Raw genomic sequence first — 56,600 nt, forward strand, 5'->3', positions numbered from 1 at the left:
CCCGCGACCGCAACGCCGGCTAACCGCCGGGGCTCCGCCCCGGACCCCGCTCCTCAAACGCCGGAGGGGCTGGGTTGTCCGTCGAAAAGCATCCGCTGAAGCTCACGCGCAGCGCGGGGCGGGGCCACATCCGACCGATGCGCGAGCGCGATCGTGCGGCTCAGCCCCGGCTTCGCCAACGGAGTGACCCGCAGATCCGCCCCGGCCCGGTGCGCCACCATCCACGGCACCACCGCCACCCCGAGCCCGGCCCGCACGAACCCGAGCACCGCGTCCATCTCGCCGCCCTCCACCGCGAAGTCCGGCTCGAACCCCTCGCCCCGGCACGCGGCGACGGTCAGCTCCCGCAGGTCGTACCCGTGCCGGAACATGACGAGCCGCTCGCCCTCCAGGTCGGGGATGCGCACGGATCCCCGGCCCCGCCCCGGCGCGGGCGCGTCCTTGGACGACACCACCACCAGCTCCTCGCGCAGCAGCTCCACCGTCGTCAGGGCGGGCGCGGGCGCAGGGAGCGGGAGGACGACGAGCGCGAGGTCGAGGGCGCCGCGCGCGAGGCCCCGTACGAGGTCGTGGGAGCCGCCCTCCTCGATCATCAGCTGGATGCCGGGGTAGCGGTCGTGGAAGGCGCGCAGCACGTCCGGCAGCAGGCCAGTGCAGAGCGAGGGGGTCGCGCCGAGCCGCACCCGGCCGCGCTTGAGCTGCGCCAGCTCCTGCACCTCGTGCCGTGCCGTGTCCGCGTCGGCGAGGATCCGGCGGGCGAGCGGCAGGAGCGCCTCCCCGGCGTCGGTCAGCGTGATGTTTCCGCGGGCCCGCTGGAACAGGTCCACGCCCAGTTCCCGCTCGAGCGTCCGGATCTGCTGGGACAGCGACGGCTGGGCGACGTGCACCAGCTCGGCGGCGCGGGTGAAGTGCCGGGTCTCCGCGACCGCGACGAAGTACTGGAGCTGCTGGAACTGCATGGGGACCACCATAGCTCCCTCGATAGCGAATGCCTATCGAAATGAGGCGCACCATGTCTTGGACCGATCGGGCCCTTGGGCTCTAGCGTCTTGACCCATGGCTCTGGCAACGCGGACGGACCGACGGCCGTCCATGGCACGCACTGTCTGGGACAGCTCCGTCGGCAAGAAGACTGTGATGGCGGTGAGCGGCCTCGTCATGCTGCTCTACCTGGTCGCGCACATGATCGGGAACCTGAAGATCTTCTTCGGCCCCGAGGAGATCAACCACTACGCCGCCTGGCTGCGCACCATGGGCGGGCCCGTCCTGCACTACGAGTGGGGCCTGTGGATCGCCCGCGTGGTCCTCATCGTCGCCGTCGTCGCGCACGCCACGTCCGCGTACCAGCTGAGCCGCCGGGGCAACAAGGCACGCCCCAGCAAGTACGTGCACAAGAAGCCGCGCGCCGACTACGCCACCCGCACCATGCGCTGGGGCGGCATCATCCTCGGCCTGTTCATCGTCTGGCACATCCTCGACCTGACGACCGGCACGGTGCACCCGGGCGGCTACGAGCACCTGCACCCGTACCAGAACATCATCGACACGTTCTCGACCTGGTACGGCAACGTCATCTACATCGTCGCGATGCTCGCCCTCGGCTTCCACATCCAGCACGGGTTCTGGAGCGCCGCGCAGACCCTCGGTGTCGGCAGCCGCACCCGCGACCGCGTCCTGAAGACCGTCGGCAACGTACTCGCCGTGGTGCTCACGCTCGGCTTCATCGCCGTGCCCGTGGGCGTCATGACCGGATTGGTGAGCTGAACAACCATGACCTCATACGCGGACTACTCCACCGGCGAGCCGGTCGTCGACACCAAGGCGCCGCAGGGCCCCGTGAACGAGCGCTGGGACACCCGCCGCTTCGAGGCCAAGCTGGTCAACCCGGCCAACCGCCGCAAGCACACCGTCATCGTCGTCGGCACCGGCCTGGCCGGCGGATCCGCCGGAGCCACCCTCGCCGAACAGGGCTACCACGTCGTCCAGTTCTGCTACCAGGACTCGCCGCGCCGCGCCCACTCGATCGCCGCGCAGGGCGGCATCAACGCCGCGAAGAACTACCGCAACGACGGCGACTCGGTGCACCGCCTCTTCTACGACACCGTCAAGGGCGGCGACTTCCGCGCCCGCGAGTCGAACGTGCACCGCCTCGCGCAGATCTCCGTCGAGATCATCGACCAGTGTGTCGCGCAGGGTGTGCCCTTCGCCCGCGAGTACGGCGGCCTCCTCGACACCCGCTCCTTCGGCGGCGTGCAGGTGTCCCGCACCTTCTACGCCCGCGGCCAGACGGGCCAGCAGCTCCTCCTCGGCGCGTACCAGGCGCTCAGCCGCCAGGTCGCCGCCGGGAACATCGAGCTGCACCCGCGCACCGAGATGCTCGACCTCGTCATCGTCGACGGCAAGGCGCGCGGCATCGTCGCCCGCGACCTCATCACCGGCAAGATCGACACATACTTCGCGGACGCCGTCGTGCTCGCCTCCGGCGGTTACGGCAACGTCTTCTACCTGTCGACGAACGCCATGAACTCCAACGCGACGGCGATCTGGCGCGCCCACCGGCGCGGCGCCTACTTCGCCAACCCGTGCTTCACGCAGATCCACCCCACGTGCATCCCGCGCACCGGCGACCACCAGTCCAAGCTGACGCTGATGTCGGAGTCGCTGCGCAACGACGGGCGTATCTGGGTGCCGAAGGCGAAGGGCGACACACGTCCCGCCAACGAGATCCCCGAGGACGAGCGCGACTACTACCTGGAGCGCATCTACCCGGCGTTCGGCAACCTCGTGCCCCGTGACATCGCCTCCCGCGCCGCGAAGAACGTGTGCGACGAGGGCAGGGGAGTGGGCCCCGGCGGCCAGGGTGTGTACCTCGACTTCGCCGATGCCATCAAGCGGATGGGCAAGAAGGCCGTCGAGGCCAAGTACGGCAACCTCTTCGACATGTACGCGCGGATCACCGACGAGGACCCGTACAGGACGCCCATGCGGATCTACCCCGCCGTGCACTACACGATGGGCGGACTCTGGGTCGACTACGACCTGTCCACCACCGTCCCCGGCCTCTTCGCCGTCGGCGAGGCCAACTTCTCCGACCACGGCGCCAACCGGCTCGGCGCGAGCGCGCTGATGCAGGGCCTCGCGGACGGCTACTTCGTCCTCCCGGCCACCATCAACGACTACCTCGCCAAGCACCCGCACACCGACGAGGTGAACGCCGAACACCCGGCCACCGTCGAGGTCGTGCGCGAGACCGAGGAGCGGCTCGCGAAGCTGCTCGCCGTGGACGGGGACCGCACGCCGGACTCCTTCCACCGTGAACTCGGCGAGCTGATGTGGGAGTTCTGCGGCATGGCCCGCACGGAGGAGGGTCTGCGCAAGGCCCTCGACCGGATCCCGCAGATCCGCGAGGAGTTCTGGCGCCGCATCAAGGTGCCCGGCACCGGCGAGGAGTTCAACCAGTCGCTGGAGAAGGCCAACCGCATCATCGACTACATCGAGCTCGCCGAGCTGATGTGTCTCGACGCGTTGCACCGCGCCGAGTCCTGCGGCGGCCACTTCCGTGAGGAGTCGCAGACCCCCGACGGCGAGGCGGCGCGTGTCGACGAGGAGTTCTCGTACGCCGCCGCCTGGGAGTTCACCGGTACCGGCGCCGCTCCGGTACTGCACAAGGAAGACCTGGTCTTCGAGTACGTCCACCCCACTCAGCGGAGCTACGCATGAAGCTCACCCTGCGCGTCTGGCGCCAGAAGAACGCCGACGCCGAAGGCGCCATGTCCACGTACGAGGTGGACGGGATCAGCCAGGACATGTCGTTCCTGGAGATGCTCGACACCCTCAACGAGGAACTCATCCTCAAGGGCGAGGACCCGGTCGCCTTCGACCACGACTGCCGCGAGGGCATCTGCGGCGCCTGCTCGCTCGTCATCAACGGCGACGCGCACGGCCCGGAGCGCACCACCACCTGCCAGCTGCACATGCGGTCCTTCAAGGACGGCGACACCATCGACATCGAGCCGTGGCGCGCCTCCGCCTTCCCGGTCGTGAAGGACCTGGTGGTGGACCGCTCGGCCTTCGACCGGATCATCCAGGCCGGCGGCTACATCACGGCCCCGACGGGCGCGGCCCCCGAGGCGCACTCCACACCCGTCCCCAAGCCCGACGCGGACTTCTCCTTCGAGCACGCCGAGTGCATCGGCTGCGGCGCCTGCGTCGCGGCCTGCCCCAACGGCGCGGCGATGCTGTTCACCTCGGCGAAGATCAACCACCTCAACGTGCTGCCGCAGGGCGCGCCCGAGCGCGAGACCCGCGTCCTCGACATGGTGGGTCAGATGGACGAGGAGGGCTTCGGCGGCTGCACGCTCGCCGGCGAGTGCGCGACGGCCTGCCCCAAGGGCATCCCGCTGTTCTCCATCACCAGCATGAACAAGGAGTGGCTGCGCGCGAACCGCAAGGTGAGCCGCTGAACGGACAAGCGCTGAACGGCTGGCGCGATGGGCGTCCCGCGAAGAGCGCGGGGTGGGCGGGACCGGCGTGGTGCTCAACCTCCGGTCCCGTCATCGCGTTCGCGTCACCTTCCGCAGGTACGGAGCGGTCCGGCTCCCCGGATCGGCGGCCACCGTCGCCGGCGGCCCCGCGGCCACCACGCGCCCACCCGCGGCCCCGCCGCCGGGACCCATGTCGACGACCCAGTCCGCCCCCGCGACCACCGCCATGTCGTGCTCGACCACGACCACGGAGTGCCCGGCGTCGACGAGCCCGTTCAGCTGCCGCATCAGCACCTCCACGTCGGCCGGGTGCAGTCCGGTCGTCGGCTCGTCGAGGAGGTACAGGGTGTGCCCGCGCCGCACCCGCTGCAACTCGCTGGCCAGCTTGATGCGTTGGGCCTCGCCGCCCGACAGTTCGGTGGCCGGCTGCCCGAGCCGCAGATAGCCGAGTCCGACGTCGAGCAGCGTGCGCAGGCTGCGCAGCACGGGCCGCGCCGCGGCAGCCGTCTTGGTGTCTGCCGCCTCGAAGAACTCCGCCGCCGACTCCACTGTCAGATCGAGCACCTCGGCGATGTTCCGACCCCGGTAGGTCACCTGGAGCGTCTCCGGGTTGTAGCGGGCGCCCGCGCAGTCCGGGCACGGTGTGTACGTGCTCGGCAGGAACAGCAGCTCCACGCTGACGAAGCCCTCGCCCTGGCAGGTCTCGCAGCGCCCGCCGGTGACATTGAACGAGAAGCGGCCGACGCCGTAGCCGCGCGCCTTCGCCTCGTCGGTGGCCGCGAACACCTTGCGCACGACGTCGAACAGGCCCGTGTAGGTGGCCAGGTTCGAGCGTGGTGTGCGGCCGATCGGCTTCTGGTCGACGACCACGAGCCGGCCGACGCCCTCGACCTCCTCGGTGATCTCGCCGATCAGCGTCGACTTCCCGGACCCGGAGACACCGGTGACGGCGGTGAAGGCGCCCAGCGGGAACTCGGCGGTGACCTCGCGCAGGTTGTGCCGGGTGACCGGACCGACCTTCAGCCAGCCGGTGGGGGTGCGGACCTGGCGTTCCTCCACGGGGTCCTCGGCGAACAGGAAGCGGGCCGTCGCCGACTCCGCGACCTCGCGCAGCCCGTCCACCGGACCGCTGTGCAGCACCCGCCCGCCGTGCTCACCGGCCTGCGGCCCCACGTCGACCAGCCAGTCGGCGTGCCGCATCACATCGAGGTGGTGCTCGACCACGAACACGGAGTTGCCGGACGCCTTCAGCCGGTCGAGCACGGTGAGCAGGGACTCGGTGTCGGCCGGGTGGAGTCCGGCGGACGGCTCGTCGAGGACGTACACGACGCCGAACAGTCCGGACCTCAACTGCGTGGCCAGACGCAGCCGTTGCAACTCACCCGCAGACAGGGTGGGGGTCGACCGGTCGAGGCTCAGATAGCCGAGACCCAGCTCGGTGACCGTCGCGATGCGGGCCCGCAGATCGTCGGTCAGCACGCGCGCCGTCTCGGACGTGTCACCCTCGGTCGCGAGCAGCCCGGCGAGATCGGCGAGCGGGACACCCGCGAGATCCGCGATCGTCCGGCCCGCGAAGGTCACGGCCAGGGCCTCCGCCCGCAGCCGCGCACCCCCGCAGACCGGACACGGCGTGCTCTCCAGGAACCGCTCCGCCTTGGCGCGCAGCGACTGGCTCTTGGAGTCCGAGAAGGTCTTGAGCACATAGCGGTTCGCGCTCATGTACGTGCCCTGGTACGGGCGGTGGATGCGGCCCGCGTCCCGCACCGGGTGCACGGTCACCACCGGCTGCTCGTCCGTGAACAGGATCCAGTCCCGGTCCGCCTGCGCAAGCTCCCGCCAGGGCCGGTCGACGTCGTACCCGAGCGCGTCGAGGACGTCGCGCAGGTTCTTCCCCTGCCAGGCGCCCGGCCAGGCGGCGATGGCGCCCTCGCGGATCGACAGCGCGGGATCGGGCACCAGCAGCGCCTCGGTGGTGCGGTGCACCTTCCCGAGGCCGTGGCACGAGGGGCACGCCCCGGCCGCCGTGTTCGAGGAGAACGCGTCCGAATCGAGGCGTTCGGCGCCCTCCGGATACGTACCGGCCCGCGAGAACAGCATCCGCAGCGAGTTCGACAGCGTCGTGACCGTGCCGACCGAGGAGCGGGAGGTCGGCGCCGAGCGGCTCTGCTGCAGCGACACCGCGGGCGGCAGCCCGCTGATCTCGCCGACCTTCGGCGCGCCGACCTGGTGGATCAGCCGCCGGGCGTACGGGGCGACCGACTCGAAGTAGCGGCGCTGCGCCTCCGCGTAGATCGTCCCGAAGGCAAGCGACGATTTTCCCGAGCCCGACACCCCCGTGAAGACCGCGAGCACGTCCCGCGGGATGTCCACGTCGACACCCTTGAGGTTGTGCTCACGGGCGCCGCGCACCCGCACGAGTCCGTCGTGGCGGGGGTCGGGCGAGGTGGGGTGGTGCATGGCGCGTGCTCCCGGTCGGCTGCGTCGGCTGTCGTACTCCATGATCCACCCACGTCGCGGCAGCGGCGGCCCGGAGAACGCCCGATGAATGATGCGCACACGCCTTGACTGGTGGTCATGGGCTCACGCACCGTTACGGAGGTCGTCATTCGAGCAGTGGGGGGTTCGTGAACGGCAGACTGTTCGGCGCGGGCGCGGCGGTGTGCGCTCTCGCCCTCGTGGGTGCGGCTCCCGCACAGGCCTCGCCGTCACCGGCCCCGTCCGCGCCCCGGCACGGCAGCCTGCCGCTCGGCGCCGCCGACCTGTCGGAGACGCGGACGACGCGCACGCTGCAGCCGGGCGTGACGCTCACCCGGATCGTGCGCGGCGCGGACGCCCCGGCCATGGCGTGGACCGTCGAGGTCTCCATCCCGGGCGGCGCCGGATCGCCCGACCCGGACGCGCCGCCGACCGCACTGAAGGACGAGGCCAGCGCCGCGGAACTCGCCTCCGGCCTGCGGGCGGACGGCTTCGAGGCCCGTTCGGAGAAGGTCACCACCGCGGCGACCGCCGACTACGCGGGCGGCACCCTCGGCTGGCGGGTCCGCGTCGGCACCTTCCCCACCGAGGCCGCCGCCACCGCCGAACGCACCCGCCTGCGCGCCGCCGGGTACACCGGATCCGCCTGGTACACCGGCTGGGACGGGAACGCGGGGGACCGCGGCCCCTGGCGCGTCGACGTCCTCACCATCGACCCGAAGAAGTTCGACGGCGACCTCAAGGCGTCGTACGGCCCGGACCTGGAGAACCGGGAGACCACCAGCGCGCTCGCCTCCGCCGCGGGCGCGACGGCCGGGGTCAACGCGGGCTTCTTCGTCCTCGACCCCAAGGCGGGCGCCCCCGGCGACCTGGCCGGCGTCGGCGTCTACAACGGCCGTCTGCTGAGCGAGGCGGTGAACGGGCGGCCCGGTCTCGTCGTCCACGACTCCGCGCGCGGCACCGCCGTCACTCGTCTCACCTGGCAGGGCAAGGTCACGGCCGACGGCACCACGCTGCCGCTCGACGGCATCGACCGCGTCCCCGGCCTGATCCGCAACTGCGGCGGCACCGCCGACGACACCCCGACCGCCCGGCCGCTGCACGACACCACCTGCACCGACCCGGACGAACTCGTCGCGTTCACCCCGGAGTTCGGTGCGCAGACGCCGAAGGGCGACGGCGCCGAAGCCGTTGCCGACCGCACCGGCCGGGTCGTCGAGGTGCGCTCTCCGCGCGGCGGCACTCTGCCCGCCGGAGGCCGCAGCATCCAGGCCACGGGTGCGTACGCGGAGCGACTGACAGCCCTCGCGAGGACCGGTCACCCCCTGCGGATCCAGAGCGGGTTGAAGGACGCCAAGGGCCGCGCCGTCACCGCCTCCCGCTCGACCAGCATCCTCAACGGCGGTCCCGAACTCGTCCGTGACGGCCGCCGCCACGTCACCCCCGCCACCGACGGCATGGTGCAGCCGGGCAACCCGAGCTTCTACTACGGCTGGGTGCACAAGCGGAACCCGCGCACCCTCGCAGGAACGGACGCCTCGGGCCGCACCGTGCTCGTCACCGCCGACGGACGCGGCACCGGAGCCCTGGGCCTGAGCATCAACGAGAGCGCCGACGTCGCCGCGTCCCTCGGTCTGCGGGACGCCGTCAACCTCGACGGCGGCGGCTCGACCACGATGGTCGTCGACGACCAGGTGATCAACGACCCGTCGGACGCGACCGGTGAACGCCCGGTCGGGGACGCCCTGTTGGTGCTCCCCGGCACCCGCTGACGCAAGCGCCGGACGATTCGAGGGAGCCGCCATGACCGCCGCCCTGAACCCGCACACCAGACGCCTGCTGCTCGTCCTGGCGGCCCTGCTGCTCACCCTCTGCGGGGCCCCGCCGGCCGTCGCCGCCACGAAGGCACCGCCCGCCACCGAGGTCGTCGACGTCCAGCAGGTCGCCGACCGGCAGGTGGACCTCTCCGTCCGCGCCTCGGCGCTCGGCGGCCGCACGGTCAAGGTCCGGCTGCTCACGCCCGACGGCTGGAACCCGGCCGACCGCGACCGGCACTGGCCCACCCTGTGGCTGCTGCACGGCTGCTGCGGCGACTACACGTCCTGGACCAACATGACGGACGTCGCCGCGCTCCAAGACCTGCGCAACGTCCTCGTCGTGATGCCGGAGGCGGGCTGGAACGGCTGGTACAGCGACTGGTGGAACTACGGCCAGGGCGGCGATCCGGCCTGGGACACCTTCCACACCCGCGATCTGCGCCGCCTCCTGGAACGCGACTGGGGCGCGGGCTCCCGGCGCGTCGTCGCGGGCCTGTCCATGGGCGGCCAGGGCGCGCTCCTGTACGCGGCCCGGCACCCGGGCATGTTCAGGGCGGCCGCGGCCTACTCCGGTTCCGCGCACCCGCTCCTGAACGACGAGTCGACGAACCGGATCATGGGCTTCCTCGCCGGGCAGGGCAACGACCCCCTGCGCGTCTGGGGCGACCCGGTGGCCCAGCGCGACATCTGGGCCGCCCACGACCCGTACTACCTGGCGAAGCGCCTGAAGTCGCTGCCCGTCTATCTCTCCTGCGGCGACGGCACCGCGGGCCCGCTGGACCCACCGGGCGCCACCAACGCCCTGGAGGCCGACTTCAACCGGCAGAACCACGCCCTCGCCGACCGGTTGAGGAAGGCGGGCGCCAAGCACCTCACCACCAATTTCTACGGCCCCGGCACCCACACCTGGCCGTACTGGCAGCGCGAACTGCACTCCTCGCTGCCGATGCTGCTGCGCGGCCTGGGGCTCACCTAGCGAACCGTGTGGCTAGCGCGGCGTCAGGCGGGCGATCCGGGCCAGGCGGCGGTACGACTCCAGCAGGGCCTCGCGGTCGTACGTACTGGTCGTCACCAGCACCTCCTGCGCCCCGCTCTCCTTGATCACCGTCTCCAGCTCCTCCGCGACCTGCTGCTCCGTGCCGACGATGTGGCCGCGAAGCCCGGACTCGTACAGCTCGCGCTCCTTCGCCGTCATCTCCAGGCCCGCGACGCGCTCGGCGGGCGGGAGCGGCGGGAACGTGCCGTGCGTGCGCGAGTGCGCCATCGACCAGGCCTCGGGGGCGAGGATCCGGCGGGCCTCCGGCTCGCTGCCCGCCACGGCGACCGTCCCCGAGATGACGACGTACGGATCGGCGGACCAGGCCGAGGGGCGGAACTCGGCGCGGTAGCGGTCGATGCCGCGCAGCATCTTCTCGCGGGAACGGAAGTCGCCGATCACCATCGGCAGCCCGGCGCGGGCCGCGATCGCGGCGCCCTCGCCCATCGCCAGCACGAACGGCGGGACCCGCAGGCCCTCGGAGGGGCGGGCGTGCACGCGCGTGGACGACGTGCCGGTGAAGAACGCCAGCAGTTCGTCGAGCTGCCCGGCGAAGTCCTCGGCGTCGTCCTTGTCCCGGCCCAGCGCCTTGCGGACCCCGTCCGTGAACCCGACCGAGCGGCCGAGCCCCATGTCGATCCGGCCGGGGAACAGCGCCTCCAGGACCCCGAACTGCTCCGCCACGACCAGGGGTTGATGGTTGGGCAGCATCACGCCGCCGGTGCCGACCCGGATGTGCCGGGTCGCCGCGGCCACGGCCGCCGCGAGCACGGTCGGCGCGGACCCGGCGACGCCCGGCACACCGTGGTGCTCGGAGACCCAGACGCGCTCGTAGCCGAGCCGCTCCAGGTCCCGGGCCAGGGAGACGGTGTCGCGCAGCGCGTCCCCGTCCGAGTGGCCCTCGCGGGTGCGGGAGCGGTCGAGGACGGAGAAGCGGGTCGATTCGATCACGGTGCTCACACCTTGCTTCAACGCTGCCCGGCCCCGGAGATTCCCCGACCGGCCCGCCGTCCGCCTAGGGTGAACGCCATGGCCAGCGACGAACGCCCCCTCGCCGTGTTCGACCTCGACGGAACCCTCGCCGACACCGCGCACCGGCAGCGGTTCCTGGAGCGCGGTCCGCGCGACTGGAACGCGTTCTTCGCCGCCGCGCCGCACGATCCGCCGCTCGCCGAAGGGGTCGCGCTCGCCCTCTCGTACGCCGAGGAGTGCGACATCGTCTACCTGACCGGGCGCCCGGAGCGGTGCCGCGCCGACACGGTCGCCTGGCTCTGCGCGCACGGACTGCCGAAGGGGCCGGTGCACATGCGGCGCAACGACGACCGCAGGCCGGCCCGCCGCACCAAGCTGGACGTCCTGCGCCGCATCGCGCGCGGCCGCGAGCTGCGGGCGCTCGTGGACGACGACGAGCTGGTCTGCGACGACGCGCAGTGCGCCGGGTTCACCGTCGTACGGGCCCGCTGGGCGAGCACGTCGGCGGCGCTGAAGGACGCCCAGGAGCGCGAGGGGCGGACCTGAGGCGGGGAGGGGTCAGGAGCCGTCGTCCTCCAGCCGGAAGCCGACCTTCAGGCCGACCTGCCAGTGCTCGACCTGGCCGTCGACGATCTGCCCCCGGACCTGCGTGACCTCGAACCAGTCGAGGTTGCGCACGGTCTGCGAGGCGCGAGCGATCCCATTGCGGACCGCCTCGTCCACGCCTTCGTGGGAGGTGCCGACGATCTCGGTGACGCGATACGTGTGGTTCGACATGCCTCCACCGTGCCCCGGGGCGGCGGGGCCCGCCATCCGTATGACGCCGCCCCTCACCCCGCGTAGCGGACACGGCCGGGCGGTCATGAATGACCTCGGCCGAAGCAACTGTCCGCGCGGGGCCCGCCCGCGCGCACGTCCGTGGAAAGAGGCTCATCTTGACGCAGCGCCGACTCACCCGTGCCGCCGTCCTGACCACCCTGACCCTGATGGCCTTCGGGGCCACGGGGGCGGCCCAGGCCGTCGCGGCGACGGCCGCACCCGCGCCGTGCCACCGCTACCAGGCGACCGTCAACCGGCACCAGGACACGGTGGACGCGCTCGACGCCCGGATCGCCCCGGTGGAAGCGCGGATCGAGAGTCTGGAGCACGACTACGACATGGCCCACGGCGCGGTCGAGTACCAGTCCACGGTCTACACCGAGGCGCGCGACTGGGTGCGGGAGCTGGAGCGGGAGGACGGCTTCGACCCGGCCGACGCCGACTACATGAAGGCAGTCAAGGAGCGCGACCAGGCCGAGCGGGACCTCGCGCAGGCCCGCGAGGAGGCCCGCGCTGCCTCCGCGGCGCTGAACGGCGTCGAGGTCGACCCGCAGCTGCTCGCCGACCGCGCCCGCGCCAAGAAGCTGCTCGGCACCGCCGAGAAGCGCCTCGCGACCTGCCTGGCCAGGCCGACCGCCTGACCTGACGGGGCGTCGACGGGAGGGTAGGGGTGGGCCACACCCCTTGACCCTCCCGTTGGTCTATACCAAAATCCCCAGACACCCGTACGAGCCGAGTGCTCTTCCCCCACGTCGGGCTTCATTTCCCTGTCCGCAGGAAGAAAGTGACCCACGTGAACTCCCGCCGCCTCGCCCTGACTTTCGCCTCCCTCCTCGCCACCGGCACGCTCGTCACCGCGTGCGGAGTCCTGCCGGGCGGCGACGGCGACCAGGACACCGTCACCGTGTGGCTGATGCGCGGCAGCGCCTCGGAGGACTTCCTCAAGCGCTTCACGGAGGACTTCGAGTCCCGGCACGACGGCATGACGCTCGACATCCGCATCCAGGACTGGACCGGCATCGGCGCCAAGGTCACCAAGGCGCTCAACGGCCGCCGCGGCGAAGAGCCGGGCGCCCCCGACGTCATCGAGGTCGGCAACACCCAGGTCCCGCAGTACGTCGAGGAGGACGGGCTGCTCGACCTCTCCCTGGAGTCCGCGCGCGACCTCGGCATGCACGACTGGCTGCCCGGCCTCGCCGAACCCGGCGTCGACACCTCCCGGCAGTACGGCATCCCCTGGTACGCCGCGAACCGCGTCGTCATCTACAACAAGGACCTCTTCCGGCAGGCGGGGATCGACGAGCCGCCCACCACGCGCGCCGCATGGCTCGACATGACACGGAAGCTGAACTCCGGCGGCACGGAGGGCATCTACCTCGCCGGACAGGACTGGTACACGCTGTCCGGGTTCGTCTGGGACGAGGGCGGTGACCTCGCCGAGGAGAACTCGGGCGTCTGGACCGGCACCCTGGACACGCCCGCCGCGCTGCGCGGCATGGCCTTCTACCGGCAGCTCCAGGCGCTCGGCGGTGGCCCCAAGGACGCCGACGAGGAACACCCGCCGCAGGCCGAGCAGTTCGCCCGCGGCGACATCGCGCAGATCATCTCCGTGCCCGGCGCCACCCAGCGCATCCTCCAGAAGAACCCCGAACTCAAGGGAAAGCTGGGCTACTTCCCGATACCGGGCAAGACGTCGCGCAGGGCGGGCACCGTGTTCACCGGCGGTTCGGACCTCGTCGTCCCCGCCAACACCGACAACCGGGACGGCGCCGTCGAGGTGGTCAAGGCGCTGGCCGGCGAGAAGTGGAACACCGAACTGGCCCGCACCATGAACTACGTGCCGAACAAGACCACGCTCGCCGACGCGGTCGCCGGTGAGCCGGGCGTGGCCGCGATGGCCGTCGGCGCCGCCCACGGAAAGGCGACGCCCGGCTCACCGCTGTGGCCGAACGTGGAGGCCGGCGACAACCCCATCAAGCAGTACATGTCCAAGGTCCTCGCCGGCGGCGACCCGTCGGCCGAGGCGAAGCGGGCGTCCCGCGAGATCACCCGCCGCCTCGACGAGCGGAACTGAAGTCGAGCGAAACCGACGACGCGCGGAACCCGACGCGCCGCTAGGCCGCCCTGCTCAGCGACAGCGCGAACCGCCCCTCCACGTCCGTCCACCAGTGCGTCAGGTCGAGATCCGCCTCGTGCAGTTCGGCCTTGACGCCCTCCTGGCGGAACTTCGCGGAGACCTCCGTGCGCACCTCCTCGCCCGCCGCGAACTCGACCGCGAGGCCGAGCGCCGGGATCTTCACGGTCTGCGCCGTGGTGGAGCGCAGCCGCATCTCGATCCACTCGCACTCGGCGTTCCACCGGGCGACGTGCTCGAACGTCTCGGGACGGAAGTCGGCGCCCAGCTCCCGGTCCATCACGCTCAGCACGTTCTTGTTGAACGCGGCCGTGACGCCCGCCGCGTCGTCGTACGCCGCGACCAGCGTCCGCTCGTCCTTCACCAGGTCCGTGCCGAGAAGGAAGAAGTCGCCGGGGGAGAGGAGCCCGCGCACCGCCGTCAGGAACGCGGCCCGCTCGTCCGGCAGCAGGTTGCCGATCGTGCCGCCGAGGAAGGCGACCAGGCGCGGCCCCGGCGTCCCGGGCAGATCGAACGCGGTCGTGAAGTCCGTGACCATGGCGTGGATGTCGAGCCCGGGCCGCCCGGCGAGGAGCGTGTCCGCCGCGCCGCGCAGCGCGCTCTCGCTGACGTCCACGGGGACGTACGTCGTGAGGTCCGTGAGCGCGTCCAGGAGGTGGCGCGTCTTGTCGGACGAGCCGGAGCCCAGCTCTACGAGGGTGCGCGCGCCCGTGGCCGAGGCGATCTCCCCGGCGCGCGCGAGCAGGATCTCGCGCTCGGCGCGCGTCGGGTAGTACTCGGGCAGTTGAGTGATCTCGTCGAAGAGTTCGCTGCCGCGTGCGTCGTAGAACCACTTGGGCGGGAGCGTCTTGGGCGTGCGGGTCAGGCCGTGCAGGACGTCGGCCCGAAGGGCCGCGCCGGTCGCGTCCTCGGGCAGGGTGCGGGTGATACGGAACGGGCTCACGCAGAGGGCTCCTTGAGCGGGGTCAACAGAACGTCGGTGCGGCTCGCCGCGAGCAGCGTGCGGTCGGGGACCTCGATCCAGTGCGGATCGTCGTCGAAGGGCTCGGAGGCGACGACGGTGGAGTGGCCGGGGTCCGTGCGGTACCAGAGGGTGTCGCCCCAGGCCGTCGCGGTGATCGTCTCGCCGTCGGTGAGCAGGAAGTTGAGCCGGGCGGTGGGGGCCGCCTCAGCGACCTCCAGGGCCGTGTCGGCGAGCGCCTGCCCCGCGGCGTCCTCGGCGGGGCCCACCCGCAGGCGGCGCAGGACGAGCGCCCACAGGAACGCCGCGTCGCAGCGGGCCTCCATGGCGAGGAGGTCCGCCGGGGGCAGCGTCGGCACCAGGGAGGACAGAGAGCGGGGCCAGCCCGGCACCGCGCCGTTGTGGCTGAACAGCCAGCGGCCCGCCGCGTACGGGGCCGCTGCCGCCTCCCCGTCGGAACCGGAGAGCGTGGCGTCACGGACCGCGGCGAGCAGCGCCCCGGAGCGCACGACGCGGGCCAGGTCCTGGTAGGCCGCGTCGCCCCAGATGGGTCCCGCGCGGCGGTAGCGGGCGGGCACCGGGTCGCCGTCCGCGTACCAACCCACCCCGAAACCGTCGGCGTTGACCGTGCCGTGGCGCTGTCGGCGCGGCTCCCACGACTGGCGGAACAGACTGTGCGGCGGCCCGTCGACGATCTCGCCGAGCGGTACCTCGGGCCCCAGATAGGCCAGGTGACGGCACATCAGGCGCGCCCCCGTGCCTCGGCGTCGCGCGCGGTGCGGAACCCGGAGAAGATCTGCCGCCGGATCGGATGGTCCCAGTTGCGGAACGTGCCCCGGCAGGCCACCGCGTCCACGCCGAACGAACCGCCGCGCAGCACCTTGTAGTCCGGCCCGAAGAACACCTCCGAGTACTCGCGGTAGGGGTACGCCACGAATCCCGGATAGGGCAGGAAGTCGCTCGACGTCCACTCCCACACGTCGCCCATCAACTGCCGCACGCCGAGCGGCGACTCGCCCAGTGCATAGCTGCCGGCGGGGGCCGGGCGCAGATGGCGCTGGCCGAGGTTCGCCCGCTCCGGCGTCGGGTCCGTGTCGCCCCACGGATAGCGCATCGAGCGCCCGGAGGCCGGGTCGTGCCGGGCCGCCTTCTCCCACTCCTCCTCCGTCGGCAGGCGGCGGCCCGCCCACCGGGCGTAGGCGTCGGCCTCGTACCAGCTCACGTGCAGCACCGGCTCGTCCGGCGGCACGGGCTCGGTCGCCCCGAACCGACGGCGCAGCCACTGCCCGCCCTCGCGCCGCCAGAACAGCGGCGCCTCAAGGCCGTGCTCGCGCACCATTGCCCAGCCCGCCGGGTCCCACCAGCGCTCCTCCCGGTAGCCGCCCTCCTCGACGAACTCCATGTACGCGGCGTTCGTCACCGGGGTCGTGTCGATGTGGAACGGCGGTACGAGGCGGGTGTGCGCGGGACGTTCGTTGTCCAGCGCCCACGGCTCGGCCGTCGTGCCCATCGTGAACGGACCACCGGGGACGAGGACTTCGGCGGGACCGTCGAACGGCCGGGCCAGGGGCTCGGGGTCGGGCGCGGTGAGCGCCGCGCCGCCCTGGCGGAGCTGATGAGTGATCAGCATCGTCTCGTCGTGCTGCTGCTCGTGCTGGGCGATCATCCCGAAGGCGAAGCCCGAACGGGTCAGACGCGATGTCCCCTCCGCCTCGAACGAGGTCTTCTCCAGCACGTCGAAGGCCCGCCCGCGCACGTCCGCCGCATAGCCGCGGGCCTCCGTGGGGGCGAGCAACGGCAGGCTCGGGCGCTCCGAGCGCGGATGCTCGAACGCGTCGTACAGCGGGTCGATCTCGGGGCGGATCGCCTCCTGCCCCGCGACCGCGCGCAGCAGCCACTGCTCCTCCTGGTTCCCGATGTGCGCGAGGTCCCAGACGAGCGGCGACATCAACGGCGAGTGCTGAGCGGTCAGTTCGGCCTCGTCGACACAGCTCGTCAGCAGCGTCGTGCGGCGCCGCGCGGCCTCGAGGGCGGCCGCGGCGCGGTCCCGGAGCGCCTCCGGGTCCGTGGTGACGTTCTCCCGGGCGGTCATGATCGGACGGTCCTCCCCTGTGCGGGTTGTCGCGTGAGCTGATCGAGCACGTCGTCGGCGGGGCAGCGGCCGCGCAGCACGTAGCGGTGCGTGAAGTCCGCGACCGCCTGCCGCACGTCCGGGCCCGCGCCGATTCGCGGCAGCGCCTCCAGCGCCGTCGTGAAGCAGGCCGCTGCGGCCTCGCGCAGCTCGGGGTCGGCGAGGCCGAGCCGGGCCGCGTCGCGCCACAGCGGATTGTGCGGGGCGGGCATCGGCCCCGAGCGCTCGGCGAGCGGCTTGACCGCGCGGTACGCGGTCTCGGCGGCCTGCGGATCGTCGAACAGGGCGGTGGTCACGGCGAGCGGCACCAGCCACCCGTCGTCGCCCGACTGCGCGTCGATCATGCGGAGTTCCAGGTGCCCGCGCGGACGCACGGGCGGGAACAGGGTGGTCAGGTGGTAGTCGAGATCGGAGCGGGTCGGCGGCCGCGGCGCGCCCGTGCGGGCCCACTCGCGGAACGTCAGCCCGTCCGGCACCTGCCACGGCCCCTCGTCGCTGCGCACGCACATCACGGGCGCGTCGAGCACGTGCCGCGTCCACGCCTCGCGCGGATCGAAGTCGAGGGGCACGCCGCCGGAGCGGCCCACGTCGATCCGCTCCCACAGCAGCTGCCGCGTGGACCGCCACCCGGTCGGGCGGCCGGACAGCATGGGCGAGTTGGCGAACGCGGCCACCAGGACCGCGCCCAGCAGGTGGGCGAGCCGCCAGCGCCGGCCGAGCCCCTGCGGACCCGGCTCCTCGTGCCCCGCGTCCAGGCACACCTGCACGGACGCGGACGAGCACATCATGGAGCGCCCGGCGGGCCCGGCACGGTCGAGTGACGCCTCCAGGGCGTCGTAACGGGGTTGGTGGAGAACGCGTCGGGGCGGCAGCCACGGGTCGGTGCCGTGGCCGGAGAGGACGAGTCCGTGGCCGCGGAGCGCGGTGCGCACGGCGGCCAGATCGGCCCGCATGGCCGAGACGCATTCGGTGAGGGTGGTGGCGGGGAGCGAACTCAGCTCAAGCTGCCCGCCGGGTTCCACGGTGAGCGCCGAGCGCAGGGGCAGGGCGCGCAGTGCGACGTATGCCGCGTCGAGTCGTTCGGGTGGTAAGGGGAGCCACGGCTTCAGCGGTGGGCGCGGCTCGTGGACGATCCATTCCAGCTCGACCCCGACCCTGCGGGGTGGTCCGGTCTTGAAGCAGATGCCCCGGACCAGGGCCTCCGCGCCGGCCTCGGTGATCAGCTCACCGAGCGCCGTACAGTCTCCCTCGCTCATTGGGGGTTCCTCCTGGTTCGCACGCTCTCCATGGTCCCTGGTGGGGGCCATGCCGTCGATTCGGCCGGGTGCCGACAAACGGGCCCCTTCCGGGCGACGCAGACCCTCCACCCAAGACGGTTCCACCGAATCGCACAAGAGTGCCTCTGGACAGACCCCGGACTTCTCCGGGCCCGGCGAAAACCTGTTGCCCGCTCGGTCACTGTGCGTACACGATGGATTCATGAACACGACGGGGGAGACCACGGGGGACGCGGCGTGAGCGCACGACTGCGCGAGATCGCGCGGAGCACGGAGAAGATCGTCGACTCGGGGGAGTACGCGGACGACGGGGGCCGCGTGGTGACGATCGGCGCCGCGGTGGCGCGGGCGCGGGCGGGCACCAGGATGTACGGGCCCGACCCGGTGCCCGTGCCGTCGGCACCGCCCGTGGACCGGACGCGTGTCGAGGTCACGGGCGAGAGCAGCCTGGAGGCCGCGCGGCGCATGACGGGGGAGCGGCCGCAGCCGGTGGCCGTCCTGAACTTCGCCTCGGCCCGCAACCCCGGAGGCGGATACCTGAACGGCGCGCAGGCCCAGGAGGAGGCCCTCTGCCGCTGCTCCGCGCTGTACACCTGCCTCATCGAGGTCCCGGAGTTCTACGCCCACCACAGGGAGCACCGCGACGCCTTCTACACCGACCGCGTGATCCACGCGCCGGGCGTCCCGGTGATCCGTGACGACCAGGGCCGGCTGCTCGACGAGCCGTACGAGGTGGGCTTCCTGACGTCACCCGCGCCCAACGCGGGAGTGATCGCGCAGCGTACCCCCGAGCGAGTGCACGAGATACCCGCGGCCCTGGCCGCGCGCGCCGAGCGCGTCCTGGAGGTCGCCGCGGCCGAGGGATACCGACGGCTCGTCCTCGGTGCCTGGGGCTGCGGAGTGTTCCGCAACGACCCGGGGCAGGTGGCCGAGGCCTTCCACGGCCTGCTCGAAGGGCGTTTCGCCCACCGCTTCGAGCAGAGCGTGTTCGCCGTCCTCGACCGCACGAAGGGCGCGGCCACCCGCTCCGCGTTCGAGCGCGTCCTCGGCCCGGTGGGTCAGCGCCAGCCGTAGCGCTCCCGCAGCCGCAGCACCACGGTGTTGAACCGGCCGCGGTCCAGGGCGCACGCCTCGCGGCGCATCCCCTGCTCGTGCACGCGCAGCACCCGGTCCAGGTCCACCCACGAGTCCCGGCCGTCCTTGTCCCAGGGGCCCGAGCCGAGCGCCACCCACTCGCGGTCGCCGTCGTGCCGCTTGCTGGACAACTGCACCGCGAGCAGGGTTCCGGCCGCCTCGCGGGCGACCACGAGCACCGGTCGGTCCTTGCCGCGCCCGTCGTTCTCCTCGTACGGCACCCAGGTCCACACGATCTCGCCGGGGTCCGGGTCGCCGTCGTGGGCCGGGGTGTACTCGGTGCGCACCGAGCCGACCCGGGTCGGCTCGGCCTCCACCGTGGCCGTCGCGCCGCTGCGGCCAGGGTGTTCGTACGCGTGGTCGTCAGTAAAGGCAGTCACGCGGGTCACGTTAGACGCCGACCGGCCCAATCCCTGCGGCGGGTACACCGGATGGACCGCAGGCTCGCCCCATGAACCGACGACACCGCACCGTCCTCTGCGCCCTCGCGGGGACCCTCGCCCTCACCGCCGCGGCGCCCACAGGACCCGCCGCGTCCGAAGCGGCGCCCCCGCGCACCGTCTCCGCCTGGCTCCCGTACTGGGACCAGGAGGCCGCGTACAGAACCGCCCTCGACCACTCCGCACAGATCCGCACCATCAGCCCCTTCTGGTACGAGACGAAGGCCGCCGACCGCGTCACGGGCCACCCCGGCGCGGGCGAACGCCGCATCATCAACGGACTGCACGCCCGCGGCATCCAGGTCGTCCCCACCGTCATGGAGCAGATGAAGTCGGCAGCCCTCGCCAAGGTCCTCAACAACAAGAAGTCCCGCACCCGGCACGTCGACGCGCTGCTCGACGTCGTCCGCAGCCGCGCCTACGACGGGCTCGACATCGACTACGAGTCGATCGCCACCGCACCCGACGACAAGTACCGGGCGGTGCGCGCCGGTTACACCGCCTTCGCCACCGAACTCTGCGCCCGCCTGCACGCGGCCGACAAGAAGTGCTTCCTGACGGTGATGCCCAAGACCCGTTCGACGGGCCGCATCTGGGACTACGAGAAGCTGGGCGCCGCCGCCGACCGGGTACGGATCATGGCGTACAACCTGCACTCCGCCGAGGGGAAGCCGGGGCCGCTGGCCTCGCCGCAGTGGTACGACGAGATCCTGACCCGCGCCACCGCCGAAGTCCCGCGCGCCAAGCTGGAGATGGGGCTGCCGGCCTACGGCTGGAACTGGACGGCGGACGGCCCCCGCGGCGGCGGCAAGCACCGGGCCCGCCACGTCACGTCGAAGTCCGCCGAGGAGCTGCGCCGAAAGGTCCACGCCCCCTACGCACTCGACCGCACCTCCCGCACCCCCCATTTCACGTACACGGAGCGGAAGAAGGGAAAGAAGATCCGCCGCACCGTCTGGTACCAGGACGCGAACGGCACCGCGGAGCACCTCCCCGTACTGCGGAAACACGGGGTACGGAACACGGTCCTGTGGGCGCTCAACTTCGAGGACCCGAAGCTCTGGAAAACCCTGGCGCAGGGGTAGGCACCCGGGTCGGCAGGGGTCGGCACACGGGCCGTGCGGCGTCTGCAAGGATGCCGTACGTCATGGTGCAGATACCGAAGCAGCAGTCCGTCCAGCCGCCCGCGCCGACCCGCCCCGCGTCCGGCGCCCTGCCCACGAGCGCCGACGTCGCACGCCTCGCCGGTGTCTCACGGGCCACCGTCAGCTACGTCCTCAACAACACGAGCGCCGTCCGCATCAGCGAGCCGACCCGCCGCCGCGTCCACGACGCCGCCAAGGAACTCGGCTACGTTCCGCACGCCGCCGCCCGCAGCCTGCGCGCCGGACACACCCGGATCGTCCTCGTGCCCACCCCGGAAGTCCCGGTGGGACCGCTCTACAGCGCGTTCCTCAACGAACTCCAGTGGGCGCTGAGCCGGCTCGACTACACCGTCGTCCAGTACGGCGGCGTCGGCCTCAGCGGCGACGCCGCCGCGCGCGCCTGGGCCGAGCTGCGCCCGGTCGCCGTCCTCGGCCCGGTCGGCATGGGGCCCGACGGCATCGCCGTGCTCCGCCGCTCCGGCGCCCGCGCGGTCATCACCCTCGGCCCGGAGCCGGTCGAGGGCGCGCACGCCCTGCTCACGGACCACCGGCAGGTCGGCCGCGTCGCCGCGGGCCACCTCCTGGACCGCGGCCACCGCCGGATCGGCGTGGTCATGCCGAAGGAAGCGGGCCTCGACATGTTCGCGCTGCCGCGCCTGGAGGGCGTACGAGAGGCGGGCGCGGAGGCGGTCCGGCTGCCGCTGGCCTACGACGAGCGGAACGCGGCCGAAGTGGCCCAGCAGGTGGGCGAGTTGGGGCTCGGCGCGGTGTTCGCGTACAACGACGAGTACGCCATGCTGCTGATGCGCGCGCTCCAGGACGCGGGCGTCGACATCCCCGGCGAGGTCGCCGTGATGGGCGCCGACGACCTGATGCTGGGCCGCCTCCTGCGCCCCCGCTTGAGCACGGTGCGGCTCGACCTGCCGTCGGGCCGGGAGCTGGCGGAGCTCGTGGACCGGCTGGTCAGGGGCGAGGACTTGGACAGGGACGCGGAGCCCGAGCCGGTGCCGGAGCCGGGCGAGGCGCTGACGGTGACGCTGGTGGCACGCGAGTCCGCCTGACGGGCACGGGGCCGGTCGTCGGTCATCCGTGATGGGGGAGCCGGACATGCCGCGAGGCGGCCGCCACAAGGGGCGACCGCCTCGGGGGACACCGAAGTGTCCGGGACAGCCGAGTGTCCGGGGAGACCGAGTGTCCGGGGGAGCGGAGGGGACTCAGCCCTCCTGGCCCTCACCCTCCTGCTGCGCCTTCGCCTGCTGCTCGGCGACCGACTTGCGGACCTCGTCCATGTCCAGCTTGCGGGCCTGGCCGATGACGTCCTCGAGCGCCTCCTTCGGCAGCGCGCCCGGCTGGGCGAACACGGCCACCTGGTCACGCACGATCATCAGTGTCGGGATCGACTGGATCCCGAAGGCGGCGGCCAGCTCCGGCTGTGCCTCGGTGTCGACCTTGCCGAACACGAGGTCCGGGTTGGCCTCCGCGGCCTGCTCGTAGACCGGGGCGAACTGCTTGCAAGGCCCACACCAGTCAGCCCAGAAGTCGATCAGAACGAACTCGTTCTCCGTAACTGTCTGATCGAAGTTTTCCTTGGTCAGCTCCGTCGTGGTGCTGCTCATGGTGTTTTTCCCTCTTCCTGCTTCCGGGGTTCGGGGCGAAGCCGTCGGGGGCAAAGCCGCTGTGCACAACCGTCCGGATGTCGGACGTATTCCGCGCCCTTACCCATGTGCTCGGCACGCACACATACGACCACGCTGAGACACTGGAACGCATGACGGATGCCATCGATTACGACGTTGTAGTGCTGGGAGCGGGACCCGTCGGCGAGAACGTCGCCGACCGCGCGCGGGCCGGCGGGCTGAGCGCCGCCATTGTGGAGAGCGAGCTCGTCGGCGGGGAGTGTTCCTACTGGGCGTGCATGCCCAGCAAGGCCCTGCTGCGCCCGGTGATCGCCCGCGCCGACGCGCGCCGGGTCCCCGGCCTGCGCCAGGCGGTCCAGGGCCCGCTCGACGCCCCGGCCGTCCTCGCGCACCGCGACGACTTCACCTCTCACTGGAAGGACGACGGCCAGGTGGGCTGGCTGGAGTCCATCGGCATCGACCTGTACCGCGGCCACGGGCGGCTCGACGGACCGCGCCGGGTCACGGTCACCGCCGAGGACGGCACCGTGACCACGCTGACGGCGCGGCACGCGGTCGCGGTCTGCACGGGCACCCGCGCGGCGCTGCCGCCGCTGCCGGGCCTCGACGCGGTCAAGCCGTGGACCAGCCGGGAAGCCACGAGCGCGGACCGGGTGCCGGGCCGCCTCATCGTGGTCGGCGGCGGCGTGGTCGCCACGGAGATGGCGACGGCCTGGCAGGCGCTCGGCTCGCAGGTCACGGTGCTCGTACGCGGCGGTGGCCTGCTGGAGCGCATGGAGCCCTTCGCGGGAGAGCTCGTGGCGGACGCGCTGCGGGAGGCGGGCGCGGAAATTCGTACGGGGGTCTCCGCCAAATCGGTGGAACGAGCGGCCGACGGCACGGTCACCGCGGCCCTCGACGACGGCACGACACTCGAAGCCGACGAGATCCTCTTCGCGACGGGCCGCGCACCGCGCACGGACGACATCGGCCTCGACACGGTGGGCCTTGAACCGGGTTCCTGGCTCGACGTCGACGACAGCCTCCGCGTCACGAACAGCACCTGGCTCTACGCGGTCGGCGACGCCAACCACCGCGCGCTCCTCACCCACCAGGGCAAGTACCAGGCCCGCATCGCGGGCGCCGCGATCGCCGCCCGCGCGCAGGGCGTCCCGCTCCTGGAGACCGACCGCTGGGGCGCCCACGCCGCCACCGCCGACACCGACGCCGTCCCCCAGGTCGTCTTCACCGACCCCGAGGCCGCGAGCGCGGGCCTCACCCTCGCCGAGGCGGAGGCAGCGGGCCGCCGGGTCCGCGCGGTCGACTACGACATGGCCAACGTGGCGGGCTCCAGCCTCTACGCCGACGGCTACACGGGCCGCGCCCGCATGATCGTCGACCTCGACCGCGAAACCCTCCTGGGCGTCACCTTCGTCGGCCCCGGCGTCGGCGAACTCATCCACTCGGCCACGATCGCCATCGCGGGCGAGGTCCCCATCGACCGACTGTGGCACGCGGTCCCGGCGTATCCGACAGTGAGCGAGGTGTGGCTGCGGCTGCTGGAGACGTACCGCGGCTAGACAACCTTCCGGCGCGGCAGTCGTCGATTAAGGCCCTCGCCACCCCGGCCGGCACGGGGTGACGAGGGCGCGCTGGTTTCAGCAGGCGACGACTACCGCTTCTCGTCGCACACGCCTTCCTCCAACTCGCCGATGTCGCGGTCGCCAGCGGGTTCTTCGCCGACCCTCTTTCATCACCTCCTGAACTAAGTTCCGCAGTAACTCTTGACGCATGCTTCACAACCCTGAAGCATGCGTCGCCAAGAGAGCGCTCCCACCACCCCCACTCGTTCATTTCATGAACAAGGAGAGCCGCTGTGACTCGCTTCCCCCTGCCCTTGTCGCGCCGCAGAGTTCTCGGCGCGGCCGCCGTCGGCGCGGCGTTGCCCGTCCTCGGGACGGCGCCGGCGCCGGCCGCGCCCGCCCCTTCGCCCGCCCGCAGCAAGCCCCTCGCCGCAGGCGGTGACCTCGGGCCCAACGTGATCGTGTTCGACCCGTCCACGCCCGGCATCCAGGCCAAGCTGGACGAGATCTTCAAGCAGCAGGAGTCCGCCCAGTTCGGCGACGGCCGCTACCAACTGCTGTTCAAGCCGGGCACCTACAACGGGCTCAACGCCCAACTCGGCTTCTACACCTCGATATCAGGCCTCGGACTGTCCCCCGACGACACCGTCATCAACGGCGATGTCACCGTCGACGCCGGCTGGTTCGACGGCAACGCCACGCAGAACTTCTGGCGCTCGGCCGAGAACCTCGCGCTGGTGCCGGTGAACGGGACGAACCGGTGGGCGGTCGCGCAGGCCGCTCCGTTCCGCCGCATGCACGTGCGCGGCGGCCTCAATCTCTCGCCCGACGGCTACGGCTGGGCCAGCGGCGGCTACATCGCGGACAGCCGCATCGACGGCACCGTCGGCCCGTACTCGCAGCAGCAGTGGTACACCCGTGACTCCTCGGTGGGTGGATGGCAGAACGCCGTGTGGAACATGGTGTTCTCCGGCGTCGAGGGCGCGCCCGCGCAGAGCTTCCCCGACCCGCCGTACACCACTCTCGACACCACCCCGGTCTCCCGCGAGAAGCCGTTCCTGTACCTGGACGGCGAGGACTACAAGGTGTTCCTGCCGGAGAAGCGGACCAACGCACGCGGCACGACCTGGGGCAGCGGCACACCGCGCGGCACCTCGCTTCCCCTGAGCCAGTTCTACGTCGCCCAGCCCGGCGTCAGCGCGAGCGACCTGAACGCCGCCCTCGCCCAGGGCCTCAACCTCCTTCTCACGCCCGGCGTTTACCACCTCGACGCCCCCGTGGAGGTGAAGCGCGAGGGCACCGTCGTCCTCGGCCTGGGCTACGCCACCCTCGTCCCGGACGGCGGTGTGACGGCGCTGAAGGTGGCGGACGTGAACGGGGTGCGGCTCGCCGGGTTCCTGGTGGACGCGGGAACCGTCAACTCGCCCACCCTGATCGAGATCGGCCCGGAGGGCGCTTCCGCGGACCACTCCGCCGACCCGATCACCGTGCAGGACGTGTTCGTCCGCATCGGTGGCGCCGGCGCCGGCAAGGCCACCACCAGCCTGGTCGTCAACGCCCGGCACACCATCGTCGACCACACATGGGTGTGGCGCGCCGACCACGGCGACGGCGTGGGCTGGGACACCAACCGGGCCGACTACGGCGTCGTCGTCAACGGCGACGACGTGCTGATGACCGGCCTGTTCGTCGAGCACTTCAACAAGTACGACGTCCAGTGGTCCGGCGAGCGCGGCCGCACCATCTTCTTCCAGAACGAGAAGGCGTACGACGCCCCGAACCAGGCGGCCATCCAGAACGGCGACATGAAGGGCTTCGCCGCCTACAAGGTCGCCGACTCCGTGACGAGCCACGAGGGCTGGGGCCTGGGCTCGTACTGCTTCTACAACGTCGACCCGACGATCGTGCAGCACCACGGCTTCGCCGCCCCGAACACACCGGGCGTGAAGTTCCACGACCTGCTCGTGGTGTCACTGGGCGGCAAGGGTCAGTACGAACACGTCATCAACGACATCGGCGCCGCCACCTCGGGCAGCGACACCGTCCCGTCGACCGTGGTGTCCTACCCCTGACGGACGACAACGGCCTCGGAGGGCCGGTCGCCGCGGCACCGGCCGTCCGGGGTCTTCCGCACGCGCGTAGACCCTGGCACGATCTGGGCCGATCCACCTGCATCACAGCTGTCACACCCCACTCAGGCACTGGCAGGAAGGCCGCGATCCCCATGCGTATCCGCTCCGCGCCCACCGCGCTCGCCCTCACCACGGCCGCTCTCGTCGCCCCCGGCTTCGGCGCGCTGACGACCTCCACCGACGCGTTCGCCGCCACGAAGATCTCGCATGCGACGGCGACGTCGATGTTCCGCTCGGCCGGGATCACCTGGTCCTCGTCCGGTGGCTGTTCCGACCGCAACGTCTCCACGTGCACGTCGTTCGACCAGCTCAATCTCGCCACCGCCCAGGGCGCCCAGACGCTGAAGTCGGCCAGCGCGTGCGCGCTGAACATCACGGGCGGCACGGAGACCGGCCACGCGAGCGGCACCTACTCGCACTGGAACGGCTACAAGCTCGACTTCGGCAAGAACACCTGCGTGACGAGCTACATCAAGAACCACTTCACCTACATCGGTCTGCGCGGCGACGGCGCCCCGCAGTACAAGGCCGCGTCCGGCAACGTGTACGCGGACGAGGGCAACCACTGGGACGTGACGTTCTACAACTGCGGGGGCTGCTGACCGCACCTGCCCCCATGCCCCAACCCCGTCTGTCCGTCGTCCCGTTGAAGAAGGTGCAGTCATGAGCCGCGAGTCCGCGAGCCCCTCGTTCCCGCCCGCCAGACGTGCCGTCCTCGGCGGGACGCTGGCCCTCGCCGCCGCGGCCCTGGCGCCCGGCGCCGCCGTCGCCTCCCCGCGGCGGCCCGACCGCGGCGCACGTGAGTCCACCGCCACCGACGCCACGTACGTCAACGACGCGGCGACGTCCGGCGGCGACCCCTACGTCCTGTTCGACGAGCCCAGCGGCTACTACTACGCGTACTGCACGGGAGGTTCGGACGACGGTTACTACTTCGGCGTGCACCGCTCGCCCGACCTGTCGACGTGGGAGCGCCTGCCGGGTGGCGCGCTGCGCGCCGACGACCCGAAGCGGTGGGGCAAGGACTGGTTCTGGGCGCCGGAGGTCTACCGCAATCCCGACACCGGCCTGTACTTCCTGTTCTACGCGGCCCGCATGGGTCCCGCCCTCGGCGAACAGTACTTCGGCCACGCGGACTTCGAGGAGCCGTGCTCGATCGGGGTCGCGGTGTCCCGCGCGCCCGAGGGTCCGTTCCGCAACATCGACGACCGGCCGCTGGACTACCACCCGTACAAACCGGACTACCACGACGTCAACCTCATCATGGCCGATCAGCTCACTCCGCCGGCCACCGAGGAGGAGGGGCGCACCGCGCCGCTGGGCTCCTACATCCCGATGATCGACCCGAACCTGCTCTTCGACGAAGGGCGGATCTACCTCTACTTCTCCAGCAACGCCTACCGCAACTGGGTGTGGGACACCGGCCTCGGCAAGTACGTCGAGGAGTCCAACATCGCCGCCGTCGAGCTCACCACGCACTGGTGGAGGGACCCCGAGGGCGCCACCATGCCCACCATCCACCCCCGTTACGTCGACGCCAACGCGCGTCCCGGCGCCGACGACGCGCGGCGCCGGGACGGTTTCGTGCCCGTCCTCACCTACGCGGCCGACCCGCAGCCCTGGGAGGACGCACACGTCAACGACCATGCGACGTCGGGCGGTTCGAAGAAGGACCGCCGCTGGGAAGAGGGCTCCACGGCCTGGCGGCACGACTACGTCCACGCCGGTGAGCGGCGCACCGTGTACTACCTGACCTACTCGGCCAACAACTTCGAGAACCAGTACTACGGCGTGGGGTACGCCGTCGCCGAGCACCCGCTGGGCCCGTGGCGCAAGCACCCGAACAACCCGGTGCTCTCGCAGAACCCCGACGTCGGGATGTACTCCACCGGCCACGGCAGCCTGACCGCCTCACCGGACGGCAGCGAGCTGTACTACGTGCACCACGGCCGGACGTCGCCCACGTCGCCCGACCGCGTCGTCTACACCGAACGGCTGCGTATCGACGATCACCACGTTGACGGCGCAGGCGCCGCGGGCCGCCCGCTGCTCACCATCGACCAGTCCACCGGCGACGAGCCCGTGCCCGCCGGGACCGCGCCCTTCACGCTCACCGCCCGACCGGCCGCGGTGTCCGTGGGCGGGACGGCGGACGTCGGCTGCGCGGTGCGCAGCGCCGCGGGCGCCGCGTTCGACCTGTCGGCCCCGGAGAACCGGCTGCGGGCCGAACTCCGCCCGGCCGGCCCGGCGTCGGTACGCGTCGAGGACGGCACGGTCACACTTCGCGGGCTGCGCAGGGGCACGGCACGGCTGACGCTGGTGTACCAGCGGCGCCGGGCCGACGGCTCGTACCGCGACGTGCACCAGGCACGCCACGGGTCACGAGCGGAGGCGGTGACGGTGACCGTGCCGGTCGTGGTGCGGTGAGGCTGCCACGCTGCGCGTGCGCGAGGCGGTGGTGCGTCAGTCGCGATCGGCCACGTACTCGTGGATCCAGGCGAGGTGACGCTCCCATGCGTCGGGCGCGCCGAGGCGTTCGTCGCGCGCCTCGGCGCGGGCCCCGTCGGGGAGATGAAGGACGTCGGCGGTCGTGATCGAGGCGACCTGCACCTTGCGGGTGCGCTCCAGACGCCGCGCCTGGTAGCGCAGCCGCGCAGGCTCCCAGTCCTCGCCACGGGCGAGTGCGTCGGTCAGACAGTCGGCGAGGACGATCGCGTCCTCGATCGACTGGTTCGCGCCCTGCCCGTGGTGGGGTACGAGCGCGTGCGCGGCGTCCCCGAGCAGGGTGATGCGTCCCTTGCTCCACTGGTGCAGAGGGGGCCGGTGGAAGAGGCCCCAACGGTCGCCGGCCGGTACCGCATCGATCATCTGGAGGACTGCGGGGTGCCAGCCCTCGAAGGCGGCCACGTGTTCTCCGGGCGCGCCGGGGGCGAGCCAGGCCCGTTCGGGCCACGGCCCGTCAAGCCGCTTGACCAGCAGGAAGTTCTGCTCGCCGCTGCCAATCGGGTAGTGGAGCAGGTGACCGCCCGGCCCCATCCAGAACTGGATCGCCCCGGGGTCCGGCAGAAGATCCAGGTGCTGCGGCCCCACGATGCCGCGCCAGCCGTAGCAGCCCGAGAAGCGGGCGTCGTCGTAGCCGACGACTTCACGGCGCAGCAAGGACTTCGCGCCGTCGGCGCCGATGACCAGGTCGGCCTCCGCACGGTCCCCGTCGGCGAAGTGCAGGACCGCCGCCGCGGCGCCGCTGTCGTCGATGCGTACCAAACGCTTCCCCAGGTGGAGGCCGACGCCCCCGAGGGCACCGGCAAGCAGCTGCTGGATGTCGGCGCGGTGGATGCCGTAGTACGGCGCCCCGCACCGCGCCCGGTAGGCCTCGCGGGAGAGCACCCTGCCGATCACGCGGCCGTCCCGGCCGTCGCGGAAGACCAACCCGTCGACATCGGCGGCCTTCTGGGCCAACCCCTCGCCGATGCCGGTCCGGTCGCGGAGGAAGCGGGTCGCGTTGGCCGACAGCGCGACCGCCGCACCCACCTCGCGCAACTCCTCGGCCTGTTCGTACACCTGAGGTTCCAGGCCCTGCCTGCGCAGTTCGACGGCGAGGGTCAGTCCTCCGATCCCCGCGCCCACGATGGCGATCCTGCGCCCTGAGTTCACACCCGTCATGCTCGGCTCCTCCCGCTCGGTCGGTCCGACGCTAGGCCGGGTGCGCGGTGCCCGGCATCGGCCCGCAGCGGCAAGCTCCACCACCGCGGTCCGACAGTCTGTCGGAGCGTGTCTACGATGCGTCCATGCAGCGGACACCCGACCTGGACGACGCGGTCCAGGACCTCTCCGAGGCCGTCGGGCACCGGCTCGTCCTCATCGACGAGGCGATGCGCGTGGTCGGCTACTCCATGCACGAGAGCGAAACCGACCGCCGACGTCTGTCGCACGTCCTGGCACACAGCGACGCGTGGGAACCGCCACGAACCACCAGTCATGCGTACTGTGTCGAGCCGGTCCCGGGGCTCGGCGAGTGTCTCTTCGTGCGACTCGCCGACCGGAACCACCGGATCACGGGCCACTTGGTTCTCGTGCTCGGCACGGAGCGCGTTCCGGCCGATGTCCTCGACACACTGGTGGCGGCGGGCCCCTCGCTCGGTGACCTTCTGGCGCTCCGCGGCCTCCGCGCCGAGCGGGAGCTCGCGCGCTCGCGGAGTCTGACCGTCGACCTGGTCACCGGTGGCCCGGAGCGGCGGGCGGCCGCCGCCGAGGCGCTCGTGTCCGAACGGATCCTCAGCGCATCGGGGCGGTACTGCCCGGTCGTCCTCGGCACCGATCCGCGTACCGCCTCACCCCGCGACGGTGAAAGGGCGGCCCTGGCCGTCACGGTGACGCTCGGTTTCGTGGCCCGTGCCTCGACCGCTTCCGCAGCCGGTGCGACGCTGCCCGACGGGCTGGGAGTCCTGCTCTTCCCGCGGCCGGTCGTCCCACCCCGGCTGACCCGCATTCTCGAACAGCCGCAGGTCGCGGGCGTACGGGCCGGCATCGGCCCCCTGGTCGGGCTGGCCGACGTCCATCGCTCCTTCGAGCGCGCACGGCTGGCCTGGCGTGCCTCCTGCTTCGCACCGCGGGACCACTCGACAGTCACCGACTGGGAGCACGTGGGCCTCGACGGCACGCTCGCGCGGCTGCCGCTGGAGACACTCGGCGTCGACGAGCTTCCACCGCCGGTCCACCGCCTGATCACCGCGGGTCTCGGCCGTGAGCTCCTGACGACGCTGGACTGCTACCTCGACCAGGGCGGCGACGCCCAGCAGACCGCCCGGGTGCTCAGCATCCACCGCTCGACGCTGTACTACCGGCTCGGCAAGATCCGTGCCGCCGTCGGCGGCGACCTCGGCGACGGCCGGCTGCGTCGCGAGCTCCACACGGGCCTGAGGATGGCCCAGCTCGCCGGTCTCGGGCCGTGGGGCGACCCGTAGGTGGCCGCCGGTGCCTTGGTCTCGAACCGTGCGGAAATGGGCCTAGCATGAGCGCATGTTGGTCTACGCTCCGGCGGTCCTCTTTTTCCTCATGTTCTGCGTCGGAGTACTGCGGGAGCGTCGCCGTTTCAGCAACGCCGTCCTCCTCGGCCTGGCCATCGTCTTCGCGCAAGCCCCCTGGTTGCTCGAACTCGCCCGTGAAAGATCGCAGTTGAGCAGCACGCTGCTCGTCCTCCTGTTCGGGCTCGCGATCGTCGCCATCGTCGTCCTGGCGGTGTTCCTCATCTCCAACGGCGTGACCATGCTCCGCAAGGAGGGGGCGAGCCCGGCGAACCTGATGTCGCTGCTGGCCGGGACGGCGCTCACGGCGCTGCTCGCGCTGCTGGTCGTCGCCCGGATCCAGCACACCCGCACCCTGCTGGCCGTGGCGGGGACGGCCTTGGCCCTCGCCGGGTACGTCGCCTTCCTGTTCCTCTGCTTCATCGTCTACGCCTTCCTCTACGAAAGGCTCCAGCTGCGCCGACGGACCGACTACGTGGTGGTCCTCGGGTCGGGCCTGGTGAACGGCTCGACGGTGCCACCGCTGCTCGCGAGCCGCCTGGAGCGGGCCCGGCGCCTGCATGACTCGCTCTCGAAGCGGGGCCGGGTGCCGGTCCTGCTCACCTCGGGCGGCCAAGGACCGGACGAGGAACTGCCAGAGTCGCACGCCATGGCGCAGTACCTCGTGGAGCACGGATTCCCGGCCGAGTTGATCGAACGTGAGGACCGCTCGACGACCACCGACGAGAACCTCCGGTTCAGCAAGGCGCTGATGGAGAAAGCCGTTCCCGACTACCGGTGTGTGATGGTCACGAACAACTACCACGTGTTCCGCGCCGCGGTGACCGCGCGCAGGGTCGGGGTGCGCGGTCACGTCGTGGGCTCTCCGACCGCCGCGTACTTCTGGCCCAGCGCGATGATCCGTGAGTTCGTGGCGATCTTCCTCGCGTACCGCCGCACCAACCTGGGCATCTGCCTCGCCCTCCTGCTCGGCGGCGTCCTTCTCTGGTGGAGCTGACCACACGCGACGACAGTGGGATGCGGTCAGAAGGCCACAGAAACAGTCACGGGGCGTGAGTATGCTCGCCGCCGAACGGCATCGGAGGATCGTCTCCGAACTCGCCCGACTTACCTTTTTCACGACCGACGGCCTGACGACCCTGCTGGGCGTTTCGCGCGAGACCGTACGTCGTGATCTCGCGCTGTTGGAGGAACGTGGCGAGCTCTCCCGCGTGCACGGAGGAGCCACCACCCGCGACGCGGGTGTGGGGGAGGAGGCGCCGTTCACCGAGCGGAGCGGTGCCCGGGCGGCGCAGAAGACCGCCATCGGGCGTGCGGCGGCGGCTCTGGTCAAGCCGCAGCAGACCGTCGTGATCGACGTACTGGTCAGTGGCGGCAGGCTGCGCGCGGGTGATCTTGCCCTCTCGAACGCGCGGGCGACCGAGTTCTTCCGGGAGTTGCGCGCGGACGTGGCCTTCATCGGCTTCGACACCCTCATCATCGAACGGACGGCCGACGCCGAACTCCGCAAGGCGTTGGCACGGGCCGGAGTGTCCGTCGTCACCCCCTGACCCCTGCTGAACCGTGCGCGCGTGAGCGAGCGGGATCGCCCGGCCGGTCAAGATCCCTCGCGCCCGGTCACTTGGCAGGCCGCATGTCCGCTTACGCAGCAGCGCGCCCCCGCGGGCCGTGGTGGCGTGATCCGTGGGGGCGCGATGGAGGCGGTGGTCAGCGGGAGGAGGACTGTTCCTTGGCGTAGGCGTACAGGTCCTGGGAGGTGTCGATCAGTTCCTTCTGTTCCTCCGCCGAGCCGACCATCGGCTGGGAGCCGTTGAGCGGCAGCTGTGCGCTCTCCGGCAGGAACTTGACGGTGATCAGGCCGATGACTCCGGCCGCCATCAGGTAGTAGGCGGGGATCATCTTGTTGCCGGTCGCGTTCACCAAGGCCTCGGTCACCAGCGGGGTGGTGCCACCGAATGCCGCCACGGCGAAGTTGAAGCCGATGCCCATCGCCGCGTACCGCACCGCGGTCGGGAACAGCGCGGGAAGCGTGGCCGCGCTCGGCGCGGCGAAACACGCGAGGAGCGTGGAGAGGATCAGTACCCCGAAGATGGGCGGCCAGGTGCCCTCCGCCTTGATGAGCAGGAAGGCGGGGATGGCGAGGACGATCATCGCGACGGCCGCGCCCGCGTACAGGGGGCGCCTGCCGATGCGGTCGCTGAGGCGCCCGAGGAAGGTGATGAGGATGACGATCCACACCATGCCGGTGAGGACGAGGACGTCCGCCGAGCCGCTGGATCGGCCGAGTGTCTCCGTCTGATAGGTCGGCAGATAGCCCGTGACCATGTAGTTCGTGACGTTGTAGAGCAGGACCAGGCCCATGCACACCAGCAGGGGACGCCAGTGCTTGCGGACGATGGTCTTGAACTCACTGCCGACCGAGTCCTGGGCGAGGTTCTTCTCGTGTTCGTCGAGCTGCTGCTGGAAGGCGGGAGACTCCTCCAGCTTCAACCGCATGTACAGGCCGATGACACCCAGCGGCCCCGCGATCAGGAACGGCAGACGCCAGCCCCAGGACAGCATCTGGTCGTCCGTGAGCGACGCGTTCAACACGGTGACCAGCGCGGAGCCGAGGGCGTAGCCGACGAAGGTGCCGAAGTCGAGCCAGCTGGACAGGAAGCCACGCCGTCGGTCGGGCGAGTACTCGGCGACGAAGGTGGTGGCACCGCCGTATTCACCACCGGTCGAGAAGCCCTGCACCATTCGGGCGACCAGCAGCAGAATCGGAGCGGCGATACCGATCGTCTCGTAGCTCGGGATGAGGCCGATCGAGAACGTGCCGGCCGCCATCAGGATCATGGTGGTGGCGAGGACCTTCTGCCGCCCGATCCGGTCACCGAGCGGGCCGAACACCAGGCCGCCGAGCGGTCGCACCACGAACGCGGCGGCGAAGGTCGCGAACGACGAGATCAGCTGGGCGCCGGGGGAGGCGCCGGGGAAGAACACCTTGCCGATGGTCGCGGCGAGATAGCTGTAGACGCCGAAGTCGAACCACTCCATGCAGTTGCCGAGCGCGGAGGCGCCGACAGCCCGCTTGAGCAGTGGTTTCTCGACGACCTGGACGTCCTGCTTGCGATAGGCGCGCTTGGTGCGCCGCAGCCGACGGGCCAGTTCTTCCCGCACGTGCCGGGGCATGTCCGCGACCGTCTGAGGCATGCGCTTGCGGCCTCTGGTGGTCGGGCCGTCAGAAGGTGTGTCAGCCACGTGCCGATGCCGCCTCTCTCCGTTGTCCTCATCTCTGCGCGTCAGGGCCGAGTGTCCGTCACATTGATCACCCGGCGCACCTCGGGGACGGCTGCCCGACTGGTGCTTCGGCACACCATGTCTCGGGGCACTTCGTCAGCGGGGTCACTCGAATGCCGCAGTCGGGAGGCGGGGTGGCAGCGGTCGTGTCGTGCGGCTGCCGGTGGGAGAGGAGAGGGCGCCGACCCGGCCGACCCCCGTCGGGGCACGCCGGGTCGGCGCCATCGTTTTCGGATCAGCAGCTCAGGTTCGCGCCCGGGTCGACGCCCAGGATCTGGCTGAACTTCTTGTAGTTGTCGATACGGCTCTGGACCTGGCCGGGGTTGGCCCCGTTGCACTCCAGGGTGCCGTTGATGCTGCGGATGGTCTCGCCGAATCCGGATCCGTTGACCATGGCGTTGTGCGGGGTCATGGTGCCGGGTCCTGTCTGGGTGTTCCAGTACCAGAGGCCGGTCTTCCAGGCGACGGCCGCGTCGTTCTGGACGAGGTCGGGGTTGTTGAGCAGATCGATGCCGAGGGCGTCGCCCGCCGCCTTGTAGTTGAAGTTCCAGCTGAGCTGGATCGGGCCGCGTCCGTAGTACTTGTCGGTGCCCGCCGGACAGCCGTACGGCTGCGAGGAGTCGCAGTAGTGCGGATAGTTGGAGGTGTTCTGCTCGACGACGTAGACCAGACCACCGGTTTCGTGGCCGACGTTGGCGAGGAAGGCGGCGGCCTCCTGCTTGCGGACGGTGTCGCTGCCCGTCCCGGAGAACTCCGGGTAGGCGCTGAGCGCGGCGGTCAGGCCTTCGTACGTGTAGAAGGAGTTCCGGCCCGGAAACATCTGGTCGAACTGGCTCTGGCTGACGACGAAGTCGGCCTGCGCGTCGACCTTTTGGGCGGACGCGGGACCCGCCAGGGCCAGGGACCCGAGGACGGCGGCGGAGGCGGTGGCGGTCAGGAGGCTGAAGGTGCGGCGGCGCATGGCGAAGCACTCCGATCGAGGGAGTAGTGGTGGGGGGTACGGCGCCGCGGGCCGTGACGGGCCGGGGGCCCGCCGTGGGGGAAGACCCGCGGCGCCGCCGTACCGGGGTGCTTGGCTCAGCCGCCGACGTTCACGTCGATGCAGGCGTAGAAGGCGTTCGAGGTGTCGGCGATGTTCCAGACGGCCAGTACCTTCTGCTTGCCGGTGAGGGAGCCGAAGTCCACGTTGTGGGTGACCGTGGCGCCAGGCTTCGCGCCGTTGTCGTTGAACTCGGCGATCTCCTGGTCACCGACGTAGTACTGCCAGGTGCTGGTGGCGTGCTGCGCCGTCAGCTTCCACTCGAAGGTGGCGTTGCGGGAGACCGGGGTGGCGGTCCAGCCCTTGGAGTCGTCGTCGAGTTCGGCGAACCGGCTGTTGCCGCCGCTGCAACTCTTCAGCCCCTTGGGGCCCTCGACGCTCTGCGGCTCGTAGGTGATGTCACCGCAGGAGACGGTGCCCGCCGCGCACTGGGCCTGCCGGCTGGGCGGGGTGGAGATGTAGCCGTGGGCGCTCGCCGAACCGGCGGGAAGGCTGACGGCGATGACGGGGGCCAGGGCCGCGCCGATGAGTGCGGCGGTCTTCCTTCTGGCGTTCATGCGTACTCCTTCACTTCAGGTCTTCCCGTGGCGTGCGTGAAGTGGGGGCGCACGCCCGGGTCGGCCTCTCGAGGGTGGGGCCAAGAGGCGCGAAGGGGGCAGGCGGGAGCCCACCCGACGTACGGCGCGGGTGAACTCCCTTAAGGTGAACGGCCGTTGCTTGGACTAGACCATACAAGTGGTCGTGGGCGTGTCAAGGCCCTCGCGAGGAACCCGCGTCCGCCGTGGACCGATCGATTCCGGCCGCACAGGGGGCCGTTGCCTGGTCGGCGGGTGGTGGGGCCTCCCGGGTTCGCCCGGGCGCCGCCCGTTCTGACTCAGGGCGTGTGCGGAGCCAACTCCGTGGTAATAGGCGCCACATGGAAACCGAATCCCGTACGCGACGGCACTCGTGGACACGGCAGTTGTTACGCGCCTTCGGCATGGCGGTCGGTTTCGTGTGCATGGTGGCGTTCGCCGTCGGCCTGGCGAAGGTCACCCTGGTCCCGTCGGCCGCGTCCGTGCCGCTGACGCACACCAACCTGCACCCCGGCAGTTCGATCCGCCTGTACTTCGACCAGCCCGACTGGCGCGACACGGTCAAGCAGGTCGGCGGCAACGTCGTGCTCGGCGTGCCGTTCGGAGTGCTGCTTCCGGTGCTCTTCCCGCGCACCCGCGGCTTTGTCCGGGTGGTGCTCATGACGGCGTTCGTGATGCTGACCGTCGAGGTCGCCCAGGGGCTGCTGGTCACCGGCCGGGCGTTCGACATCGATGACGTGATCCTCAACGCGACGGGCGCCTTCTTCGGATATCTCCTCCTCGGCCGCAGGTTCGGCAGGGCGCTGCACCCGCGCCGCGAGCACTGGTGGCGGCCACGCGCCGACGCGACTGATCCGGCCGACACGGCTGCCAAGCCGGCTCCGCCCAAGAAGAGGGCTCCGGCCAGGAAGGGGACTCCGGCGAAGAAGAAGCCTCCGGCCAAGAAGAAGGCTGCCGCCACGAAGAAGGCCGCAGCGAACACGAAGACTGGAGCGAAGACGAAGACCGCGGCCAAGACGAAGACCGGAGCGAACACGAAGACTGGAGCGAAGAAGAAGGAGGCGGCGAAGCCTCCGCGACGGGGGCTGCCCGACCTGTTGCGGGTCAAGCGCCCCTGAGTACGGCAGCACGCGACGTCGCCCGTGCCTCCGGGACGGACGGTGACGGCTCGAGGGGGCACCGGATGGGTTCCGGGATCACGCCATACCGTGTGGACATTCAGCAGTCCGACCTGGACGGCCTCAGGGCCCGCCTCGAGCGGACCCGCTGGCCCAATCAAGTGCCCGACGTGGGCTGGAGCCGCGGGGTGCCGACCGCCCACGCCAGGAACCTGGTCGACCGCTGGCTCACCAGCTCATGGCCAGGCTCGGTGATGAGCGATACGGCGCCCGGGGCGGCGACGGCCGGATTCATCCCGGGCTTCGGCCTGGCGGGCTCACCGGTCGACCAACTCGCGCGGATCGGCCAGAAGTTACACGACTGGGCACACCCGACCCCCTCGAAGGCCCCGACCGGGGTGGCCGACTTCGCCGAGGACATGGCGATCCAACAGTTCGCCGAACCGCTACACCCGGGCCCCGCCTCAATGCGGCAAGTAGCTCGTTGTCGTCGGGTCGAAGCGGACCGCCACCTCGTCGCCGGGGCGGCAGGTCAGGCTGGCGCGAGTGGAGGCCGTCAGGGAGATGTCCGAGGCGCGGATGACGAGTTCCAGTCGGTCGCCGAGGAATTCGGAGGATTCCACGGTGCCGGGGAACTCGTCCTCGCGGAGGTCGGAGGCGTCGGGGCGGACCTCGACGTTCTCCGGGCGTACGCAGACGAAGCCGCCGGTGCCGGACGTGGGGGACCGGTCGTCGGACGAGCGCAGGCATGTCACCGGGCCCACGTCGGTCTTCGCGAGTACGCCGGCGCCGTCGCGGCGGGGTGAGACGTCCTGGACGGGGACCAGGTTGGCGCTGCCGATGAAGTCGGCGACGAAGGACGACCGCGGGTGGTCGTAGAGGCGTTCCGGGCGGTCGATCTGCTCGACGTGCCCCTGGTTCATCACGATCACCGTGTCGGAGAGCGCGAGCGCCTCGGCCTGGTCATGGGTGACGTAGAGCGCGGTGACGCCGAACTGGGCCTGGAACGAGCGGAGTTCCTGGCGGAGCTTGGCGCGCAGCTTCGCGTCGAGGTTGGACAGCGGCTCGTCGAGGAGGAGTACTTCGGGATCACCGAGCAGGGCGCGGGCGAAGGCGAGCCGCTGTTGCTGGCCGCCGCTGAGCTGGGTGGCCCACCGGTCCGCCATGGCGTCGAGGCCGACCTGTTCGAGCATGCCCATGGCGCGCTCCCGGATGTCCTGGCCCTTGCGCCGGTTGCGGCCGTGCCGCATCGGGAAGGCCGCGTTGTCGATGACGGTCATGTGCGGCCAGATCCCGTACGACTGGGGCACCATCGCGATCGGCCGGTCCTCGGGCCGGACGTGGATGTTCCGCGGCCCGTCGAACACGGTCCGGCCGCCCATGTCGATCCGGCCGCCCGAGGCCCGCTCCAGCCCCGCGACGCACCGCAGCGTCGTCGTCTTGCCGCAGCCGCTCGGCCCGAGCAGCGTGACGAAGCGGCCCTTGGGGACGTCGAAGGAGACTCCGTCGATCGCGTACGTCGCCCCGGCGCCGGTCGTCCGCTCGTAGGACTTGCGCAGCTCCGTGATGACGATCGAGTTCACGGGGTTGTTGCTCATCGCTTCCACCATCTCTCTCATACCTCTTTCACGGTGCTGCGGCGGTTGACCAGCCACACGGCGGCGGTGGAGATCACCACGAGGACCACGGACAGGGCGCTGGCCGTCGGGTTGTCGACGCTGGAGGTGAAGGTGTCCCAGAGGACGACCACCAGCGTCCGGTTGTCGGAGCTGGTCAGCAGCAGGGCGATGGGCAGTTCGCCCAGGGCGTGCGCGAAGACCCAGAGCCAGCACTTCCACAGGGCCGGCCGCAGCAACGGCAGCAGCACCGTCCGTGTCACGGTGGCGGGGCGTGCGCCGGTGACCCTGGCCGCCTCGATCAGCCCGTCGTCCAGCTGCATCAGCGCCGTCTGCACCATGCGCGAGCCACGCGGCAGGAACCGTGTCACCAGGGCCACGATGATGATCCATACGGTGCCGTAGATCGGGATCGGCACGAACAGGTACAGGAACAGCACGGCGGCGCCGAGGACGACACTCGGGATGCCGAACACCGACGACGTGGTCTCGAACAGGAGCGTGCTGCCGGGGAACTGGCGGCGCGCGGCGGCGACCGCGATCCACACCGACATCGCGGTGGTGACCGTGGCGGTGACCAGCGAGACCTCCGCCGTGTTCAGCAGGATCGTGCCGATGTCCGGGATGTCGAGGAGGTGGGTGTAGTTGGCGAACGTCATCGACCGGAGCCCGGACCAGGTGATGGGCCGGGTGTACGGGGAGAAGCTCGTCCACAGCAGCGCCAGCACGGGCAGCACGATGCCGATGAACATGTAGACGCAGACCACGACGACGACGGGGATCCGCCAGCGGCCCAGGCTCACCCTGGTCTGCCGGTAGCTCTTGCCGACCACGACGCGGAAGCGGTTGGTGTCACGGACGCGGCGCCGGTACACGGCGAGCATGACGAGTGACACGGCGAGGATGAGCACACCGTAGGTGCTGGCCTGTCCGTAGTTGGGGACACCGCCCGGTGGCTGCAGCGAGTACTGGATGAGGCTGCTGAAGACGAAGATCTTGTCGGGCAGCCCGAGGATCGCGGGGATCGCGAACCCTTCGAGGGCCACGACGACCAGCAGGATCCCGGCCGCAGACACCGCGGGCGCGACGAGGGGGAGGACGATGAGGCGCAGGCGGCGCCACATCGAGGCACCCACCGTGGCCGCGGCCTCCTCCAGTTCGGGATTGAGCCGGGCGAAGGCCGGGGCGATCATCAAGTACATGCTGGGCACCCCGAAGATGCCCATGACCAGGATCATTCCGGGGATCGAATAGATGTCGACGTGGACGCCGAACAGCTTGCGGACGAGGATGGCCAGCGGGCCGTTGGCCGGGTTGGCCACCAGCGCCCAGGCGATCGCCATCACGGTGACCGGCACCGCCATCGGGGCCAGCGCCAGCGGACTGAGGACCCGGCGCCCAGGTATGTCGGTCCGCTCGAAGAGGTAGGCGAGACTCAGGCTCAGGACGAGGGCGACCACGAGCGAACCGACCACGTAGAGGACGGTGTTCAGGGTCACCGAGCCCAGCCGGTCGGACGCGAACACGGACTGGAAGTTGTCGAGGGAGAAGCCGGGAACCTCGAAGGGGAGGTCGGTGGTCGACGGCTTCAGACTGCTGTAGACGAGGATCGCGAGGGGGACCAGGACCAGGTATCCCACCAGGACGACCATGGCCAGGTTCAACAGCCCGCGCGCGAGCGGGGCGACCCTGGCTCGTGGGTGTGCGGGGTGCGCGCCGGGTGGTGTCTCCAATTCCTCGCTCTGTGTCGGTGGGGCTTCTTCGGTGTTCAGGGCCATTGCGGACTCCCCATGACGGACCGGGTGCCGGTCGCGGTCGGCTCTTCGTTCTCTCCTGTGTCGCTAGCCCACATCGGTCCCGAATCTGTTCTCCACCTTCGGATAGAAGCGGGAGAGCTCGGTGTACTTGGCGAGGGTCTTGGTGCCGTACCACTTCAGGTGTGCGTCGCACATCGCCCGCAGCACCGGGGTGTCGTCCGGGTCCGAGCAGTCGGTGTCCACGGGGATCCTGGAGTTGTACGTCTTCGCGAGCACCCGCTGGGCCTCGTCGGACGACAGGAACGAGGTCAGGAGCGCCGCGGCCGCCGGGTGCGGTGCGCCCTTCGGGACGTAGAGGTAGGACTCGCTGGCGCTGGTCGGCGACACGGGCGCGATGGCGACCGGTGCGCCCTTGTCCTTCGCGGCGAGGACCAGGCTGGCGAGGCTGGTGCCGATGCTCACCTCGCCCGACTCGATGGGCGCCTCGGCCTGGGTGACGTTCGGCGAGTAGTGCGGTTTCAGTGCGGCGAACTTCGTGGCCCAGGCGAGTGCCTTCGGTTCGCCCAGCGACGTGTCCAGGTCCCACACGGACATGAACGACGCGCGTGACTCGGCGGACATCCTGCCGTTGGACCAGCGGGGATCCAGGAGCTCGCTCCAACTCTTCGGTACGTCCGCCGGTTTCACCTTGTCGGTGTTGTAGGCCCAGACCTTGGGTGTGGCCCAGACGTACACGAAGTTCTTGGCGAAGATGTCCTTGTCGGCGATCCCGTACTTCGCCCAGTCGACGTCTCCGGCCAGCTTGACGGCGGGGCTCATGGTGAGTCCGCCGGCGTTGGCCACGTCGATCGACACCTTCTTGGCGGCCTGCTCCACCTTGAGCTGACTCACCTGGTCCGGCGCCTTGATGTTGGTGTACTTGACCTTGATGTGCGGGTACTTCTTCTCGAACAGGTCGATGGCGGGCTGCATCTGGGCTTCCGGGTTCCAGGACGCCCAGTCGACCACACCGTCCTGTGTGGCCTGCTTGATCAAGGCCGCTTTGGACGAGGGGAGTTCGGCCTGCTCCGTGCCCGCTCCGCAGCCGGTCGCGGCGGTCGTGGCGAGCAGTGCGAGCGCGACCACCATGATGGCTCTGCGGTGCGTGTGTCGTGCGGCCCTGCTGTCGGCTCTTACGAGGCCGACCCTTGCGAGATGGTGACTCATCGCCGTCCCTCTTCGGAGGTGCGCACCCGAGGACTCGCCGGGTACTGGTTGTCGTCGCCGGTTGTCCGACACACCGCCGCGCACGGCAAGAAGGCATGTGTGATGCGTGCGCCGAGGACGGGGTCGGGTCGGCGACGGGCGGTGATCGATACCGATGTGCACCGGCGGCGGCAGCGCCGGTGCGGCTGGGGCGGTCCTGTCGTCCTGTGGAGGCCCCGCGGCTCAGGCTTTTTGTCGAACAAACGGGACCGTAGCACCGGGTCGGGCTGCCGTGAACCCCTTGGAAGCGACCGAAGGCCGTCTTGATTGTTGGACAATCGGCGGACGTTCGTTCGACAGGTGTCGTGCGGCCCCCGCTCGTCCCCTGCGGGCCATCAACTGGCCCCGATTGTTTGACGATTCTGACTACGGAGGCTTGTCGGGGCCGCGAAATCGCTGTTAGCTTCCCCGCATTGTCTAACAAAATCTCCGATGAAGGAGGGACAGACATGCGCCTCTCGGTGGCACTGCGCCGCTATCCGCACACCGAGCCACTCCTCGACCGCGCCCTCGACGTCCCCGGCTGCGAGCTGGACTTCCCCGAAGTGGAGCCGATCCACCGGGCCTTCGCCCCGATGGTGCGCGAGCTGCGCTACGACGTCTCCGAACTGGCCGTCGCCACCCTGCTGCAGGCCGTCGAGGCGGGCGTCCCCGTCGCGGCGCTGCCCGTGGTGCTGCACGGCAACTTCCACCACCGGTCGATCTCCGTATGGGGCGGTGAGGGGCAGCTCCGCCCCGAGGACCTGCGCGGACAGCGCGTCGGTGTGCGCGCCTACAGCCAGACCACCGGTCTGTGGGTGCGCGGTGTCCTCAGTGACACCTACGGCGTGCGCGCCCGGGACGTGATATGGGTGACCAGAGAAGGCGCACACGTCGACGGCGTGCGCGAACCGTCCAACGTCGAGCGGACCGGACGGCCCCTGGTGGACGCACTGCGGGACAAGGAGCTCGCCGCCGTCGTGATGGGCGCCCGCTCCGCCGACCACGTCGAGGGCCTCGTCCCCGTCATCACGGACTGGAAGGCCCGGCAGCAGCAGTTCCTCGACGACCACGGCTGGGTGCCCGTCAACCACCTCGCCGTGGTCCGCAAGGACCTGCTCACGTCGCGCCCCGACCTGGTCCGCGCGATCCACCGCGGGCTCTGCGCCGGCATCGACGCGGCCCGCCCCGCGGAACCCACCGGCACCACCCGCGAACTCGTGGTCCGGCACGGCATCGACGAGACCCTCCTGGCCACCCTCAGGACGGCGATCCGCTACGCCCGCGAGCAGGAACTCATCACGTCCGACCTGGCCGCCGAGGACCTCTTCGCCGACTTCGACCGGTACGTGGGGGAGGCCTGAGCGGCCTGCATCCCCGACGTACGGCACGCACCCCACCGCACCCGCAGGAGAGTTGATGCAGTACTTCGACACGCACACCCATGCCATCTCCGGCGACCCCGACGCCTACCCGGTCTCGCCGCTCGGCGGAACCCGCTCGGAGTGGTCCCGCACCCGGCCCGTCGACATCACCGGCCTGATCCGGGCGCTGGACGCGGCGGGCGTCGACCGGGCGGCCCTCGTGCACGCCTCGACGGTGTACGGATTCGACAACCGGTACGCGGCCGACGCCCTGGCCAAGTTCCCCGACCGGCTCGTCGGGGTCTGCGCCGTGGACTTCCTCTCCGACTCGGCCGTCCCGGACCTGCGGCACTGGATCGAGGAGCGCGGATTCAGCGGTGTCCGCATCCGGGTGTCCGACGGAACCACCAAGGTGCCCACGCCGGGCAGCGGCCTTTCGGACGAGCGGATGGCCGCCGTGTGGCACTACGTGGAGAGCCGTGGTGTGCCGGTGTGCGTCCAGATGCACTCCAAGGACACCGGCAAGCTCCTCCACGTCCTCGAAGCGCACCCGACGCTGACCGTGCTGCTCGACCACGCCGGACGCCCCGACGCCACCGGCGGGCCTGCCTACCCGAACCTCGGCGAACTCGGGCATCTGGCTCGCTTCCCCGGCGTCCACCTGAAGATCACGCCTCCCGCGCTGAACCGCCTTGGCAAGGAAGAGGGGGTCGACGTCGACGAGGTGCTGCGCCGGCTCGCGGGCACCTTCGGCGCCGATCACCTGATGTGGGGATCCAACTTCCCCGCCTCCGAAGGCACCCTCGCGGAGCTGCGCGACTCGATCGTGAACCGGCTGTCCTGGCTGGCGCCGGACGAGCTGGCCGGAGTGCTGGGCGGCAACGCGGCCCGTGTCTACAACACCCCCGCCGCCATTCGCTGAGCCGCCCGTCCGCACCGTTGGACACGAACCGAGGACACACAGGCCATGAGGCAGGAAAACAAGCACCCGGCACGGTGGCGGCTCGCTCTCAGCGGGGTCACCGTGCTCGCCACCGCCGCCGCCCTCACCGGATGCGGCGCCAGAGTCGAGAGCGCCGTACTCCCGGCGTCGACGAACTCGTTGGTGAAGCAGGCCGAGAAGGAGGGCGAGGTCGAGTGGTCGGTGCCCAAGCCGCAAGCGCAGATGCAGCCGGCGATCGACCTGTTCGAGAAGAAGTACCCGGGCGTCAAGGTCAAGTACAGCAACACCAAGGCTCCCGACCAGGTGAGCCAGCTCAGAATGGAACAGGCAGCCGGGAAGGTCTCGGTGGACGTGGCGGCGGCCGGCGGACTCACCGTCGTCCCGTCCGAGGACATGGCGGCCGACGTCGACTGGACGAAGTACGGCATCGGCCGCAAGAACCTCTTCGCCAAGAAGCTCGTGTACATCTGGGCGGTCCCCAAGGTCTGGGCGTACAACACCGAGAAGGTGAAACCGGCCGACGTACCGAAGAGCTGGAACGACCTGCTGGACCCCAAATGGTCCGGCGGCAAGGTGTCCGCGGAGTCGCGCGCCTCGTTCCTCACGCCCTGGGCGCTGGACTCGTCGCTCGGGCAGAAGAAGGCGCTGGCGTGGGCGAAGAAGTTCGCCGAGCAGAAGCCGCACTACGCGCCCAACACCACCCAGACCGAGGCGCCGATCGAGTCCGGCGAGGTGAGCGTCGGCACCAGCCTCGTCAACCTGGTCCTTGAGGCCAAGAAGCACGGCTCGCCCGTCGAGGTGGCACCGCTCTCCCCGACCAACGCCAACGAGTCCTACCTGTACGTCCCGAAGGGCGCCCCGCACCCCGCCGCCGCGGCGCTGCTCACCTCGTTCCTGTCCTCCGACGCCGCGCAGCGGGCCCTCGCGAAGACGTACAACTCGCGCATCCCCGTCGGCACCGACTGCTCGCACCCGGACGACACCCCGGTGCTCCGGGCGATCTGCGAGGCGCACCTGAAGTGGTACCCGACGGCGACGCTGGACGAGTACAACCGCCTCACCACCTTCTTCCCCGAGGGAGAGAAGGCACTTGGCACCAACGTCGTGTGACGTGCACCGGGGAGGCGGACGACAGAGCAGCTTCGCCTCGCTCAGGAACCGGAACTACCGCCGGTTCTCCCTCGGTCAGGCCACCTCCGTCGTCGGCAACTGGATGCAGAACATCGCCATCGGCTGGCTGACCCTCCAACTCACCCACAGCGGAACCGTGCTGGGCGTCGTGACCGGCGCCAGATACCTGCCGATCCTGTTGCTGGGAGTCTGGGGCGGCCTCGTGGTGGACCGCCACGACACCCGCCGGCTGCTGCTGCTCACGCAGGTCTGCTTCGCCGTCCAGGCCGCCCTGCTCACCGTGCTGACCCGGGCGCACCTCGTGACACTGCCGCTGCTCATCGTGTTCATGCTGGCGCTCGGCTGCACCAACATCTTCGACAACCCCGCGCGCCAGAAGCTGATCGGTGAACTCGTCGACGCGGAGCACCTGTCCAACGCCATCGCGATCAACTCCACGTTCATCAACACCGCCAAGCTCGCGGGCCCCGGCATCGCCGGAGCCGTCATCGCGGGCCTCGGCGTGGCGCCGTGCTTCGCCCTGGACACCGTCTCGTTCCTGGCCGTCATCGCCAGTCTGCTCACGCTGCGGACGGCGGAGATGTATCCGGCCGAGCGCGAGGAGCACGCGAAGGGGCAGATCCGTGCCGGGCTCCGCTACATCCGGCGCACACCGGAACTGCTGTACCCGATGGTCATGGTGTACGTGACGGGGGTGCTCACCTGGGAGTTCCCTGTGAGCCTGCCGTTGCTGACCACGTCGGTGTTCCGCGCGGGCCCTGCCGGTTACGGCACGGCGATGGCCGTCATGAGTGTGGGCGGGGTGCTCGGCGGGCTCGCCGCCATGCGCCGAAGACGGTTCACCAACCGCTCCCTCTCGGTGTCCGCGGTGATCTGGGGAGCGCTGATCTGCGGCGCGGCCCTGGCGCCGACCCTGCCCGTGGCCCTGGGGGTGCTGGTGTTCGTCGGCGCCGCCTCGATCACGTTCAACTCCTCGGCCAAGACCCTGATGCAGCTCGCGGCCGTGCCACAGATGCGTGGCCGGGTGCTGTCGGTGTGGTCGATCGGCTGGCTCGGCGGCACCGTCGTCGGTGGCCCCGCCGTGGGTGCCATCGCCGCGTCCCTGGGGGCGCGCGCCGGGCTGTTCGTCGGCGGGCTCGCGGCCGCCGGGGTCGGCCTCGCCGTGTCGGCCCTGTCGCTCGCCGGCCGCGCGAAACGACACCGCTGACCTGCCCTGTTCACGTACCCAACCGGCCTTGTCCGACAATGACTTGCGTGGTTCCAGTGCGTGACCACGGTAAATCCAGGTTCTTCCAGCAGACTTCTTGTGTCCCGCGAGATGGCGGTGCTACGTTCACCTCACTGGTTGTCCGACAATCTCGGTTACGAGAAGAGTCACTGAGACGGCATCAGGACGTAGCACTGTCGCGCAGCCCACCACCTGGCTGCCCCGCTATCCACGACCGCCGTTACGGCGCGAGCGCACGGCCCCGCCTCCCGACTTCACGAGGAGGGAAGGCCGAGGAGACAGACATGTCGACCACACAGCGCACCACCCACCCGGAGGCACTCCGCCTCGAAGGCGTCACCCTGCAGTTCCCCGGCACCCACCGGCCGGCGATCGAGGACGTGTCGTTCCAGGTCGATCGCGGCAAGGTCGTCGCCGTGATCGGGCCCAGCGGGTGCGGCAAGAGCACCATCCTCAACCTGGCCGCCGGACTGCTCACCCCCACCGAGGGGCAGGTCCACTACGCCGGCGAACGCGTCACCGCCGTCAACTCCGACGCGGCGTACGTGACGCAGCAGTCCCACCTCCTGCCCTGGCTGAGCGTCCGGGCCAACATCGGACTGGCGCTCAAGTTCCGCAAGGTCCCCAAGGGCGAGCGCGAGGAGCGCATCGCCCACTGGATCGAGCTCGTCGGCCTGACCGGTTTCGAGGACCACTTTCCCCGCGAGCTGTCCGGCGGCATGCAGAAGCGCTGCGCCATCGCGCGGGCACTGATCTACGACCCGTCCATCGTGCTGATGGACGAGCCGTTCGGCCCGCTCGACGCCATCACCCGCCTCCGCCTCCAGCAGGAACTGCTCAACATCTGGCAGGAGCAGAACGGGACCCTCATCTTCGTCACCCACGACCTGAACGAGGCCCTCTACCTCGCCGACGAGGTCGTCGTGATGTCTCGCGGCCCCGGCACCATCCGCCGTGTCATCCAGGTCCCGTTCGAGCGGCCCCGCAGCATCGGATCCCTCGTCGAGACACGCGAGTTCTCCGAGCTCTACAACGACCTGTGGGGACTGTTCGCCTCCGAGCAGCAGGACGCCGCCTGAGGCGACGTCACCAGCCGCTCGCGCAACGGGCCTTTCCCCGCATCGGCCTCCCCCCGCACCACCCCTGTAGCCCAGTGAGGTTCACGGCTTTGCTATCGATCAAGGAAGAGATCGCCGTACCCAGCCCGCCCCGACGGGTGTGGGAAGTCATCTCCAACCCCAAGGACGTCGTCTCCTGCATCGGCGGCGCCGAGCTCGGCCCGTCGCACGACGACGGTTCCTTCGACGGAACCCTGGTCGTCCGGTTCGGCGGCATCCGCGTCAAGTTCGGCGCCCGCGTCTCCCTCGACCTGGACGAGTCCGCGCAAGAAGGCCGCCTGTCGGCCCGCGGCAAGGACGGACAGGGCGCCACCCGCTTCAGCGCCACGGCCACCTTCCGCGTCGTCGCGGGCGACACCCCCGACAGCGCGCGGGTCGCGGTCGACGGCGAGATCCAGCTCAACGGCAAGCTCGCCAAGGTGATCGAGTCCGGCGCCGGGGCGGTGATCTCCAGGATGACGAAGGAGTTCTCCGACCAGCTGGTCCTCAAGTGCGCCGGCCCCGAGGAAGTCCCCGCCGCACCCGGCACGACCGCGACCCCCGAGCCCCGGGTCCGCCCGACCGGACTGCTCGCACGGCTGCGCGCCTGGTGGACGGCGCGCCGCGCCGGGCGCCGGGGAGAGCCGCCGGCGCAGCAGACGCAGGCCCACCGTCCCGCGGCCCAGTCCGCCGAAGCACTTGAGCGAGGAGCGCGACGATGACAACCCCCCGTACGGCAACCGGCCGACTCAACAAGGTGATCGCCGCCCTCGACGCCGGCGAGCACGTCTTCGCGACGTTCTCCGCCGCCGACCCGACGGCCGCCGTCGAACTCACCGGCACCGACTACGACACCGTCGTGTTCGAGATGGAGCACAAGCCCTGGGACATCAACGCCCTGCGGGACAGCTTCCAGTACCTGCTCAGCCGGCGCCAGATATTCGGCGCCGACAGCCTCGCCCCCGCCGTCACCCCGATGGTGCGGATCCCCGCCAACGGCGCGGAGAAGGCGCAGTGGCACGCCAAACAGGCCCTCGACCTCGGCGCGTTCGGCGTCGTCTGGCCGCACATCTCCACGGTGGAGGAGGCCCGCAACGCCGTCGCCGCCTGCCGGTACCCGCGCCTTCCCGACGCCCCGCTGCACGAGCCCGCCGGCCTGCGCGGCGACGGCCCGCACGCCGCGACCCGCTATTGGGGCATCTCGAACATCGAGTACTACGCCAGGGCCGACGTGTGGCCGCTCGCCCCCGACGGGGAGATCCTCGTCGGCCTCATGATCGAGGACCAGCTCGGCATCGAGAACCTGCCGGACATCCTCGACCAGGTGCCCGGCATCGGTCTGATCCTCATCGGCGAGGGCGACATGAGCCAGGAACTGGGCGTCCCGCGGCAGTACGAGCACCCGCGGGTCCTGGAGTGCAAGCGGCGGATCCTCGACATCTGCGGTGAGCGCGGCGTCGCCGTCGGCCACCCCCACGTCACGGCCGACAACGTCAAGCAGGTGCTCGACGACGGCTACCGGTTCCTGATGTCCGCGCCGGTGCGCACCTACCCCGGCCTGGAGAAGGGCCGCGAACTGACCGGCCGCGACCTTCGGAGCAAGGCATGATCATCGACAGTCACGGCCACTTCACCACGGCGCCCCCGGCGCTCGGCGAGTGGCGGCAGCGGCAGATCCAGGCGTTCGAGGAGTCGGGCGCGCGTGTCTCGCCCGACGAACTGGGCATCACCGACGACGAGATACGCACCGCCGTCGAGCAGGGCCAGCTGAAGCTGCAAGTGGAGCGCGGCACCGACCTGACCCTGTTCTCGCCGGGTGCGGGCAAGATGGCCCACCACTACGGCGACGAGCGGACCAGCCTCGACTGGTCGCTGGTCAGCAACGACCTCATCGCCCGCGTGTGCGGACTGTTCCCCGAGCGGTTCGTCGGCGTGTGCCAGCTCCCGCAGTCACCGGGCGACGCCCTCGCCGCCTCCGTGGCCAACTCGGTCACCGAACTGGAGCGCTGCGTCAAGGAGTTGGGCTTCGTCGGCTGTCTGCTCAACCCGGACCCGTCCGACGGGTACTACCAGGGGCCGCCGCTCACCGACCGGGTCTACTACCCGCTCTACGAGAAGATGGTCGAGCTCGACGTCCCCGCCATGGTCCACGTGGCGATGTCCCGGAACCCCGCCCTGCAGGGCACCTGCGCCCACTATCTGGCCGGTGACACCGTGGCGTTCATGCAGCTGTGCGAGTCGGACCTGTTCAAGGACTTCCCGACGCTGAAGCTGATCCTGCCGCACGGCGGCGGCGCCGTCCCGTACCACTGGGGCCGCTACCGCGGCATGATGCAGGACCGCGGCCGACCGCCGCTGGAGGAGTCGATCCTCGGCAATGTCTTCTTCGACACCTGCGTGTACCACAAGCGCGGCATGGAGCTCCTCCTCGACATCATCCCCGCGCGCAACGTCCTGTTCGCCTCGGAGATGATCGGCGCCGTCCGCAGCGTGGACCCCGAGACCGGGCGCCGCTTCGACGACACCAAGTACACCCTCGACTCCATCGACACCCTGACCGACGCCGACCGGCAGGCGGTCTACGGAGGCAACGCGCTGCGCGTCTTCTCCCGGCTCGACGGCGTCCTGAAAGCGCGGGCGACGGCCGCGGCGAACGTGAAGGAGTCCCGCAAGTGAAGGTCTACGAGGCACTGGCCGAGGCGTTCGTCAAGGAAGGCACCAGCGATGTCTTCGGGATGATGGGCGACGCCAACATGCACTGGATGGCGGCGCTCGCCGACCGGGGTGTGCGCCTGTACGAGGTGCGGCACGAGGGCTCCGGGCTCGGCATGGCCGACGGCTGGGCGCGCGGTGCGGGACAGCCCGGCGTCGTCACCACCACCAGCGGACCCGGTGTCTCGCAGCTCGCCACCTCGATGATCGTGGCGAGCCGGGCACGCACCCCGCTGGTCGCGTTCTGCGGCGAGACACCGCTGGGCGACGAGGGCGCCACCCAGTACCTCGACCAGCGGCGCTTCGCCGCCGCGATCGAGTGCGAGTTCATCCACGTCACCCGGCCCGAGAACGCGCAGGACGCCGTGCGGAAGGCCTTCTACCTGGCCCGCACCGAGTCCAGGCCGGTCATGATCAGCGCGCCGTTCGACGTCCAGGTCGCCGAACTCGACGACTACGACGACGAGTACGTGCCGTCGACGGCGCTGATCGAGCGGCCCCGGCTGCTGCCGGACCCGGCAGGACTGGGCGCCGCCTGCGACCTCGTCCAGAACGCCAAGCGCGTGGTGATCATCGCGGGCCGCGGTGCACGCGGGGCCGACGCGGGGGAGGAGATCCTCGCGCTCCAGGAGCGGACCGGCGCCCTGCTGGCCACCACGCTCCAGGCGAAGAACTGGCTGTGCGACCGCACCGACTTCCACGTCGGCCTGTCCGGCCTCTTCGGCGACAAGGCGTCGATGGAACTGCTCCAGGAGGCCGACTGCGTGATCGCGGTGGGTGCCAGCCTGAACCACTACACGATCGAGAGCGGCTACCTCTACCCGGAAGCCGAGTACATCCAGATCGACACCGCGCCGCACGTGGTGATGGGCAACGGCAGGGTGGCCGACTGCTACCTCCAGGCCGACGCCGTCACCGCGCTCACCGAACTCACCCGCGAACTCGACGCACGATCGGTCCGGTTGGAGGGCTTCCACACCGACGCGGTCAAGGACCACCTGACCGCCCGGCTCCAGCAGCCCGAGTACGTGAGCGAACCCGGCCGGCTCGACCCGCGCGAGGCGATCTGGATCCTGGACCACGAACTGCCGGGCGAGATGGGCCTGGTGCTCGGCAGCGGTCACCAGACCGACTTCGGCACCATGCTCTTCCAGCGCTCCCGCGACGTGCTCTCCAACTACGGCATGTTCGGTGCCATCGGGCAGGCCCCGCTGATCGCGCTCGGCCAGCTCATCGCGCAGGGCAACAAGCCCGGATTCGTCGTCGAGGGCGACGCCAGCTTCCTGATGCACCTCTCCGAGTTCGAGACGGCGTGCCGCTACGACGTCCCGCTCCTGGTCGTCGTGATGAACGACCAGGGGCTCGGCGCCGAGTACCACAAGGCGAAGGCCAAGGGCCTCGACCCGGACCTCGCGACGATCTCCACGCCCGAGCTCGGTGCCGTGGCACAGACCCTGGGCGGCGGCGGAGCCACCGTCCGCACCGCACAGGAGCTGCGCGACGCGCTCGCCGCGTACGTGCGCGAGCCCCGGCCCACGGTCATCGACGTCCGCATCACCCGAGAGGTGCTGAGCACCCCCTACCGGCGCATCCAGTACGGCGAGGACGTGTGAGCGACATGAACGAGACACGGACGGACACACCCCTGAGCGTGGTCGTCGGCAACCACCCGCACACCCGGCCGCTGAAGGACGGCACCGTCCCCGTGGCCGGCGTCGAGTGCCACTACCCGGAGTTCGCCCCGCTGCCCCCGGCCTTCGCCCGGATGGTCCGCGACCTGGCCTACGACATCTGCGAGATGCCGATGGCCACCTACCTCCAGGCCCGCGACGCCGGAGTCCCGGTCACCCTGCTGCCGGTGGTCCTCGTCGGCAGCACCCACCACCGCTCCCTGACCCGGCTGCCGGAAGGCGAGGCACTCGACCCCCGCGCGCTCAAGGGCCGCCGCGTCGGCGTCCGATCCTACGGCCAGACCACCGGCCTGTGGGTGCGCGGCTGGCTCCAGGAGGAGTACGGCGTCGCGTCCTCCGACGTCACCTGGGTGACCACCGAGGACGTCCATGTCGCCCAGTACCGCAACCCCGCCCACGTAGAGCGGTCCGACGCCACGCGCGTCGCCGACCTGCTGCACGCGGGCGACGTCTCGGCGGCGGTGCTCGGGCCCAAGGCGATCGGCGGACAGGGCGCAGGACTCGTCCCGCTCGTCAAGGACGCCGAGGACGCGGGCCTGGCCTGGATCGAGCGGCACGGAACGGTCCCGGCCAACCACCTGCTGGTGGTGCGCGACGACGTGCTGCGAGCCCGCGAAGACGACGTACGCGCCGTGTACCGCGCACTGGAGGAGGCGATCACGTTGACCGCAGGGGAGCGCGACGACTCACCGGCCGGGCGCGCGGTCGCCGCCGGCTGGAGCGACCGGCTCACGGCCTGCCTGGAGATCGCCGGACAGTACGCCCTGGAGCAGGGCCTCATCGGCGAACCGGTGGACGTCGCGGCCATCGAGGAGAAGGCGGCCTTCCTCGCCTCGTGAGGAGCGCCCCGGCAATCGACACCGAAAGGAGAAGCGGCGATGGTGGCCCTGCGCAACCGGGGGAACGCGCCCACGCGCGAACCCGACGTCTGGACACCCGATCTGCTCGAAAAGGTCGCCTGGCGGGTCAAGGCGGCGAACGAACCCCTCCGCGGCGTGGCCACGTCGGACGGCATCCGGCCCGGACTCTTCCCGCTGCGCGACACCGGCGCGGACGTCCGCCCCGTGTACCGGGCCGCGGAGGAGTACCTCGCGGCCCTGACGGAGAAGCAGCTCGCCGATGGCCGCTTCCCCGTGGACGACGTGACCTGGCGGCACTGGAACAACGGCGCCCGGTACTTCCTGCGGCACGGCATCTGCCTGGAGGAACTCGACGACGCACAGCGCGCCCTGGCCCTCGCCGTCGTCCGGGAGAGCCTCAGCGCCGACGGGTACGGCCAGGTGCTCGACCTCATGCACCTCAACCTCACCATCGGTGAGCTGAGCGGCAACGAGGACGGGCTCAACGAGTGGCTGTACTGGTTCTCCGTCTACGGCGAGCCCGAGAACGGCGGTCCGTGGGGCTGGCAGCTCGACGGCCACCACGTCAACGTCAACTGCGTCTTCGTCGGCGACCGGGTGGTCCTCACCCCGACCTTCCTCGGCGCCGAGCCGGTCGTCGCCGGATCCGGGAAGTACGCCGGGACCGTCGCCTTCCGCCGCGAGGAGGCACTGGGCCACGAACTGTTCACCGACCTCGGCTCCCGGCAGCGCGAGCGGGCCGTCATCGCCGACACACTCCCGAAGGACCTGTTCGCCGGAGCCTTCCGGGACAACCTCGAACTCGACCACCGCGGCCTGCCGCTGAGCGAACTCACCCCCGGCCAGCGGGACACCGCGCGCCGGCTCCTCGGCCTGTACGTGAACCGGGCCGGCGACCAGCACGCGAAGGCCCGCATGGCGGAGGTACTCGACCACGAGGGCGACACCCACTTCGCCTGGGCCGGGGACCCCGACGGCACCTTCTACTACCGGTTCCACAGCCCGGTGATCCTCGTCGAGTTCGAGCACATGCCCGGTGTCATCTTCGGCAACGACTACCCCTCGCGCCGCCACATCCACACCATCGTCCGCACACCGAACGGCGGAGACTACGGCGCCGACCTGCTGCGACAGCACCACGAGCGGCACCATGCGCCGCACGCCTGACACCCCCCACGCAGAACCACGCAGAAGGAGACAGACATGAAGTTGGTGCTGGGCCGTGACGACCTCGCCGAAGCGGCACTCGCCGCGGCGCGCGAGACGGGCACGGAGCCGGAGCGGCTCGACATCAGCCCGGTGCACAAGGCGTCGCGCGGCTTCGTCAACCAGTCGAACGCGGACCTGTGCGAGGTGGCCATCGCGACCGTCCTCCAGGCCGTCGCCCACGACAAGCCGGTACTGCTGCTCCCCGTCACCACCCTCGGACGCCACCAGCACCAGACCCTGGTCACCCTCGGCGGGCTGTCCGTCGCCGACGTCGAGGGGCACAGCGTCGGTGTGCGCTCCTGGAGCCAGACCACCGGCGTGTGGGTGCGCGGATTCCTCGGCGAGCAGTACGGCGTGGACCTGCGCAAGGCGGACTGGACGACGTACGAGGGCAGCCACGTCGACGGGGCCGACGACCCGTCCTGGGTGCGGCGGGCGCCCGAGGGGGCCAAGCTCCAGGCGGACTTCCTGGAGGGCCGGCTCGACTTCGGGATCATGGGCAACGGGCTGCCCGCGGACGACCGGATCCGTACGGCCGTCGACCATGCCCACGACACCGCCGAACAGTGGGCCAAGGAGCAGGGGTTCGTCCCGGTCAACCATGTGGTCGGCATCTCCGAGCGCGCCGCCGCCGAGCACCCCGCCGCCGTCCTCGCCGCGTACGACGCGATGCGCTCGGTGCTCACCGCGACCGCCGAGCCGGGGCCCGTGCCGCTGCACCCCGTGGGCTTCGAGGCGCTGCGCGGCGCGTTCACCAAAGCCGCCGGCTACGCGCTCGACCAGGGCGTCGTCCCGCGCGCCGTGGACTACGACGAGCTCGTCGAGCGCACCTGCTCCGCGCTCGGGGTGCCACCGGCCCGGCTCGGCGGCTGAGACCGCGCCACGCACCGCCGCAGACATACGAGAAGCACGGAAAGATGGGGAAGCAGAGCATGGACAAGCTCACGACGGTCATCGGTGAATTCCCGCACGGACAGCCGCTGTTGGACGGCGAGGTCACGCTGGACGGTTACCACGTCGACCCGGTCGACGTGAAGCCCGTCATCGGCGCCTACCGGCGGATGATCCGGGACCTGGAGTTCGACGTGTGCGAACTGGCACCCGTCTCCTACCTGATGGCACGCCAGGAAGGCATCCCGCTGACCGCGGTGCCGGTCTTCCTCAACCGGCGCTTCCACCACGGCGACGTCCAGTGCGCCGCCCACTCCGGGATCCGCGTGCCGAAGGACCTGGAGGGACGCCGGATCGGCGTACGGGCCTACACAGTGAGCACCGGGGTGTGGGTGCGCGGCGTGCTGCGCGACGAGTACGGCGTCGACATCGACACCATCACCTGGGTGGTCGACGACGACGACCACGTCGAGGGGCGGGCCCCGGCCAACGTCGAGCGGGTCACCGACGGCCGCTCGCTCGGCGAACTGCTGCGCGCCGGGGAGATCGACGCCGCGCTCACCGGCAACGCCGGGACCGGCCGCGCCGGTTCCCCGCGGGCGGGCTGGACGGCGGCCACCGAGACCGCACCCACGGGCGACGAGGGGCCCTACCCGCTCTTCCCCGAGGCGGACACCCTCGCCGTGGACCACTACCTGCGCACCGGCGTCTACCCGCTGCACTCGCTGATCGCGGTCCGCTCCGAGCTGGTGGAGCGCGACCCCGGCCTGCCGACCGCGCTGTACGCGGCGTTCGCCGGGAGCAAGAGCCGGCACCTGGACGCCCACCCCGAGTGGTCGGCCGTGCCCCGCCTCGCCCGCCAGGGCGCCCGCATCGGCGGCGACCCCGTCCCGTACGGCATCACGGCCAACGAGCCCAGCCTGCACGCGATGATCCGGTTCGCCGCGGACCAGGGGCTGCTCGACGCGGACTTCCCGGCCGAGCCGCGCGCCCTGTTCGCCGAGGGCGACTACCCGGACGCCTGAGCCGCCCCGTACCGAAGCCCACACCACACCGAAGACCAGGGAGCACGCGACGTGGACGTCGTCGACGCACACTGCCACATCATCTCCGAGGACCCGACCCGCTACCCGAAGGCGCCGATCGGAGGCAAGCAGTCCGCCTGGGCCGCCACCCGTCCGGTGACCGCCGAGGGCATGGTCGACCGCATGGACGCCACGGGCATCGACCAGGCCGTCCTGGTGCAGGCCACCACGAACTACGGCTACGACAACTCCTACGTCCTCGACAGCAGCCGCCGGTGGCCCGAGCGCTTCGTCGCCGTCGGCACCGTCGACCCGCTGCGGCCCGACGCCGCCGCCTCGCTCAAGGCCGCGGTCGGCGAGGGCGGGCTCGCCGGGGTGCGGCTGTTCACGAGCGGCAGCACGGTGCCCACCCAGGGCGAGTGGTTCGCCGCGCCGGAGACGTACCCCTTCTGGGAGCAGGCCGGGGAGCTGGGGCTTCCGGTCTGCCTCCAGATGCGCCTCGGGGCGGCCACCGGTCAGCTCGTGGAACTCCTCGACCGGTTCCCGGGCGTGACCGTGCTCCTCGACCACATCGGCTACCCCGACATAGCCGCTTCGCCCGAGCGCGCGGGCGCCGAGGTCGCCGCGCTCGGCCGCCACCCCGGACTGCACCTCAAGC

Annotated in this window: 50 protein-coding genes and 1 pseudogene (1 of these 51 running past the window's edge); 34 read left to right on the top strand and 17 right to left on the bottom strand. The window is 70.9% G+C overall.

What is annotated here, in order from left to right; genetic code table 11:
* Window positions 1-53 precede the first annotated feature (53 nt).
* Window positions 54-959 (bottom strand): LysR family transcriptional regulator, encoded by a 906-nt coding sequence (locus tag ACY34M_RS27965; protein WP_462721075.1) that lies wholly within the window; start codon window positions 957-959, stop codon window positions 54-56.
* A 133-nt stretch (window positions 960-1,092) separates the two neighbouring features.
* Between ACY34M_RS27965 and ACY34M_RS27970 the strand changes: the two genes are divergently transcribed.
* From ACY34M_RS27970 to ACY34M_RS27980, 3 genes are read left to right on the top strand one after another with little or no spacing between them, the layout of a single operon-like run.
* Window positions 1,093-1,764: a succinate dehydrogenase gene (locus ACY34M_RS27970; RefSeq protein WP_462721076.1), complete on the top strand. Its 672-nt coding sequence runs from the start codon at window positions 1,093-1,095 to the stop codon at window positions 1,762-1,764.
* 6 nt (window positions 1,765-1,770) lie between these two features.
* Window positions 1,771-3,720 (top strand): fumarate reductase/succinate dehydrogenase flavoprotein subunit, encoded by a 1,950-nt coding sequence (locus tag ACY34M_RS27975; protein WP_462721077.1) that lies wholly within the window; start codon window positions 1,771-1,773, stop codon window positions 3,718-3,720.
* Entirely contained in the window at window positions 3,717-4,463 is a 747-nt protein-coding gene (locus tag ACY34M_RS27980) for a succinate dehydrogenase/fumarate reductase iron-sulfur subunit (protein ID WP_462721078.1), read from the top strand. Before ACY34M_RS27975 ends, ACY34M_RS27980 begins: the two co-directional genes overlap by 4 nt.
* A gap of 90 nt (window positions 4,464-4,553) precedes the next feature.
* On the opposite strand, the gene ACY34M_RS27985 is transcribed toward ACY34M_RS27980, so the two are convergent.
* A complete protein-coding gene (locus ACY34M_RS27985) occupies window positions 4,554-6,941 on the bottom strand; it encodes an ATP-binding cassette domain-containing protein (protein WP_462721079.1) in 2,388 nt (795 codons plus the stop codon).
* Between the two features lie 167 nt (window positions 6,942-7,108).
* On the opposite strand from ACY34M_RS27985, the gene ACY34M_RS27990 reads away from it, so the two are divergent.
* On the top strand, window positions 7,109-8,731 hold the full coding sequence (locus tag ACY34M_RS27990) for a phosphodiester glycosidase family protein (RefSeq protein WP_462721080.1): 1,623 nt from the start codon (window positions 7,109-7,111) through the stop codon (window positions 8,729-8,731).
* 31 nt (window positions 8,732-8,762) lie between these two features.
* Entirely contained in the window at window positions 8,763-9,752 is a 990-nt protein-coding gene (locus ACY34M_RS27995) for an alpha/beta hydrolase (RefSeq protein ID WP_462721081.1), read from the top strand.
* Window positions 9,753-9,764: 12 nt separating this feature from the next.
* On the opposite strand, the gene ACY34M_RS28000 is transcribed toward ACY34M_RS27995, so the two are convergent.
* Window positions 9,765-10,772, bottom strand: a complete 1,008-nt coding sequence (locus ACY34M_RS28000; protein WP_462721082.1) for an LLM class flavin-dependent oxidoreductase — start codon at window positions 10,770-10,772, stop codon at window positions 9,765-9,767.
* A gap of 69 nt (window positions 10,773-10,841) precedes the next feature.
* On the opposite strand from ACY34M_RS28000, the gene ACY34M_RS28005 reads away from it, so the two are divergent.
* Window positions 10,842-11,330, top strand: a complete 489-nt coding sequence (locus ACY34M_RS28005; RefSeq protein ID WP_462721083.1) for a phosphatase domain-containing protein — start codon at window positions 10,842-10,844, stop codon at window positions 11,328-11,330.
* 12 nt (window positions 11,331-11,342) lie between these two features.
* Here ACY34M_RS28005 and ACY34M_RS28010 read toward each other — a convergent pair whose 3' ends face one another.
* A complete protein-coding gene (locus ACY34M_RS28010) occupies window positions 11,343-11,561 on the bottom strand; it encodes a dodecin (RefSeq protein WP_462721084.1) in 219 nt (72 codons plus the stop codon).
* 158 nt (window positions 11,562-11,719) lie between these two features.
* On the opposite strand from ACY34M_RS28010, the gene ACY34M_RS28015 reads away from it, so the two are divergent.
* Window positions 11,720-12,244, top strand: coding sequence for a hypothetical protein (locus tag ACY34M_RS28015; RefSeq protein WP_462721085.1), 525 nt, complete (start codon window positions 11,720-11,722; stop codon window positions 12,242-12,244).
* Window positions 12,245-12,396: 152 nt separating this feature from the next.
* The gene (locus ACY34M_RS28020; RefSeq protein WP_462721086.1) at window positions 12,397-13,677 is read left to right on the top strand and encodes an extracellular solute-binding protein; all 1,281 of its coding nucleotides are present in this window, start codon (window positions 12,397-12,399) and stop codon (window positions 13,675-13,677) included.
* A gap of 40 nt (window positions 13,678-13,717) precedes the next feature.
* On the opposite strand, the gene egtD is transcribed toward ACY34M_RS28020, so the two are convergent.
* The 4 genes from egtD to egtA are packed head-to-tail and all read right to left on the bottom strand — an operon-like array spanning window position 13,718 to window position 18,085.
* Window positions 13,718-14,680 carry an L-histidine N(alpha)-methyltransferase gene (gene egtD / locus ACY34M_RS28025; protein ID WP_462721087.1) on the bottom strand — a complete coding sequence of 321 codons (963 nt, stop codon included), beginning with the start codon at window positions 14,678-14,680 and terminating at the stop codon, window positions 13,718-13,720.
* Entirely contained in the window at window positions 14,677-15,441 is a 765-nt protein-coding gene (gene egtC, locus ACY34M_RS28030) for an ergothioneine biosynthesis protein EgtC (protein ID WP_462721088.1), read from the bottom strand. Before egtC ends, egtD begins: the two co-directional genes overlap by 4 nt.
* On the bottom strand, window positions 15,441-16,790 hold the full coding sequence (gene egtB, locus ACY34M_RS28035; protein WP_462721089.1) for an ergothioneine biosynthesis protein EgtB: 1,350 nt from the start codon (window positions 16,788-16,790) through the stop codon (window positions 15,441-15,443). The genes egtC and egtB overlap by 1 nt, the downstream gene beginning before the upstream one ends.
* Window positions 16,787-18,085 carry an ergothioneine biosynthesis glutamate--cysteine ligase EgtA gene (gene egtA / locus ACY34M_RS28040; protein WP_462721090.1) on the bottom strand — a complete coding sequence of 433 codons (1,299 nt, stop codon included), beginning with the start codon at window positions 18,083-18,085 and terminating at the stop codon, window positions 16,787-16,789. Before egtA ends, egtB begins: the two co-directional genes overlap by 4 nt.
* 258 nt (window positions 18,086-18,343) lie before the next feature.
* Here egtA and ACY34M_RS28045 point away from each other — a divergent pair, with 258 nt between their 5' ends.
* Window positions 18,344-19,180, top strand: a complete 837-nt coding sequence (locus ACY34M_RS28045) for a TIGR02452 family protein (RefSeq protein ID WP_462721091.1) — start codon at window positions 18,344-18,346, stop codon at window positions 19,178-19,180.
* Here ACY34M_RS28045 and ACY34M_RS28050 read toward each other — a convergent pair.
* Window positions 19,165-19,620, bottom strand: a complete 456-nt coding sequence (locus ACY34M_RS28050; RefSeq protein ID WP_462721092.1) for a type II toxin-antitoxin system PemK/MazF family toxin — start codon at window positions 19,618-19,620, stop codon at window positions 19,165-19,167. The genes ACY34M_RS28045 and ACY34M_RS28050 overlap by 16 nt on opposite strands.
* Window positions 19,621-19,691: 71 nt before the next feature.
* Between ACY34M_RS28050 and ACY34M_RS28055 the strand changes: the two genes are divergently transcribed.
* Window positions 19,692-20,765 (top strand): glycosyl hydrolase family 18 protein, encoded by a 1,074-nt coding sequence (locus ACY34M_RS28055; protein WP_462721093.1) that lies wholly within the window; start codon window positions 19,692-19,694, stop codon window positions 20,763-20,765.
* Window positions 20,766-20,827: 62 nt separating this feature from the next.
* Window positions 20,828-21,886 carry a LacI family DNA-binding transcriptional regulator gene (locus ACY34M_RS28060; protein ID WP_462721094.1) on the top strand — a complete coding sequence of 353 codons (1,059 nt, stop codon included), beginning with the start codon at window positions 20,828-20,830 and terminating at the stop codon, window positions 21,884-21,886.
* Between the two features lie 153 nt (window positions 21,887-22,039).
* Here the strand turns inward: ACY34M_RS28060 and trxA are convergent, their stop codons facing one another.
* Window positions 22,040-22,441 carry a thioredoxin gene (gene trxA, locus ACY34M_RS28065; RefSeq protein WP_462721095.1) on the bottom strand — a complete coding sequence of 134 codons (402 nt, stop codon included), beginning with the start codon at window positions 22,439-22,441 and terminating at the stop codon, window positions 22,040-22,042.
* A gap of 152 nt (window positions 22,442-22,593) precedes the next feature.
* Between trxA and ACY34M_RS28070 the strand changes: the two genes are divergently transcribed.
* From ACY34M_RS28070 to ACY34M_RS28085, 4 genes are all read left to right on the top strand, one after another.
* Window positions 22,594-24,021 carry a dihydrolipoyl dehydrogenase family protein gene (locus ACY34M_RS28070; protein WP_462721096.1) on the top strand — a complete coding sequence of 476 codons (1,428 nt, stop codon included), beginning with the start codon at window positions 22,594-22,596 and terminating at the stop codon, window positions 24,019-24,021.
* Window positions 24,022-24,317: 296 nt separating this feature from the next.
* Window positions 24,318-26,096 (top strand): coagulation factor 5/8 type domain-containing protein, encoded by a 1,779-nt coding sequence (locus ACY34M_RS28075; protein ID WP_462721097.1) that lies wholly within the window; start codon window positions 24,318-24,320, stop codon window positions 26,094-26,096.
* Between the two features lie 152 nt (window positions 26,097-26,248).
* Entirely contained in the window at window positions 26,249-26,758 is a 510-nt protein-coding gene (locus ACY34M_RS28080) for a hypothetical protein (protein WP_462721098.1), read from the top strand.
* A 61-nt stretch (window positions 26,759-26,819) separates the two neighbouring features.
* Entirely contained in the window at window positions 26,820-28,583 is a 1,764-nt protein-coding gene (locus tag ACY34M_RS28085; RefSeq protein ID WP_462721099.1) for a family 43 glycosylhydrolase, read from the top strand.
* Between the two features lie 36 nt (window positions 28,584-28,619).
* Here the strand turns inward: ACY34M_RS28085 and ACY34M_RS28090 are convergent, their stop codons facing one another.
* On the bottom strand, window positions 28,620-29,819 hold the full coding sequence (locus ACY34M_RS28090) for an FAD-dependent monooxygenase (protein ID WP_462721100.1): 1,200 nt from the start codon (window positions 29,817-29,819) through the stop codon (window positions 28,620-28,622).
* A gap of 125 nt (window positions 29,820-29,944) precedes the next feature.
* Here ACY34M_RS28090 and ACY34M_RS28095 point away from each other — a divergent pair, with 125 nt between their 5' ends.
* The 3 genes from ACY34M_RS28095 (at window position 29,945) to ACY34M_RS28105 (ending at window position 32,730) form a co-directional block, all read left to right on the top strand.
* Window positions 29,945-31,120: a PucR family transcriptional regulator gene (locus ACY34M_RS28095; RefSeq protein ID WP_462721101.1), complete on the top strand. Its 1,176-nt coding sequence runs from the start codon at window positions 29,945-29,947 to the stop codon at window positions 31,118-31,120.
* Window positions 31,121-31,175: 55 nt separating this feature from the next.
* Window positions 31,176-32,177 (top strand): YdcF family protein, encoded by a 1,002-nt coding sequence (locus ACY34M_RS28100; RefSeq protein WP_462721102.1) that lies wholly within the window; start codon window positions 31,176-31,178, stop codon window positions 32,175-32,177.
* A 61-nt stretch (window positions 32,178-32,238) separates the two neighbouring features.
* On the top strand, window positions 32,239-32,730 hold the full coding sequence (locus tag ACY34M_RS28105) for a DeoR/GlpR family DNA-binding transcription regulator (protein ID WP_462721278.1): 492 nt from the start codon (window positions 32,239-32,241) through the stop codon (window positions 32,728-32,730).
* A gap of 157 nt (window positions 32,731-32,887) precedes the next feature.
* Here the strand turns inward: ACY34M_RS28105 and proP are convergent, their stop codons facing one another.
* The 3 genes from proP to ACY34M_RS28120 all read right to left on the bottom strand — a co-directional run bounded on the left by proP (window position 32,888) and on the right by ACY34M_RS28120 (window position 36,058).
* Window positions 32,888-34,375: a glycine betaine/L-proline transporter ProP gene (gene proP, locus ACY34M_RS28110; RefSeq protein ID WP_462721103.1), complete on the bottom strand. Its 1,488-nt coding sequence runs from the start codon at window positions 34,373-34,375 to the stop codon at window positions 32,888-32,890.
* Window positions 34,376-34,697: 322 nt separating this feature from the next.
* Window positions 34,698-35,423 carry a chitinase gene (locus tag ACY34M_RS28115; protein ID WP_462721104.1) on the bottom strand — a complete coding sequence of 242 codons (726 nt, stop codon included), beginning with the start codon at window positions 35,421-35,423 and terminating at the stop codon, window positions 34,698-34,700.
* Window positions 35,424-35,539: 116 nt separating this feature from the next.
* Window positions 35,540-36,058: a lytic polysaccharide monooxygenase auxiliary activity family 9 protein gene (locus ACY34M_RS28120; RefSeq protein WP_462721105.1), complete on the bottom strand. Its 519-nt coding sequence runs from the start codon at window positions 36,056-36,058 to the stop codon at window positions 35,540-35,542.
* 359 nt (window positions 36,059-36,417) lie between these two features.
* Here ACY34M_RS28120 and ACY34M_RS28125 point away from each other — a divergent pair, with 359 nt between their 5' ends.
* Together ACY34M_RS28125 and ACY34M_RS28130 are read left to right on the top strand one after the other, a co-directional pair.
* Window positions 36,418-37,194 carry a VanZ family protein gene (locus ACY34M_RS28125; RefSeq protein WP_462721106.1) on the top strand — a complete coding sequence of 259 codons (777 nt, stop codon included), beginning with the start codon at window positions 36,418-36,420 and terminating at the stop codon, window positions 37,192-37,194.
* Window positions 37,195-37,259: 65 nt separating this feature from the next.
* Window positions 37,260-37,415, top strand: a pseudogene (locus ACY34M_RS28130) (epoxide hydrolase N-terminal domain-containing protein); the annotation flags it as partial.
* 243 nt (window positions 37,416-37,658) lie between these two features.
* On the opposite strand, the gene ACY34M_RS28135 reads toward ACY34M_RS28130, so the two are convergent.
* The 3 genes from ACY34M_RS28135 to ACY34M_RS28145 all read right to left on the bottom strand — a co-directional run bounded on the left by ACY34M_RS28135 (window position 37,659) and on the right by ACY34M_RS28145 (window position 41,773).
* Entirely contained in the window at window positions 37,659-38,792 is a 1,134-nt protein-coding gene (locus tag ACY34M_RS28135; protein ID WP_462721107.1) for an ABC transporter ATP-binding protein, read from the bottom strand.
* Window positions 38,793-38,809: 17 nt separating this feature from the next.
* Entirely contained in the window at window positions 38,810-40,588 is a 1,779-nt protein-coding gene (locus tag ACY34M_RS28140; RefSeq protein WP_462721108.1) for an ABC transporter permease, read from the bottom strand.
* 63 nt (window positions 40,589-40,651) lie between these two features.
* The gene (locus ACY34M_RS28145) at window positions 40,652-41,773 is read right to left on the bottom strand and encodes an ABC transporter substrate-binding protein (RefSeq protein ID WP_462721109.1); all 1,122 of its coding nucleotides are present in this window, start codon (window positions 41,771-41,773) and stop codon (window positions 40,652-40,654) included.
* Between the two features lie 488 nt (window positions 41,774-42,261).
* Here ACY34M_RS28145 and ACY34M_RS28150 point away from each other — a divergent pair, with 488 nt between their 5' ends.
* The 14 genes from ACY34M_RS28150 to ACY34M_RS28215 form a co-directional block, all read left to right on the top strand.
* A complete protein-coding gene (locus ACY34M_RS28150; RefSeq protein WP_462721110.1) occupies window positions 42,262-43,155 on the top strand; it encodes a substrate-binding domain-containing protein in 894 nt (297 codons plus the stop codon).
* A gap of 55 nt (window positions 43,156-43,210) precedes the next feature.
* Window positions 43,211-44,077, top strand: a complete 867-nt coding sequence (locus ACY34M_RS28155) for an amidohydrolase family protein (RefSeq protein WP_462721111.1) — start codon at window positions 43,211-43,213, stop codon at window positions 44,075-44,077.
* A gap of 45 nt (window positions 44,078-44,122) precedes the next feature.
* Window positions 44,123-45,208: an ABC transporter substrate-binding protein gene (locus ACY34M_RS28160; protein WP_462721112.1), complete on the top strand. Its 1,086-nt coding sequence runs from the start codon at window positions 44,123-44,125 to the stop codon at window positions 45,206-45,208.
* Complete coding sequence (locus tag ACY34M_RS28165; RefSeq protein ID WP_462721113.1) at window positions 45,189-46,436, top strand: MFS transporter; 1,248 nt, start codon at window positions 45,189-45,191, stop codon at window positions 46,434-46,436. The genes ACY34M_RS28160 and ACY34M_RS28165 overlap by 20 nt, the downstream gene beginning before the upstream one ends.
* Window positions 46,437-46,741: 305 nt before the next feature.
* Window positions 46,742-47,536, top strand: coding sequence for an ABC transporter ATP-binding protein (locus tag ACY34M_RS28170; RefSeq protein ID WP_462721114.1), 795 nt, complete (start codon window positions 46,742-46,744; stop codon window positions 47,534-47,536).
* A gap of 89 nt (window positions 47,537-47,625) precedes the next feature.
* The gene (locus ACY34M_RS28175) at window positions 47,626-48,276 is read left to right on the top strand and encodes an SRPBCC domain-containing protein (protein ID WP_462721115.1); all 651 of its coding nucleotides are present in this window, start codon (window positions 47,626-47,628) and stop codon (window positions 48,274-48,276) included.
* Complete coding sequence (locus ACY34M_RS28180) at window positions 48,273-49,163, top strand: HpcH/HpaI aldolase family protein (protein WP_462721116.1); 891 nt, start codon at window positions 48,273-48,275, stop codon at window positions 49,161-49,163. Before ACY34M_RS28175 ends, ACY34M_RS28180 begins: the two co-directional genes overlap by 4 nt.
* Window positions 49,160-50,230 (top strand): amidohydrolase family protein, encoded by a 1,071-nt coding sequence (locus tag ACY34M_RS28185; RefSeq protein WP_462721117.1) that lies wholly within the window; start codon window positions 49,160-49,162, stop codon window positions 50,228-50,230. Before ACY34M_RS28180 ends, ACY34M_RS28185 begins: the two co-directional genes overlap by 4 nt.
* Window positions 50,227-51,879 carry a thiamine pyrophosphate-binding protein gene (locus ACY34M_RS28190; RefSeq protein ID WP_462721118.1) on the top strand — a complete coding sequence of 551 codons (1,653 nt, stop codon included), beginning with the start codon at window positions 50,227-50,229 and terminating at the stop codon, window positions 51,877-51,879. The genes ACY34M_RS28185 and ACY34M_RS28190 overlap by 4 nt, the downstream gene beginning before the upstream one ends.
* A gap of 5 nt (window positions 51,880-51,884) precedes the next feature.
* A complete protein-coding gene (locus ACY34M_RS28195; RefSeq protein WP_462721119.1) occupies window positions 51,885-52,796 on the top strand; it encodes a substrate-binding domain-containing protein in 912 nt (303 codons plus the stop codon).
* A gap of 39 nt (window positions 52,797-52,835) precedes the next feature.
* Window positions 52,836-53,984 carry a DUF3500 domain-containing protein gene (locus ACY34M_RS28200; protein ID WP_462721120.1) on the top strand — a complete coding sequence of 383 codons (1,149 nt, stop codon included), beginning with the start codon at window positions 52,836-52,838 and terminating at the stop codon, window positions 53,982-53,984.
* 36 nt (window positions 53,985-54,020) lie between these two features.
* Complete coding sequence (locus ACY34M_RS28205; protein WP_462721121.1) at window positions 54,021-54,899, top strand: substrate-binding domain-containing protein; 879 nt, start codon at window positions 54,021-54,023, stop codon at window positions 54,897-54,899.
* A gap of 44 nt (window positions 54,900-54,943) precedes the next feature.
* Window positions 54,944-55,942 (top strand): ABC transporter substrate-binding protein, encoded by a 999-nt coding sequence (locus ACY34M_RS28210; RefSeq protein WP_462721122.1) that lies wholly within the window; start codon window positions 54,944-54,946, stop codon window positions 55,940-55,942.
* A gap of 51 nt (window positions 55,943-55,993) precedes the next feature.
* Window positions 55,994-56,600: the 5' portion of an amidohydrolase family protein gene (locus ACY34M_RS28215; protein ID WP_462721123.1), read on the top strand. It continues 245 nt past the right edge of the window; 607 of the gene's 852 nt are visible here — the first part of the coding sequence; the start codon lies at window positions 55,994-55,996; the stop codon falls past the right edge of the window.

The organism is Streptomyces sp. EDA2-14, assembly GCF_054963755.1.

Excerpts from the sequence above, each read along its gene's own strand:
- ACY34M_RS28095 (WP_462721101.1), top strand. The coding sequence starts at position 29,945 with ATGCAGCGGACACCCGACCTGGACGACGCGGTCCAGGACCTCTCCGAG.
- ACY34M_RS28195 (WP_462721119.1), top strand. The coding sequence starts at position 51,885 with ATGAACGAGACACGGACGGACACACCCCTGAGCGTGGTCGTCGGCAAC.
- ACY34M_RS28085 (WP_462721099.1), top strand. The coding sequence starts at position 26,820 with ATGAGCCGCGAGTCCGCGAGCCCCTCGTTCCCGCCCGCCAGACGTGCC.
- ACY34M_RS28155 (WP_462721111.1), top strand. The coding sequence starts at position 43,211 with ATGCAGTACTTCGACACGCACACCCATGCCATCTCCGGCGACCCCGAC.
- ACY34M_RS27975 (WP_462721077.1), top strand. The coding sequence starts at position 1,771 with ATGACCTCATACGCGGACTACTCCACCGGCGAGCCGGTCGTCGACACC.
- ACY34M_RS28070 (WP_462721096.1), top strand. The coding sequence starts at position 22,594 with ATGACGGATGCCATCGATTACGACGTTGTAGTGCTGGGAGCGGGACCC.
- ACY34M_RS28140 (WP_462721108.1), bottom strand. The coding sequence starts at position 40,588 with ATGGCCCTGAACACCGAAGAAGCCCCACCGACACAGAGCGAGGAATTG.
- ACY34M_RS27965 (WP_462721075.1), bottom strand. The coding sequence starts at position 959 with ATGCAGTTCCAGCAGCTCCAGTACTTCGTCGCGGTCGCGGAGACCCGG.
- ACY34M_RS27970 (WP_462721076.1), top strand. The coding sequence starts at position 1,093 with ATGGCACGCACTGTCTGGGACAGCTCCGTCGGCAAGAAGACTGTGATG.
- egtC (WP_462721088.1), bottom strand. The coding sequence starts at position 15,441 with ATGTGCCGTCACCTGGCCTATCTGGGGCCCGAGGTACCGCTCGGCGAG.
- ACY34M_RS28145 (WP_462721109.1), bottom strand. The coding sequence starts at position 41,773 with ATGAGTCACCATCTCGCAAGGGTCGGCCTCGTAAGAGCCGACAGCAGG.
- ACY34M_RS28170 (WP_462721114.1), top strand. The coding sequence starts at position 46,742 with ATGTCGACCACACAGCGCACCACCCACCCGGAGGCACTCCGCCTCGAA.
- ACY34M_RS28005 (WP_462721083.1), top strand. The coding sequence starts at position 10,842 with ATGGCCAGCGACGAACGCCCCCTCGCCGTGTTCGACCTCGACGGAACC.
- egtB (WP_462721089.1), bottom strand. The coding sequence starts at position 16,790 with ATGACCGCCCGGGAGAACGTCACCACGGACCCGGAGGCGCTCCGGGAC.
- ACY34M_RS28010 (WP_462721084.1), bottom strand. The coding sequence starts at position 11,561 with ATGTCGAACCACACGTATCGCGTCACCGAGATCGTCGGCACCTCCCAC.
- ACY34M_RS28180 (WP_462721116.1), top strand. The coding sequence starts at position 48,273 with ATGACAACCCCCCGTACGGCAACCGGCCGACTCAACAAGGTGATCGCC.
- proP (WP_462721103.1), bottom strand. The coding sequence starts at position 34,375 with ATGCCTCAGACGGTCGCGGACATGCCCCGGCACGTGCGGGAAGAACTG.
- ACY34M_RS27995 (WP_462721081.1), top strand. The coding sequence starts at position 8,763 with ATGACCGCCGCCCTGAACCCGCACACCAGACGCCTGCTGCTCGTCCTG.
- ACY34M_RS28105 (WP_462721278.1), top strand. The coding sequence starts at position 32,239 with ATGCTCGCCGCCGAACGGCATCGGAGGATCGTCTCCGAACTCGCCCGA.
- ACY34M_RS28205 (WP_462721121.1), top strand. The coding sequence starts at position 54,021 with ATGAAGTTGGTGCTGGGCCGTGACGACCTCGCCGAAGCGGCACTCGCC.
- ACY34M_RS28160 (WP_462721112.1), top strand. The coding sequence starts at position 44,123 with ATGAGGCAGGAAAACAAGCACCCGGCACGGTGGCGGCTCGCTCTCAGC.
- ACY34M_RS28090 (WP_462721100.1), bottom strand. The coding sequence starts at position 29,819 with ATGACGGGTGTGAACTCAGGGCGCAGGATCGCCATCGTGGGCGCGGGG.
- ACY34M_RS27980 (WP_462721078.1), top strand. The coding sequence starts at position 3,717 with ATGAAGCTCACCCTGCGCGTCTGGCGCCAGAAGAACGCCGACGCCGAA.
- ACY34M_RS28150 (WP_462721110.1), top strand. The coding sequence starts at position 42,262 with ATGCGCCTCTCGGTGGCACTGCGCCGCTATCCGCACACCGAGCCACTC.
- ACY34M_RS28120 (WP_462721105.1), bottom strand. The coding sequence starts at position 36,058 with ATGAACGCCAGAAGGAAGACCGCCGCACTCATCGGCGCGGCCCTGGCC.
- ACY34M_RS28135 (WP_462721107.1), bottom strand. The coding sequence starts at position 38,792 with ATGAGCAACAACCCCGTGAACTCGATCGTCATCACGGAGCTGCGCAAG.
- ACY34M_RS28100 (WP_462721102.1), top strand. The coding sequence starts at position 31,176 with ATGTTGGTCTACGCTCCGGCGGTCCTCTTTTTCCTCATGTTCTGCGTC.
- ACY34M_RS28115 (WP_462721104.1), bottom strand. The coding sequence starts at position 35,423 with ATGCGCCGCCGCACCTTCAGCCTCCTGACCGCCACCGCCTCCGCCGCC.
- egtA (WP_462721090.1), bottom strand. The coding sequence starts at position 18,085 with ATGAGCGAGGGAGACTGTACGGCGCTCGGTGAGCTGATCACCGAGGCC.
- ACY34M_RS28200 (WP_462721120.1), top strand. The coding sequence starts at position 52,836 with ATGGTGGCCCTGCGCAACCGGGGGAACGCGCCCACGCGCGAACCCGAC.
- ACY34M_RS28185 (WP_462721117.1), top strand. The coding sequence starts at position 49,160 with ATGATCATCGACAGTCACGGCCACTTCACCACGGCGCCCCCGGCGCTC.
- ACY34M_RS28060 (WP_462721094.1), top strand. The coding sequence starts at position 20,828 with ATGGTGCAGATACCGAAGCAGCAGTCCGTCCAGCCGCCCGCGCCGACC.
- ACY34M_RS28080 (WP_462721098.1), top strand. The coding sequence starts at position 26,249 with ATGCGTATCCGCTCCGCGCCCACCGCGCTCGCCCTCACCACGGCCGCT.
- ACY34M_RS27985 (WP_462721079.1), bottom strand. The coding sequence starts at position 6,941 with ATGCACCACCCCACCTCGCCCGACCCCCGCCACGACGGACTCGTGCGG.
- ACY34M_RS28055 (WP_462721093.1), top strand. The coding sequence starts at position 19,692 with ATGAACCGACGACACCGCACCGTCCTCTGCGCCCTCGCGGGGACCCTC.
- ACY34M_RS28210 (WP_462721122.1), top strand. The coding sequence starts at position 54,944 with ATGGGGAAGCAGAGCATGGACAAGCTCACGACGGTCATCGGTGAATTC.
- ACY34M_RS28125 (WP_462721106.1), top strand. The coding sequence starts at position 36,418 with ATGGAAACCGAATCCCGTACGCGACGGCACTCGTGGACACGGCAGTTG.
- trxA (WP_462721095.1), bottom strand. The coding sequence starts at position 22,441 with ATGAGCAGCACCACGACGGAGCTGACCAAGGAAAACTTCGATCAGACA.